Origin of the sequence: Acinetobacter sp. YH12239 (assembly GCF_013417635.1) — a bacterium.
Classification (GTDB): Bacteria; Pseudomonadota; Gammaproteobacteria; order Pseudomonadales; family Moraxellaceae; genus Acinetobacter.
In genome coordinates this window covers 1-57,671 of the sequence record NZ_VPDP01000007.1, presented here as the reverse complement: position 1 = coordinate 57,671, position 57,671 = coordinate 1, and the positions used below count along the sequence as shown (strand labels likewise).

The following is a 57,671-nucleotide window of genomic DNA, read 5'->3' as shown; positions in this document are numbered from 1 at the left end:
TCTTGCATGGCTTGAGGAAAACATGGATGGTCTCGTTGCACAACATCCAGAATTACTTGCTGAAGCAGTGTATCGCTCTTGTGCACACAAAGCGCGAATTGTGGCCAATGACGAGAAAGAACAGGGTGAGCGTGCATTACTGAATTTAGGTCATACCTTTGGACATGCGATTGAATCTTATCTGGGATATGGTGAGTGGTTACATGGTGAGGCTGTGGCGACGGGAATGGTGATGGCGGCAGATTTATCTTATTTAATGGGGTGGATCACAGAAGCTGACCTTGAACGTACAAAAATTATCATTCAACGTGCGAAATTACCGATAAAATGTCCTCAAATTCCACTTGATGAATTTTTGGCATATATGTCTCATGACAAAAAAGTCCTGAATGGTCAATTACGTTTAGTGCTCTTGAAGTCGCTAGGGCAAGCAGTAATTACCAAAGAGTTTGATGTGGAATTAATGAAACAAGCGATTTTACGTAATCAAGCATAATCTTAGGTTTTCTCATGACGGTACGCCACTCATCCCCACGCACAGCGCAACAATATACTTGGTTGATCGGTGGCATACTGTTTTTAGTCGCATCTTTTGTATTCTGGATTTTGACAGATAGCAAAGAGTTGGTTGCTCAGTCTAAGCAAATTGAAGAAACTCAAGTTCAGATTCAACCAGAAAAGGTAGCAGCAACAAATTATTTGGGTGGGCTGACTGATCAAGTACGACCTTTGGAATTAACTGAGCGTAAAGTTGCTTCAGGAAACCATTTGCCTGAATTTAGAGGCACAAAGTTTATTCAAGATAATAAAAATAATTATTTTATCGAACTATTTCGCGTTACCAATGAAGATGTAATTAAAAGTTTTCTTAATAAGCAAACTGATCGTAAACCATACATTTATTTTCGTTTGAGTGGTGAAGATCAAGTTGAACAGTACATTTTGGGTTATGGGCTGTTTATGGGGGAAGGTGCTGCCAAGACAACTTTAAATGGATTGGATTTAAAGTTACCACCTTCTGTAGCGCCTAAAGTTACTGGCTTTAATCAGTTTGTGGGTCAAGTCAATGACATGGGTTCTGAAGAACTAACAACTGCAAAATTATACGAAATTAAATTACGACCTGCAGCTGTACCATTGATTGATGAGTCCTTGCTGGTTCGTCCTAAGCCAACCCCTGTGGTTGATCCTGCTAAGGCAACAACTAATGTGACTATTACAAGAAAAGATCAGTCAGGAAATGTGGTTGATGTGAGACGTTCGCAATCGAATGTTGACCCTATTTCGAGCGATAATTCAAAGAATAATACGGATAAACGGAATCAAGAGGCTCAAATTAGTGATCCATTTAATTAAAATGGTATAAAATGGCGCAAAATTAAACGAAAGCATAATAAATTTGCACATCATTGGTGCGATAAAGTGGTTCTAATTTGGTGCCTTTTCGGTTAATAATGACAAAATAATTGAAATAAAACGCTTGCACGGAATAAATAAATATTGGCATAGATTTTGCTTTATTGGTGCACTGATTAAGTAAATTGTCCCTATTTTGGAGCGAAGACCTTAATTTAGTGTGCGATTTAGTCAAATTGATCTGCTTTAAATGGGTGCAAATCGTCTCGTACATTTGTGAAATTAAATCAGAAAAGACGTTCAATAACGAAAGACATATAGAATCATGTCTTTGTTTTATAAAGAAATCGTATTTGAAGAATAGATAAGTTTTGCCCAATGAGGGCCATGTTGAAGAAGGGTACGCTATGCACATGCCATCGCCTAATACTGTAGCTCCCGCTAAAGGTCTATACCAACCGGATGAGTTTAAAGATAACTGTGGTTTCGGATTAATCGCCCATATGCAAGGTGATGCGAGTCATGACTTGGTCAAGACCGCGATTCATAGTTTAAGTTGTATGACGCACCGCGGTGGTATTGCTGCAGATGGTAAGACGGGTGATGGATGTGGTCTACTTTTGGCTATGCCTAAGCAATTCTTCCGTGAAGAAGCAAAACGTTTAAGTGATATTACACTCAGTGAAATTTTTGCAGTAGGTACAGTTTTTCTTAGCCTAGATCCTGCAATTGCTGCACATGCAAAACAAGTGCTGACTAAAGAAATTGAATCAGAAGGTTTGCGTGTAATTGCATGGCGTTTAGTGCCAACCAATAATGAAGCATTAGGCTCAATTGCGATGCAGTCTTTGCCAGCTTTTGAACAAGTAATTGTTAACTGTCCAATGGGTGTTGAAGAAGTTGAGTTTAACCGTAAGTTATTCTTGGCTCGACGTCGTGCTGAACAAAAATTAAGTCAAGATAGTTCATTCTACGTTACAACACTTTGTTCAACTGTGATCTCTTATAAAGGCTTAATGATGCCTGAAGCGATTGCAGATTTTTATACAGATTTGGCTGATTCACGTTTGGAATCTCACATTGTGGTGTTCCATCAGCGTTTCTCAACCAATACATTACCACGTTGGCCATTGGCACAACCTTTCCGTTACTTAGCACACAATGGTGAAATTAATACCATTACAGCAAACCGTAACTGGGCGATGGCACGTACACCAAAGTTTGAAAACCCGCTCTTGCCAGGTTTAACTGAGCTTAACCCAATCGTAAACCGTACTGGCTCTGACTCTTCAAGTTTAGACAACATGCTCGAGATCTTGGTTGGTGGAGGTATGGACTTATTCCGTGCACTACGCATGCTCGTTCCACCAGCATGGCAAAACGTTGAAACTTTAGATGCTGATTTACGTGCATTCTATGAGTTCAACTCTAAACATATGGAAGCATGGGACGGGCCAGCAGGTCTTGTGATTCAAGATGGTCGTCATGCGATTTGTATGCTTGACCGTAATGGCTTACGTCCTGCACGTTGGGTAATTACTAAAAATGGTTACATCACACTTGCATCAGAAATTGGTGTCTGGGGTTATGAACCAGAAGATGTGGTCTCTAAAGGTCGTGTTGGACCAGGTCAGATCTTAGTCATTGACACTTTCACTGGTAAATTGCTGGATACTAAAGACGTCAGTAATCATCTGAAAAAAATGCGTCCTTATCGTCAATGGTTGCGTGAAAATTCAGTGCGTATCCAAGGCAGCCCTGAGTTAGAAGAATATCTATGTGATCAAGGCTTAAAAGGCGATGTTTTAAAAGCAGCGCAAAAAATGTTTATGGTGACATTTGAAGAGCGAGATCAGTTATTACGTCCAATCGCTGAAAGTGGTCAAGAAGCAGTAGGTTCGATGGGCGATGATACGCCGATGGCAGTATTGTCTCGTCAAGTACGCCATGTAACAGATTACTTCCGTCAACAGTTTGCTCAAGTAACTAACCCACCAATCGATCCATTACGTGAATCGATCGTAATGTCTTTAGAAACATGTTTGGGTCGTGAACAAAATGTATTTGAACAAGGTCCAGAGCATGCGGATCGATTAATTATTTCAAGCCCTGTACTGTCAAACTCTAAAATGCATCAAATTCGCACTTTAGGTCGCAAGGGCTATGAGATTGCAGATATTGATCTAAACTATGCAGAGACTGAAGGTCTAGAAGCCGCGATTACACGTATTTGTGAAGAAGCAGCGCAAGCAATTCGTGATGGCAAAACCCTATTGGTGATTTCCGATAAGAAAATCCGTGAAGGGTTCTTACCAGCCAATGCAGCGATGGTAACGGGTGCTATCCACCATTACCTCATCCATGCAGGTTTACGTACAGATGCAAACATTATTGTTGAAACAGCTTTAGCGCGTGATCCACACCAGTTTGCCGTAATGCTTGGCTTTGGCGCAACAGCAATTTACCCATATCTTGCATATGACGTCATTAATGATTTAATTGCGAAAGGTGAGTTGTTAGGTGATCCGATTCATGCACAAGCGAATTTCCGTAAAGGGATTGAAAAAGGATTGCTGAAAGTCCTTTCAAAAATGGGTATTTCGACTGTTGCTTCATATCGTGGTGGGCAGTTATTTGAAGCTGTCGGTTTATCTGAAGAAGTTGTTAATAAATGCTTCACAGGTGTTCCAAGCCGTATTAAAGGTGCAACTTTTGTTGATCTTGAAAATGATTTGAAAAAATTAGCAGAAACCGCTTGGAAATCACGTAAGCCAATTGAGCAAGGTGGTTTGCTGAAATTTGTATTTGATAAGGAATATCACGCTTTTAACCCTGATGTAATTAATGCTCTGCATAAATCTGTACGTTCTGGGAAATATGAAGATTTCAAAGAATATGCTGAGCTTGTAAATCATCGTCCAGTGGCAACCATTCGTGATTTATTTAAACTCAAAATAGAAAATTCAATTCCACTGGATCAAGTTGAATCTGTCGAGGCGATTCTTCCGCGTTTTGACTCTGCAGGGATGTCCTTAGGGGCATTATCACCAGAAGCACATGAAGCGATTGCCATTGCAATGAATACAATTGGTGGTCGTTCGAACTCAGGTGAGGGTGGTGAAGATCCAGCGCGTTACGGCACAATCCGTAACTCAAAAATCAAACAAATCGCATCAGGTCGTTTTGGTGTAACGCCTGCTTACTTAACGTCTGCAGAAGTACTGCAAATTAAAGTGGCACAAGGTGCAAAACCGGGTGAAGGTGGTCAGTTGCCAGGTGGTAAAGTGAATGGCTTAATTGCACGTTTACGCTACTCTGTACCGGGTGTGACATTAATTTCTCCACCACCGCACCACGATATTTATTCAATCGAAGATTTATCACAGTTAATTTTTGATTTAAAACAAGTTAACCCTCAAGCGATGGTCTCTGTAAAACTGGTATCTGAGCCAGGTGTGGGGACGATTGCTGCGGGTGTTGCAAAAGCCTATGCTGACTTTATCACCATCTCTGGTTATGACGGTGGTACAGCAGCATCGCCATTGTCTTCGATTCATCATGCGGGTTCGCCATGGGAGCTTGGTCTTTCTGAAGCGCATCAAGCCCTTCGTGTAAATGACTTGCGTGGTAAAGTTCGTGTTCAAACGGATGGTGGTTTAAAAACGGGTCTGGATGTAGTGAAAGCAGCTATTTTAGGTGCGGAAAGCTTCGGTTTTGGTTCTACACCAATGATTGCATTGGGTTGTAAGTACCTCCGTATCTGCCACTTAAATAACTGTGCGACTGGTGTAGCGACTCAGCAAGATCATTTACGTCAAGAGCACTATATTGGCGAACCGCAAATGCTCATTAACTTCTTCACCTTTATTGCTGAGGAAACACGTGAGTGGTTGGCTGCATTAGGTGTATCAAGTTTGAAAGACTTGATTGGTCGTACCGATTTACTAGAAATGCTACCTGGTGAAACAGATAAGCATGCACACCTAGATTTAAGTGCTTTACTTGAATCACACCCAGCTGCTGAAGGCAAAGCTCAATATTGCGAAGTTGAAGGAAATGCACCATTTGATAAAGGTGTTTTGGCTGAGTCCATGATCGCAGAAATATTGCCTGCGATTGAAGCTGGTACAGGTGGTGAATACAGTTTTAGCATTGGTAACTGTGACCGTTCTATTGGGGCACGTGTTTCAGGTGAAATCGCTCGTCGCTATGGTAACTTAAGTATGGAAGCACACCCTGTTAAAGTGAATTTGACAGGTACTGCTGGACAATCACTTGGTGTATGGAATGCGGGCGGTCTGCATATCAAGCTTGAAGGTGATGCGAATGACTATGTGGGTAAAGGTATGGCGGGTGGTCGTATCTCAATTTTCCCACCGAAGGGTTCTCCATTCCAAACACAAGAAACAGCGATCATTGGTAACACATGTTTATATGGTGCAACAGGCGGTAAATTATTTGCTGCAGGTACAGCTGGTGAACGTTTTGCTGTTCGTAACTCAGGTGCGTTCGCGGTGATTGAGGGTGCAGGCGATCACTGTTGTGAATACATGACAGGTGGTATTGTGACGGTACTGGGTAAAGTTGGTCATAACTTCGGTGCAGGTATGACAGGTGGTTTTGCTTATGTACTTGATTTAGATAATGACTTTGTTGATCATTATAATCACGAGTTGATCGAGCTTAATCGTATTTCGACCGAATCAATGGAAGAACACAAAGAGTTCTTAAGCCGCATTTTAGATGAGCATATTAAGGAAACTGGTAGTGCTTGGGCGTACAAGATCCGTAACGAGTTTGATTTCTACAGCCGTAAATTCTGGTTGGTGAAACCAAAAGCTGCAAACTTGCAGACTTTATTAAAAACAACTCAAGCTGATCCTCAATAATTCCACTACTGCAGATATATAGGCAGATGCAGCTGAACTAACAACAGACTGCATCTACCCACGGAGAGAGACATGGCAGAACGCCTTAATAATGACTTTCAATTCCTGGATGTCGCACGCCAAGATCCAGAGAAAAAAGATCTCAACGTCCGCAAAGCTGAGTTTGTGGAAATTTATAAACCCTTTACAGCTGAAGTTGCGAAAAACCAAACACATCGCTGTTTAGGTTGTGGTAACCCTTACTGTGAATGGAAATGTCCAGTACATAACTATATTCCAAACTGGTTAAAACTGATTGCTGAAGGTCGTATTTTTCAAGCAGCAGAGCTTTGCCACCAAACCAATACACTACCTGAGGTGTGTGGTCGAGTTTGTCCTCAAGACCGTTTGTGTGAAGGTGCATGTACACTAAATGATGGATTTGGTGCGGTGACGATTGGTAATGCTGAAAAGTATATTAATGATACGGCATTTGCATTGGGCTGGCGTCCTGACATGTCTCATGTCAAATGGACAGATAAAAAAGTCGCGATTATTGGTGCAGGCCCTGCAGGTCTAGGTTGTGCGGACATTTTGGTGCGCAATGGTGTTAAACCTGTCGTATTTGATAAGCGCCCAGAAATTGGTGGTTTGCTGACCTTTGGTATTCCTGAATTTAAGATGGAAAAGGACGTGATGAAACGTCGTCGTGAAATCTTTACAGGCATGGGGATTGAATTCCGTTTAAATACAGAAATTGGCACAGACATCACTATTGATCAATTGCTTGCTGATTATGACGCTGTCTTCATGGGTATGGGAACATACACATACATGAAAGGTGGTTTCGCAGGTGAAGATTTGGAAGGTGTTTATGATGCGCTTGATTTCTTAATTGCCAATGTGAATCGTTGCCAAGGTTGGGAGAAAGATCCTTCAGAATTTATCAGTGTGGAAGGCAAGAAAGTTATTGTACTGGGTGGTGGTGATACTGCTATGGACTGTAACCGTACTTCAATCCGCCAAGGTGCAACATCTGTCACTTGTGCATACCGCCGTGATGAAGAAAATATGCCAGGTTCACGCCGTGAAGTAAACAATGCGCGTGAAGAAGGTGTTGAATTCCAGTTTAATCGTCAGCCGATCGAAATCGTGGGCGAAAATGGAAAGGTCACAGGTGTTAAATTTGTGACGACTCAACTCAGTGAGCCTGATAGTCGTGGTCGTCGCAGTCCTGAACCAATCCCTGGTTCAGAGGAAATCTTACCTGCTGATGCAGTGCTATTGGCCTTTGGTTTCCGTACAAGCCCTGCAGAATGGTTTAATGATGTAAGTATCAATTTAGATGGTTCTGGTCGTGTGGTTGCACCTGAGCAGCAACAATACAAGTTCCAAACTTCTAATCCGAAAATCTTTGCCGGTGGAGATATGGTGCGTGGTTCTGATTTGGTCGTAACTGCGATTTGGGAAGGACGTCAAGCTGCTGAAGGTATTTTAGATTATCTTGATGTTTAAACGAAAACACGCCTTACAAAAAATCCTACTTCGGTAGGATTTTTCATTTATATGCATGACTTGTTTGACAATCTCTTGTTGAATATTCAAAAGTATCCAATTCAAGAACTATCTTAAGAATCATGTAATTAAATTAAAAAAGAGAATGGAGTTGTAGTTTAATTTGCGACTTTATTGGCAAAAAATATAATTTATTTGTCTGTGTGGTTATTTTTGCAATATTAAATCTGATTTATTCTGACAGTATGAATAAGAAATGCTATATCCATATAGGCTCTAAAATGACAACTACACAAATCGCCAAAGATAAATCTTATTTAAATCGTCCAAAAGCGATTGGGATTACCGTACGACGTTTAAATTATAATCCTAAAGCCATACGACGCCATTTTTTCGCGAATTCTCCTGTCATGTCACACTTGTTGACGGCACTTTCTTCTACCTTTCCAATTGGTGAACAATTCTTTGTTCATAGTGTTCGTAATGTACGAGATAAAGTGAAAGATGAAAAATTACAAGCGCAGATTGCAGCATTTATTGGTCAAGAAGCGATGCATTCAAAAGCACATGCGGAATTTAATAACGCTTGGCGCCGTGATGATTATCAACTTGACAACTTTCAAGTATGGTTAGCGCGACGCGATGAATTTATTCGCACTACCCATCCAAAATTGCAGTTAGCAATTACCTGTGCTTTTGAGCATTTTACAGCGTTATTGGGTGGTTATATTCTTCGTCATCCTGAAGTGCTGTCGACCTTAGATGAAGATGCAACTAAGCTTTGGGTGTGGCATGCAATTGAAGAAATTGAACATCGAGCAGTTGCATTTGATGTCTACCAAGCGGTATACAAAGATACCAAAGTGCGCCGCAATATTATGCGTAGCGTAACCACAGGTTTTGCGAGTCTTACATTTTATTCAGCGACTCGATTATTTTGGCAAGATCGTCGAAAAAGCTTACCGAAGGTCAGTAGAAACTTATATGGTATTTACCTGATTTCTAAAATGATGATCGAGCTAATCCCAGAATATTTATCGTACTACAAAGAAGATTTTCATCCTTCTGAAATTGACTATACGGATATTGTGAATCATTGGAAGGCAAAATTAGCTGAAGAATATCAAGTGGAAGGCTTCCAAGAGCATCCCCAACCTGTATTGTATAGCTAATAAAAAAAAACCTAGCGAAAGCTAGGTTTTTTTTATTACTTAGATGAGTCTTGATTAAACTGACGCATTCTTCTTTGGCGCTGCCAAGGGAGAGGGCGGTCTAGTGCTTCGGGGACATCGCCTGATGTAGAGCGTAAACGTAAATGTAATGCAGCTTGTGCAATTAAATTTGCCGATACAGGTGCCGTAATAAAGGCAAGTAATGTAATCAGTAGTTCAGCAAACCCAAAGCGACTATGAAAAGCTGAATAAATCATAGCTGCTATTAAAAAACTACCTAAGCCTAGTGTGCTCGACTTTGTAGGTGCATGCAGACGCATGAACAGATCGGGTAACTTTACGATTCCAATTCCACCTACAAGGGTAAAGAAGGCACCGATAAGAAGGAAGAATGAAACTAAGATTTCCATGATGAGCTGAGTATTCATATTGTTCTCCTAGTCCACCACATGGCCTGTCGTAAAATAACGAGCCAATGCTGCCGTGGATACGAATCCAAGCATTGCCACCAACAATGCACCTTCGAACAATGAAGTACTTGCCCAAAAAATTCCAAGTACCACGACCAAGCAGGTTGCATTCAGAAATAAAGTATCTAGTGCGAGTAGTCGATCTACCATAGAAGGACCAATGACTAAACGCATTAAGCAGAGCAGCATTGAAATCGTAATTCCAATCAAACTAATTCCCAATGCATAAAGTAAGATCGTCATGCTGAATCTCCTTGTTTCACATGGAAAATCGCCATAAGTGGTGCTTCATAGCGTTGTTTGATTTCCAAAATATCAGCTTCGGGATCATCTGAGTTAATTGAATGAACCAAAATGTCACCGCGTTCTTGGTCGATTCCAGCACTCACTGTGCCAGGTGTAGTCGTAATGATCATTGCCAATAAGCTGTTGACCTGATCATGATTAGTATCTAATGGAACACGATACCACTTGGGATGTAAACGGTCAGTTGGTCCAAGCACTTGCTTAGCGACACGGATATTACTAATGATAATGTCCCAAAGTACGACCAAAATTAATTTGCACGCTAAATCCCAATGAATATTGGGTGTGCGAACGATAAAAGGTTGTACCAATTTTGGGATGACTAAACCAATCACAATGGCAACTAAAATATCAAAAAACTGAGCGCTTTGTGCCAGCATTAGCCAACTTATTCCCACAATCACAGAAACAAATGGATGCGGGAAAACTCGATCGAGTAGAGAACTTTGTTGTTTCATTTATTGCTCCATCGGTTGAAGTTTAGATTGAACTTCTTCAGGCTGAAGCTGATTCAATTCTTGCTCTTTAATTTGACGTTGCTTGTACTCAGAGATATGTTCTCCTTCAAGTGCCTTCTCGCTTACGATATGTGGAATATAATGCGCATTTTGGTCTGCAGATTCCCCGCCATATTTTGTTTCTGGCAGATAATTTGGATCAAATGGTTGCATACTAATCACATTTCCTTGCTCATCTTTTTTCAGGACAGCTGAAATATATTGCTCAGAATCATTCAGTTGGACTGCGGTATATTGAATATACTGAGTAATTGGATTTGCAAATGCCACATAAGCAATAAGGCCAATCAGGAAAATATAAATCGTGGTGTGATTACGAGGTGGTGCCTGATTTGGTAATTTTTGATATTCCAAATATGCTTCTTCTTTAGGATTGTTTTCAGGAGTTGTAGAACGCCAGAAAATGACAAATCCTAAGCGTGTAAAAGCAATGATACTAAGCAAGCTCACAATCAGAATGACAATAATAATGAGCAATTGATAGCTAGATACAGAAGCTGCTTGCAGAATAAAGATCTTACCTAAAAAACCACTGAAAGGTGGAAGACCAGCCATCATGAGCGCAATAATGAAGAAGCAAATCGAAACTAGCGTCTGCTGTTTCATAATTGGTGCAATTTTTAGATGATCTTTAAATGCGCCACGTTGTGAAGTAATCCAACCGCATAGTAAGTAGAATGCAGCGGCAATAATCGTACTATGCACGAGGTAATATAGCGCTGCTGCCCAAGCATCTGCAGTCATCAGAGAAAGGGCGATTGCAATCGTTCCAATAGACGATAGGATCATAAAGCCAACAAAACGACGCATGCGCTCTGCACCAATCGCACCAATCACACCATAAATAGTCGTAATTAAACCAATTGGAAGCAGCCAAGTGCTGAGAATTTCTCGTGAAAGCTCATCGGTGAATATGGTTCCATTCACACGTAAAATGGTATAGATTCCCACTTTGGTCATGATGGTGAATAATGCGGCTACAGGAGTGGTGGCGACGGCATAAGTTTTAGGTAACCATAGTCCGACAGGGAGGATTGCAGCTTTGATACCAAAGACTACAAACAGCATTAATCCACCTGCAACTGCCATATTATACTGAGCACCTTCGAGTGTACGTATAATTCGACCCACATCAGCCATATTTAGGCTACCAGTATTACCATAAATCATCCCTAAGCCAATCAAAAAGAAGGCAGAGGCTAATAGGTTGATCGTTACATAGTGAATACCAAGTTGGAAACGTGCTTTGCCTTGACCATGTAGAAGCAATACATATGAAGCCATCAACAGTACTTCAAAGAAGACAAACAGGTTGAATAAGTCACCTGTTAGAAATGCACCACATAATCCCATGAGTAAAAAATGGCTCATCGCATGGAAATAGCGTCCACGTTCGTCCCATTCTTTACTTGCAAACCAAATAATGGGTGTCGCAAGGGCATAGGTGAGCACGAGCATAAAAGCTGCCAAACGATCTAGTACAAGTACAATGCCAAAAGGAGCTGACCACTCGCTTAAACTATATACAAAGATTTGACCAGAGTTCGCCTGAATTAAGTAAATGATTGCAGTCGCTAAACCAAGAAAAACCGATGTTAAACTGATTCCACGACGCCAAGGTTGACGCCAGTCATGCGCTAAAGATCCTGAACCTGGATTACCCAATAGCACTAAAATAAATGCAGTAAATGTCGGAATTAAAATACTTAAAATTGGCGAGTGAGTGAGCCATAAATCATAAAAAATCATCATTAAGGCTCATCCTCTCTTGGGTCTGTATTAATTATTTCTTCTTTAGAATCAACATGATCAGTACCCGATTCATAACGACTTCTCAATGCTAGTTGCACGATAAAAGCAGTTGTGGCAAAGCCGATTACAATTGCCGTTAATACAAGTGCTTGAGGTAAAGGATCGGTGACTTGTGTGGCATTTGTCAAAATCGCAGGTGAATTTAATTGAATCCGCCCCATTGCGAAGAGAAATAAATTGACTGCATACCCTATCATGGCCAAGCCTAGTACCACAGGGAAAGTGCGGGCACGTAAAATCAGATAAATACCTGTGGCAACTAATAATCCAATAGCAGAGGCGAGTAAAAATTCTAAACTAATCATTCTTTACTCCTTCGGTACGGGTCCGGTGATGCTTGAGTTGCGTGAGTCACCTAAAACGGAAATCATGAGCATTGTTGCACCAACGACTGTGACATAGACACCAACATCAAATGCTGCCGCAGATGGCAAATGCATTTTTCCAAGAATGATCGGCTCTACATAGATATGAGCACTAGTCAGGAATGGTCGACCCCAGAACCACGCAGCGACCCCAGTCAGACCAGCAACAGTTAAGCCAGTACCAATCCAAATTTCATAAAGACGCCCAGATTTTGCTCGTAAGAGTTGTTCAGTGTGATCTTGACCTAGTGCAATGTACTGAATCACAAGCGCCATTGATGTAATGAGACCTGCGATAAAGCCACCCCCTGGAAGGTTATGTCCGCGTAAGAAAATATATAAGCTGACGACTAAGGCAATCGGAAGGACCCAAGATGCGGTCATTCGGAACATCAACGGTGACGGATTAAAGCGATAGGTTAAGCCTTGTGTAATGGTCGTACCATGAGCACGCATTCCATCCATTAAACACAGTGTCCCAATCGCAGCAATACCCAGTACTGTGATTTCACCAAAGGTATCAAATCCACGGAAATCGACTAAAATTACGTTCACAATATTTGAACCACCACCGAGCGGTAGAGATTGTTGAACAAAGAACCATGAGATTGAATTGTGATCACGCGTTAGAATCATCCAAGTGATCCAACCGATTCCTAGGCCTCCGATGATTGCAATCACCGCATCTCTCCAACGACGAGTGCGTGAAGATTCATAAGGCGTAAGTTGTGGTAAGAGGGACAGACTCATCAGAAGTAAAACAGTTGTGACAACATCGACTGTGATTTGTGTGAGTGCCAGGTCTGGTGCTGACATCGTAACAAAGACCATCGTCACGACAAGACCGATTGCTCCACTGATAAGAACGGCTTTAATGCGTTCATGGTGAAACCAAAGCATCATCCAGCACGCTGAAAACAGTAATAACCAAAGCACGATTGCAACCAATGGTGCATGCGTCAGTTCGCGTGTACCTGCATAAATACCTTGACCAATGAGAGGCATGGAGACTAAAGCAACAGCAAAAATTAATATCCACAATAAATAGTTTTGTAGAGAACCTGTTTCTGTTGCTCTTTTTAGTTTTCGCGAATTTAAGAGCAAATGTTTGAGAAAGAGATCAAACAGGACTTTACCTTGAAGTTTGCCAAGTATTGGATCAAGGTCAATGTCACGAATTCTACTGTTCTTCGCAAGACTAAAATAAAAAATAATACCGCCAATCAATGCAATCGCACTCATCAATAAAGGCACGTTAAAGCCATGCCAAATTGCTAGATGTACGCCTTCAAAAGCTGGAAGGTTGGTGCTTGCTCGTGCACCAGCATTGACGATATCGCCTACTAAGAGCGCTGGTAATAGACCCACTGCAATACATAATGTGGCTAATAAAATTGCAGGTGCACGCATACCAATTGGTGGTTCATGCGCATCTTTATTTGGAATCGCTTTGCCTAAATCACCATCAAAAAATACGCCATGAACTAAACGAACAGAATACGCGACAGCAAACAGACCCGCGAGTGTTGCAATAATTGCTGCGAAGACACCTATACCACCCGAGAGATTCGCTAATAGTTCAGTAAAGAACATTTCTTTAGATAAGAATCCATTGGTCAGTGGTACACCAGCCATCGATGCCGCGGTAATCATGGTTAAAGTCGCTGTAAATGGAAGTAACTGCCATACCCCACTGAGTTTTCTTAAATCACGGGTACCTGTTTCATGGTCGATAATGCCGGCGATCATGAATAATGCTGCTTTAAAGGTCGCATGGTTAATGATATGAAAAATAGCTGCAGCTACAGCGAGTGGTGAACCAATCCCCAGTAAGCAAACGATCAAGCCTAAATGACTAATGGTGGAGTAGGCGAGCAAACCTTTCAGATCTTCCTTAAAAATGGCAAAGAACGCGGCCATACATAAGGTAAATAAACCAACAAAGGTGACAAGGTTGTGATACAGAGCAGAACCAACAAAGATCGGCATTAAGCGAGCCAGTAAGAAAATTCCGGCTTTAACCATTGTCGCTGAATGCAAATAAGCTGACACGGGTGTTGGAGCAGCCATTGCATTTGGTAACCAAAAATGGAAAGGGAATTGAGCACTTTTAGTGAATGCACCTAAAAGAATAAGGAGCAAGGCTGGCACAAATAAATGACTCGATTGAATCTGCGCCGTCATATTGAGGATTTGATCAATTTGATATGTGCCAGTGATTTGACCTAATAAAATAAAACCACCGAGCATGGCTAAACCACCCATACCTGTGATGGTTAAGGCCATTCTTGAGCCACGCTGTGCTGCTTCGTAGTTACTCCAATAACCCACTAAAAGGAATGACGAAATACTGGTCATTTCCCAAAAGACAAGAAGAATAAGTAAATTATTGGAAAGTGAAATGCCGAGCATGGCGGCCATGAACAGCATCAGTAAGAAATATAACTTACTTAGTGAGTTTTTATGATTTAAATAATAATAAGCATAAATATAAATGAGCGTCCCAATCCCTGTAATAAGGAGGGAGAAGATCAAGCCTAATGCATCAAGTCTAAAGCTTAAGTCGATACCAAACTGTGGTAACCATGACCAGTGCTCAGAGATGACTTGACCTTGAAAGACGTCTTTGGCTTGAGTCAGCAACAAGATAAAACTTGTTAAGCTGACTCCAATTGCCCCTAATGCTGTCGCCCCGCGAGAGATTTTTTGCAGCCAGAGGACAAGAAAAGTGCCAAGTATTAATGGTAACAATATAATAATCGGTAGCACACTCGTATCCATAGAGTTGTAGGCCGGAACCTATGATGAGTTTTATCTTTCAAAAGCTTGAGGATGGCAAAGAGTCATCCAACTACTTAAACTTTGAAAGCCGAACGAATTTTAAAAACAAAAACAAGTTGTGTTGCGCAACTTGGAAAGCTAATGCAAAGAAATAGACATTTTTTGATTAAAAAATGAATGAGTAGATTTTATTACATGTATAAAATTACATCAAACTTTTTAGCTACACAATTCAGAATTATAGCGAAAAAAAGCTTAAATTTCTGTTTAAATTGAGTGAGTCATACCCGATTAACTCATCTATTTCCAATCAATTAGGGTGATGAAATACTCGATAAGTCACCAGCTTGGAGATACTCAATGAAGCGCTTTTTCTCTGACACTGATAAATTTTTGAAGTGTTCAAACAAACGCAAGCCATCAAGCGTATCAGTAGATCGACTCACTTCAGAGATTTGGTCATCTTGTAAATCACTAGCCATGAGTTGAGCAAATAGTTCATCATATTGTTCCCTGATTTGGTTTTGTTCTACTTCAACAATTTTTCGATTTTCTAATTTAAAAGCTTGTACATCTACTTCATTGTTTAAAATCAATTCAGAGCATGCAGATGCGATAATTTGAATTTGTGGGAATGCTTCATGCAAACGGTTGAGTACGTTTTGCACAAAATCTTCATCTACTTGAGCATCAATATTGTCAATTAATAGAATGCCTTCACCATCAAGGCATGGGTCAATACTATGAGGATTCAAGAGACAAAGTCGTCTGACAATATCACCCACTAAACACAACCATTGACGATACGAATTAGATAATTGCGCAAAAGGAATTTCTTGACCATTTTGTACCAGCATTAATTGGATCTTGGGCGTATATTCAATATAAATGTCACTGATCGCTGGGAATAATGTCTGGATGGCTTTCTTGAGTGCTTTGAGTGATGGTAGTTGCATCTCTGCTTCAAGATTCAATAATTTTGCAACTAAATCCTCTTGGTCATGATGAGAGGATAATTTTTGATTGGTTTGAATTTTTTGAAAAACTTGTGCTAATCGTGCATTTTCGATGTCGCTAATTTCACGAAACCATTCGAAGAACCGAGCAAAGGTTGTATAAGGGAGTGCTGCAAGTTCATAGGCTGCATGTGTTTGTAATACAGCAGGATTATTTTTGCTGAGCAAATTCACTTCGTTAATAAAGCGATCAGAAGGGTAGTAGGCCACCATAGGCATGCCTTGAGCAGGATCTTGTTTGGTCGCTTGTTGATAAAGATGAACGAGTGATTCTAATTGAGTCGTTAGCGCTTTACTATGACCTACACCTTTACTGGTTAATGTTTTATAGAGTTGCCATTCGCATAAACCATCTTCATTGTGTTGCACAGTCGCAGCCTGTTCAATAGATCCAATATCAGTGGGATATTGAACACAAATATCTATTTTGGCTTGAATGTGTTTGTGCTTAATATCCGAATCAAGCATAACCACACCAGCGGTTCTTAAATCTTTGGCACGTGCAGCAAACCATGTTAAAGCTTGATAAATATTTTTAATAATCGCAGTTTTACCAGAGGCCTGATCACCTAAAATAATAGATATTGGTCGTTGAGTTGGATCAAATTTAATTTTTATATCTGAAAAATGATAACAGTGACGTAACTGAATAGATTGAACTTTCATATTTTGCCTGCAACTTATCGTAAGGGATTATGCTGTTGCTTTCGTTTTAATCGTGGATTTAAGTTTGAGTTGTTGTATTAAATCATAAATATGATGAATATTTAAGCTGCTTTTTGCTCGTGTACATGCAACATAAAGTAAACGTAATTCTTCATCGCTAATTTTATGTTCTAGTCCATTAATTTTAAATTGGTAATCATCTTCTAAATGCACGCGATTCCACTCTAAACCTTTGGCTTTATGAGCGGTTGAGATTACATAGTCCGCTTGTTCAATGGGTGTGATTTTGGCAAGTGCTCGTTTGAGTGGGTCTGTACCATGTTCATCAACCAATTTAACCAAAGGCTTGATATCACTACCATCATTTGTTTCACAATATTCATGCACATCATGCCAAGAGTTGAACCAAGCTAACTCTGGAACGTCCGTTACTCTTTTACCTTGTTTAAGTAAGCTTGCAGCGTCAACAAAGCGATTTAATTTCGCATGATCGGCTTGCAGGCTCACTTTGTCTCCTTGAACTAATCCTGAGAGTAAAAGTTCCATCGCGCGTGCGTTAGTACGGCATAAAATCGCATCTCGCATTTTGGTATGAGGCTTGTTGACGACTTTTGATTGGAGTTCGGGATTGCCAATCAATGGAACAGTCTCATTGAGTGCGCCTAATAAGTGATTAGCAACTTCAGCAATATCATTACCAAAACGGAATGAAGTGGTTAGGCGCGATTCGGGTAAAGGCATTTGTTGCATTGCATTGACTGCCCCACGCCATGCATAAATTTGTTGATGTGCATCGCCGACATAGATGACTTGCGTACTTTTTTGCTTGAGTAAAATCCCTAGCATGAGTGGGTCAGCATCCTGTGCTTCATCAAACAATACATAGTCTGCGGGTATAAAAGGATCTGATAAAGCCCATAATTTGAGATAGATGTCATGTCCAATGCCAGCCTGATGATTAGGGTCGATTGATTCCAACCAACGACGTTCGACTGCTGGATAGAGGTGTTGCTGTAATACCGCAATATCGTCAGCATGTAGCCAACTTGGTGCTTGAATATGGCGGGGTGCAGGATATTGCGAGCTTGTTGAACAGAAATAACTGACAGCATTTGCAACTAAGCCCGCTAAACGACTAGGCATGAGCGCATATTTTTCGTAACGCCCCCCCATGAGTCGGCGTAATGTGATGGGTTGCAAACGGTATTCTTTGGCAATAAAGCTCGGGCTCAAGCGCGGGAGTCTAAGTTTATCTGTCACTCCACGTGGAACGCTTCGAAATGCTAAAGAGTGGAATGTACGACAATCCACGCGCTGATGAAATTTTTGTTGAGCCTCGCTGGCAATCGCTTTGTTAAAGGCAAGATACATACCGCGACGATGTTGCATCGCATCACTGACTAATTTAAGCGTTGTTGTTTTACCTGTACCTGCATAGGCAATCACTTTGAAGGATTGACCAGATTGCGCTTGTTGAATCGCAATTTCTTGTTCTAAGGTAGGTTTGACAATGACAGACACAGGTTGATAAATCTTCAATGGTTTTAAAATGATCAGTGAGTATAGCAAGAATTTACAAAGGGGAGCGTTCAATCTTCTTCTTTTTGGATGGGGAGTCTTCGGCGACTTAAAAAGTCGAACTAAATAAAAAAGCCATGTTTGAACATGGCTTTAAAGAGTAAATTAATGCGTACGATTTGCTTTTTCAACAAGTCCTGACAGACCCTGACGTCGTGCAAGCTCATTTAAAACGAGTTGAATATCAAGATCGAAGTAACCCAGCATCAATATGGTATGGAACCAAACATCAGCAACTTCATAAATTAAATCATTTTGGTGATCCAGCGTCGCTTCTTGTTTGAAATCTTTAGCTGCTATTACCGTTTCAAAACTTTCTTCACCAATTTTTTCAAGTATTTTATTGAGACCTTTATGATAAAGCTTTGCCACATAAGAAGAGTCAGGATCTGCAGATTTACGTTCTGCCATCATTTGACCAAGATAATGTAATACATCGACTTGCTCAGCTTGAGCTGTTGATGCATTCATCACTTTACTATGCGCATTCTCAGACTTTTCGCCATAAATTTGGTTCGGATCTTTCAATTGAGCGTCTACAATTTCCCAACCGTTTGATGTTAAGCGGCGATAAAAACATGATTCACGTCCCGTATGGCAAGCAATGCCACCATGTTGCTCAATTTGAAGAACGATCACATCAGCATCACAATCTAAACGAATTTCATGCACAGTTTGGAAGTGACCTGATTCTTCGCCTTTATGCCACAATTTACTGCGTGAACGAGAGTAATAAACAGCTTGATTTTTTTCTGCTGTAAGTGCCAAAGACTCACGATTCATCCAAGCCACCATCAACACTCGACCTGTTTGATGATGCTGAGCAATGGCAGGGATTAAACCTTGTTCGTTAAATTTTACTTCATCGAGCCATTGCGTATTGTTCATAAGGATTTCACCAGAATTAAATGAGACACTACAAAATTGTAGGTCCTTAGTTTAAGCGAATAAATCTTTGTAGGGGAGAGTAGAAATTAATTTATTTAAGATCTTGCATATATTTTTCAAAGTTTTGCTTATGGATCATTTCTAAGAATGCATCACCTAAGCGTTGACTTTCAGCTACAGACTGCTTCCAAAGTTCGATTCGTTTTTTTTGATCAAGCCCTTTCAGTGTGAAATCTTTACGATCAGGAAGACGCCCTAAAGGAAGTGATCTTAAATAAGACTCAGAGGGTGAAATCAATACGGTTCGTGCTTGATATTCAGCATTAGATCTACGTTTTTTGAGGAACTTATCGAACCAACCTGGTGTTATTTGATCTGTAAAATGGGGGTAGAGGACAATCCCATGACTCGGTAAAGGTAGATCAATATGATAATCGATTAGCCCGCCATCACGATAAGCAGCGACATCTGCACCTTCGATATTTCTGACCGCCGGCATCACAAATGGAATGGATGCAGATGCCATTAACCAATCTTCTAAATTTTTTTCAGTCAACGCATAATCAAGGTGTTCGAATTCATTTTTGATGAGTGAAAGTCGTGAAGCGTTGTGTGGTTGGGCAATTGTACGTTGCATGAAGTGCCCAATTTTAGCTCTCGAAAAAGTATTGAGACCGATAATGCCAGCGACTGCGCGGGCAAGCATAAGAGGATGATCACTTTGAAATTTTTTCGATGACTTTACTGCCAAAATAGCCAAATGGTAGTCGGGATGATCAATAATTTGATTGGTTTTACCTTGAAGGAGGGCTTTAAGCATGCCGCGACAGACGTCTCCAACTTCAATAATATTCATCTTAGGTCGAAATTCAAGATGGGTATATAAGTCTGCTAATTTGGATGTGCCTGCTTGTGCACCATGCGCTGCAATACTTGCAAAACGCCAACTCCCAATGGATGATCCAATTAGAGTCCGCTTTTTGGGTGCTTGAGCAAAGAACTCACCAAAAAGAGCTTGGTCCAATCCTTGAATTCCAATCCCTTTGGGACCACCTGCTGCTCCAGGAACAAAATCAACCGCACTGGCTTGTAGACCTTGTTCTTGAATGATCTGTTTTGCTTTATAACCTACATGAATATTCAAGCAAGGTTGAGTGGTTTTGAGGATATGTGTCATAAGCAATTCAGCGACTAAAACCTATTGAAGTAGTAAGTTTTGACATGAGATAGTGAACTTATTTCACCATACGCCACATAGCAATGAAGGATGCCAACACAATTAAAATCATGGAGATGAACCATGGTGCAATCACAGCGATTGAGAGCAGAATTGCGATTACACTTCCGAAAATCCAACTACGCTTTTGCTGATGCTCCATTTGTAAGCGCAGCGTTTGAAGTTCATTCAATTGTTTAGCATGCCATGCAGACTGATTTTTTAAACCGTTAAGACTGTCAATCAGTAAAGTCGGTAAATCCTGAGCGCCCAATAACAAGTCTGGGATTTTTTGTCCCAATTCTTTAATATTTTTTTGAGGATTCATTTGGGCTTTAACCCAATCCGTTAGAATTGGCTTTGCTAACTTCCAAATATCTAATTCAGGATAAAGGTCTGTACCTAAGCCTTCAACATGCACTAAGGTTTTAAGCAATAACATCAGTTGCGGTGGGATTTCTAAATGAAAACGTCGAGCGATGTCCATCACTTGGATCAATATACCTGCGAAATCTAACTCATGCATCGGTTTCGAAACCATAGGTCCTACTGTACGACGCATTTCACGTGCTAAAGCATCTTGATCCGTGCCTGGTGGAATCCAACCTGCTTGATGCACAATCTGAATCAATTGCATGAAATCACTGTTCATGACTGCTAGCAACATACGTGCTATCGTCATTTGATCGTGCTTGGAAAGCTCGCCCATGATGGCGCAATCGAGCGCAATAAATCTTGGATTTTGCGGATTAATCGTTTCTACGAAAACATTACCCGGATGCATATCTGCATGGAAAAAATTATCGCGAAACACTTGAGTAAAAAAGATTATTAAGCCTTTTTCTGCTAAGTCAGCACGATTCATTCCTAAACGATCAAAGGTCGCAGTATCTGAGATAGGCACACCAGAGATACGCTCTGCCACCATTACATCCGGACTATCCATATACACTTCAGGCACATACATCATGCTTGAGCCAGTAAAATAATGGCGCATACGTCGTGTATTTTCGGCTTCAAGAGTCAAGTCGAGTTCATTTAAAATGATTTGACGATAATCTTGAATAATTTCTGATAGATGTAAAGCACGGGCAGCTTCTAGCCTTTTTTCTAAATAGTGACCAAGCCATTCTAAAATTTCAAAATCTTGAATAATTTGAGCACGTATATTCGGGCGAGTTACTTTCACGACAACTTCACGACCATCGTGAAGAGCAGCGGTATGTACTTGAGCAATTGAAGCAGCAGCTAGCGGCTTATCATCGAAGCGCGCAAATAATGTGGAAACATCTGCTTTAAGTGAATCTTGAATTCTTTGCTTAGCCACTCCAGGATCGAAAGGTTTAACACGATCTTGTAATAACACCAATTGTTGTAAAATTTCTGGTGGAATTAGATCGCGACGCGTAGAGAGGAGTTGCCCTAATTTAATTGCAAGTGGCCCCATTTCTTCTAAAGCTTCTTTAAGCTTTAAAGGATTTTTACGTTCTCGACTAGAAAGTGCAGCAGGATGCAAACGTATAAGATTCAGCAGGGGACGAACCTTTGCAGGAATATCTTCCGCAGGAACCAACGTGTCGAGTCTATAGTGCGCAGCTATACGCCAAAGTTCGATTAAACGTCTAATGTGCGGAATCATATATGCAATTACCTGAAATCTACGAAGGGTTAAATTTTGATTTTAAAAGCTGAATTTTTGCTTCTAGTCGATCAATATCTTGATTAAGCTGACGAGTTCCATGGAGAAGATCGTCCATTTGCCAACGTGGTGCGAATAGTCCGGTATCTTCTTTGAAAAAGTCTTCCGCAAAAAAAAGATGAGATTGAAGTGACTTAATTAAATGTTGTGGTGCTAATTGAACCTTGCCGATTTGACTTGCAAGATTAGGTCCGATCCAATCACTCAACTGTGAAGCGAGATCTGGCTCAGCATTTTGTATAATTTTTTGAATGTCTTGCAGAAGGCGATAGTCACCTTGAACGGGAATATTGCCAATGTCATCTGCTAGAAATAGTTTGCACAGGTCGACCACATTATTAACATGCAATGTGGAATCTGCTTCAGTAATCGTGTGAGCTTGCTCCCAAGGCCGCTGTTCGAAAATAGAGGGTTGAGTGCTATGACCCGTTACTGTTGGTTCTAAACGAACTTTATTTTCATCAAAAAACACATCAACGGAAAGCTGTGGTGTATCAATCACAACACGAAACATTTTCCCTTGTAATTGGTTAAATTGGATACGAGTAATCGCATCCAAATTAATCCAATGATGTATGGTTTTTTCAACTGCACCAAGTGCTAAGATTGACCACATGACGAAGTGCTACCTGCGGTTAGAGTTTAAAACCACGGTGAACTGCAACAATACCACCTGTTAAATTGTGATAATCGCAGTTTTGGAAGCCCGCATTCTCCATCATGCTTTTCAATGTGCGTTGATCTGGGTGCATACGAATTGATTCAGCAAGATATTTATAGCTTTCAGCATCATTTGCCACAATTTTACCCATGATTGGTAAAGCAGTGAATGAGTACAAATCATAGAGTTTTGAGAAAGGCTCAAACACTGGTTTTGAAAACTCTAATACAAGTAAGCGACCACCTGGTTTAAGTACACGATACATTGCTGCAAGCGCTGCATCTTTGTCTGTTACATTGCGCAGACCAAAACTGATGGTGAGTAAATCAAAACTGTTATCTTCGAAAGGTTCAAGGGTTTCAGCATTCGCCAGTACAAAATCAACGTTGGTACAACCCGCGTCGATCAGACGGTCGCGACCTACATTCAGCATTGATTCATTAATATCAGATAATACAACATGCCCAGTAGGACCAACTTCACGGCTAAATACTTTCGCTAAATCACCAGTACCACCAGCGATATCTAAAACGCGTTGCCCACGGCGAACGCCAGACATATTAATAGCAAAACGTTTCCACAAACGATGAATACCAAATGACATTAAGTCATTCATAATGTCGTATTTCGCCGCAACTGAATGGAAAACTTCAGCGACTTTTTGCGCTTTCTCTTCAGAATTTACGGTTTTATAACCGAAGTGTGTCGTCGGTCCAACGTTTCCAGTATTCGCACCACGTGGCAAATTATATTTCGGCACTGAAGAATGTACTGGCGTATCTGTCAGTTGCTTTTGTAGCGATTGTTGCTGACCTTGAGGTGCGCCAGTTGGTAATGGATCTGTTAAAAAAGGACTCACGTTGTCTTTATTATTTGCCGGCTCAACCTGAGCATGAGGCTGTTGATTTTCATTAGACATTCGAGTCACTCCTGAACACAAATAATATTAAATCTGAATTAAACTGCATAATGACAGATTCTTCAGTTTTTTTCAGTCTAGATTATGCAATTGATATGAATAATATACAGAATTAAAGCGAAGTTTCATCCATGAAATGAGAAGATGTTCTTTTATTTTCGATATTCTGACCAGACGCTTTTACGCTTTTTCGGCTGATCAGAATCTTGGCTGATGAATTTTAATTAAGCGATTTGGAAGGGATTTTCTTTCCCTGAGTGTACATTATTTACAATGATTCGCTCTTTTTCAGTAAAACTCCGAATGAAGGTGGCAGCCGATTTCATTGGTTTCATAGCGACAAAGCCTTCACCAATAAAGTCATACATCAGTTCAAAATTATATTTGCTTGCTGCACCTTTACACATTTTAAACGCTGTGTGCATGATGAATGAACGCATATATTTGTCCAGACTTAGACCGAGCTCATCCAACAGATTGAGTTGTTCATGGCGCGCTTGCTCTTGATCTAAAGCCACTAAAGTTTCACGCATCATTTCATCAGTAATGGGTTGGTCTTTTGGATAATGTTGGAGTAAATACTGTGCAACTTGTTCATCCAATTGCATCGCCAAGACCGCTAGTCCTACAGACTTTAATCCGGTTTTAATAGCATTTTCTGGAATGATTTTTTCAGCTTTGTGTGCGTATTTTAGTAAACGTTCGATTTGCAATGCTAGGTCATCAAATTCTGGGCCACCATAAAGACGGTTAATAAAATATTGAGCCATCAACTTATTTTTGTCTTCAGCGAATAACTCAGCATGTGTTTGAAGTATGCGCTGTTTTAGCCAATTTTGAGCATCATTTAACCTTTGTTTAAGTGCCGGATCCTGATGATAATTGAGTTGTTTGTATTGTTCTAAAAGTTGATCTAATGCAGCAAGTTTGGACATGTTCTAGCTCAATTAAAAGGACTGAAAAAAGCATAATAGGTTGGATTGTGCTCGACTATGACTGTTGAAATCTAAAATAAAACCTTTCAGGTCAGTCATGGATGAAAAGACAATTGCAATAAATTGTACCTGAAGATTTAAGTTGATACTGTTCCTTGAGTATACTGTCGAAAATACAATAATTTTGAGTGGGCTATGTCTGAACCAAAACAACAATCTGATAAAAATACTGATCAACCCGAAGATAAGAAAAAAACATTTGATGCAGATCAGATCAATTTGGACTTAATTGAAGCGCAATATGCACTCAAAGATACACGCGGTAAGAAAAATGCCAAAAGCTTAGTTGTGTTGGTAAGTGGCATCGAGTTAGCTGGTAAAGGAGAATCGGTTAAGCAATTAAGAGAATGGGTCGATCCACGATATTTGAAAGTCAAAGCTGACCCTCCTCACCTTATCCAGCCAAATATCCCATATTGGCAACCTTATGCACGTTATATTCCTGCTGAAGGGCAAATGATCGTTATGTTTGGGAATTGGTATAGTGATCTCTTGGCCACATCCTTACATGTTTCAAAACCATTTGATGAAACCATGTTCGAAAATTATTTGCAGCAAATGCAAAGCTTTGAGCAGGATTTAAAAAATAATCATGTTGATGTCGTGAAAGTTTGGTTTGATTTATCGTGGAAATCATTACAGAAGCGTTTAGATAAAATTGAACCTTCGGAGCAGCGTTGGCATAAATTGCATGGGCTGGATTGGCGCAATAAAAAACAATATGAAAATGTACAACGATTGCGTCAAAAATTTACCCAAGACTGGGTCATTATCGATTGTGAAGATGAAGTATGTCGTGATCAGCAATTCGTAGAAGTTGTATTAACGCGACTGAAAGATTTGCCAAATCATCCTCAAAAAATGCGCCAAAAATGGCATCAAGCGGATATCCCAGAAGTTTTAACGTCCCCCAATGAAGCAGCACTTGAAAAAGATCAGTATAAGGCTGAACTCAAGAAACTGACCAAGAAGGTCGCTGAAGCATTACGCGCAGAAGGACAAAAAACGGTGATCGTTTTTGAGGGGATGGATGCCGCAGGTAAAGGTGGTGCGATCAAGCGTATTGTGAAAAAGCTCGATCCAAGAGAATATGGAATTTATAACATTTCTGCGCCCGAAAAGTATGAATTGGCGCGGCCTTATCTCTGGCGTTTTTGGAATAAACTGCTTGAAGATGAAAAAATCTCGATTTTCGATCGTTCTTGGTACGGTCGTGTATTGGTGGAAAGAGTTGAAGGTTTTGCAACGGATGTAGAGTGGAAACGTGCATATGATGAGATTAATCGCTTTGAAAAAGATCTAGTAGATACGCAAACAGTCGTTATTAAGTTTTGGTTGGCCATCAGTCAAGAAGAGCAAGCCAATCGTTTCAAAGCACGAGAGGAAACACCGCATAAGCGTTTTAAAATTACGGCTGAAGATTGGCGTAATCGCAAACGTTGGGATGATTATTTATTGGCTGCAGCAGACATGCTCCATCGAACAAATACCGAAGATGCGCCGTGGTATATCATTGCTACCAATGATAAATATACTGCACGCCTTGAAATTTTGAAGGCAATTTTGAAACAATTAAAAGCAGATGTTTAGAGCTGGTGAGAGATATAAATAAAGCCCTTACAGGGCTTTATTTATACGTATAAGGTTTTATGTGTTAAGCGTATTTCACAACATTTGCTTGTTGTTTTTGTTGAATGCTTTTGGCAAGTTTATAGCTTTCTTCAACATGAGCCTCAGCCACTTTTTTCATGACAATATAACCCAAGCTAGCTGCAATAATTGAACCACCCAGCGGAATAAACTTAGTCACTTGCTTGGTCAACACTTTGGCTGCCACATTGTTCAGCGAAGCTTTAGCGGCAGTACGAGCCACCACTAGACCAGAAAACTCGAAACCGCGTTTGCGTAGTTCGTTCCAATGGATTTTTTTGGTTTGAGGATCAAAAACGCTGATTTGTTCAGGAGCTAAGCCAAAGCGAGCATTAATTTCTGGAATTAAAATTGACAACATACCTACGTCAATCACAACATCTAAAAAGGGCACAGGAATGACAGCAACACCTGCTGAAACATAAGAGCGTTTTTTGACGAGATCAAGACATTCATCTCGAATTTGTTCTAAATTTAAATTTGGGTCGATTGTTTCTGGAATTTTATCAATTTTCATTTATTTATCACCTAATCAAAGTCTATGGTTCTCGATCCATCACATGATGAACATAGCGCGAGATGAAAGTTTTATTAAAGTCATAAAGTAAAAGTGACATAGTCAGATTAAGATGTATAGTAATTTATGTTTATGATTTTGTTCACACAACTTCATAACGTGTTCGTTGTATGGTGAAAGGGACCTTATGGGAATTCATGTAATTCAAAGTCAGCGCATTGAAGTTTTGGTACAAGGCATCATCACGACTCAAAAGCGTCCCACGAACAACCCATTTGCAGTCCTACAGCAACAACATTTTGTGGTGCCTTCTGCGGCAATGCAAGAGTGGTTAACCCAACGGTTATCTGAGCACCAAGGCATCAGTGCAAATACATTTTTCCATCAACGAATTCGTGGCTTTCAATGGTATGCCTACCAGCAAATTCTGAGTGACAAAGATAAAGTGCGTAAAGCGAATATTCCACGTCTCATTATGAAGTGGCGTATTTTCCAAGCGCTCAAACCTTTTATACAGCGTGGGCATAATCAGCTTGAGGTTGAACATCCTTTATTCCCATTAATCACACGTATCTATGACAGCGCAGCACGTATTGAACAGTCAAATGAACAATATCGAAAAAAAATGAGCATGTTGTATTGGGTGTCTGATCAAGTGTCAAAATTGTTCAGCCATTACATGATTTATCGAGCAGATTGTCGCCGAGGATGTGAATATGATTGTCGTTGTCCTGAAAATTGGATTCAGGTATGGGGGCGTAATGAAGCACTCAATATTGAACAACAATTACAATATTTAAATGATCAAGATTCCAGTTTTAAATTTACGCAGGCACAACAATTAGAGGCTTGGCAACGTTGGTTATGGCTCAATATTTTTCATGAAGACTTTGTTGAAATGCAAAGTATTGATCATGATTTTTGGGCTGTACTTCGTGATGAACAGCAACAGAAAATAGCCCTCAAAAAACTACCACAGCAACTGATCGTTTTTACACTCTTGGATTTACCACCAAGTCAATTACAGTTTTTGCGCCGGTTGGGTCAGTACATTGATGTGTTGATTTTGCATTACAATCCCTCACAAGAATATTGGGCGGATAGTGTCGATCCGAATTGGAAAAAACAATATGACTTAAAGCTCAAAGAGCGATATATCGAAAAGTTTCAGCAAAAGCATCAAAGAAAACCAGCTGATAATGAAGTTGAGCAGTTTTTTGAGAATTTTAGTCTGAGCTTTAATGGGCTGGCACGTGAGTCCAGACATCCCTTATTAACACGAATGGGCAAGCAGGCACGTGATCACTTTTCTCTGCTGTCTAACCTTTCCTCGGGTGATGAGGGGCAGTGGATAGATGCTTTTGTGGATGAAGCACCGCAGCATTTACTGAGCCAATTGCAATCAGATATTTTACATTTGGTTGAACCTCAAGCTCAAAGTTATGTATTAGATCCAGCAGACGATTCAATCCACATTCATGTTTGTCATTCCGCTATACGACAGCTTGAAGTCTTAAAAGATCAATTGACCCGATGGCTTGCTCAGTCAACAGCAGAAGCACCACGCCGTCCGAGTGATATTTTAGTTCTTGCACCTGATCTGAAACAAATTGAGCCTTTGATACGGAGTGTGTTTCCGCAAAAAAATACTGCAACAGGTGTTTATCTGCCAGTAAAGCTAGCTGGTATCACGCAGTTAGATACAGTATTGGCATGGCGTTCAGTGTTAGGGCGAATTGAACTGATACAAAGTCGATTTACCATTGATGATTTTGCTGATTGGTTGAACTTAGCAGCGACCCAAGTGAGATATTGCTTAGACATTAATGGTACTGAGCGCATCTTATCTTTGTTGAGACAAGCGGGATTTCGACGAGGTTTGGATGAACAACATCTGCAAAAAACATTGGCGGAGTATGATCAAGACTATCGGTTCAGTTTTAAGTATGCCTTAGATCGTTTGGCGCTGGGTGTGGCTGTTCCAGTTCATGCGATGTTTGAGGAGACCTTAAGTTCTCATATAGTGGACTCGGGTGATTTTCACTTAATTGCCACGCTCATTGAAATATATAAGCACTTTGCAGAGCGTCGAGATTGGCTCACGACGATTGAAATCGAAAATGAACAAGAGACGTCAGAGCATGTTGAATTTTGGCTCAATCGTTTAATTTTAGAAGTTAATGAGTTTGAAAGCGCTGGTGTAAGCTCGTTAGAGATGATCAAAGAGATTATTCAAAAGCAAATAAGAATGCTAACGCTGGCAAATTTCTATGAAGAACATGATCAAGCCATTCTTAAAAACATACGTTTGCCTTTGAGCTATATTCTGACTGAAATCCAAAGTATCCTTGAATCGCAACTTGATTATGCATTGCCAACTGGACAAATTACATTTAGTCAAATTGGTTTGATTCGTCCAATACCGTATAAGTTAATTATCATGATGAATTTAGATGGGGGGAAGTTTCCAAATCGGGAGAGCCATTTACCTTTTGATTTAATGGATTTATTCAAGCCAATGATTGGTGATCGATCACGTTTAGACGATGATCAAGGTGCTTTTTTAGATGCTTTGTTGTTGGCCAAAGATAATCTCTGGCTATTCTATAATGGTTTTGATGTAGCCGATGGTGAAGTACGAGATCCATCGAGTAGTGTTCAGGAATTACTCCAACATCTCGCGTGGATCATAAAAACATCAGATCAATCTTCCTCGAATCCTCTCATTGATATTGATGGCATTCAAGTTCATCAGAATTTGAGCACACTCTACACGGTACATCCTTTGCAACCCTTTGATCCTGATGGTTTTCAGCAACAGCATCAGCGCTATGAAGATGAATGGTATGCCGTGGCTTCTAACCTCAATCGTCAGGATCAACGTGGTCATAGAGAGGCTTGGATTAATACCACGCTTGAATTGAATCAGGACATCATGGTCTTGGATGCTGAACAATGGATCAAAGATATTTGTTTTCCTGCGCGTCTTTATTTAAAAACCTTAGGCGTATCTAATTTAAAGGATCAGGATTTACCTGAGGTGAATGAGCCGTTGTTATTAGATGGATTGGCGCGATACTCTATTCGTGACTTTTTACAACAGCAGCCAAATGTTTCGAAGCTTCAGACTGAATTACTCAGTGACCAGCTTCCTGTCGGCAAATTACAAGAAGTCAGTTTGAAAATGAGTCTGTTAGAACATCAACAGTTATTAAAAAGGCAAATGTACTATATTGATGAGCCGACCAAAATCACTCAGCGCGTCATAGCAATAGATGATATACAGCTTCAAGTGACCGTTCCTCAAGGGAATGAGATGAGCTGGGTGAGTGTTTCAACATCCAGTGCACGCGCACAACGACGAGCACATGTATGGTTAGAATACTTACTTTGGTTAAGTTATCGAGACTTACCAGATCCCCTTGCAACTGAAATGCAGCGCATCCAAATCTTTAGCGATAAAACGATCATCTGTACTGGCCTGACGACGAAACAAGCTCAGGATATGCTTTCCCAATGGATTCAGGCATATAAACAAGCTCAGATAGAGCCTCTCGTTTTACCTGCAGCATTGCTGATGAAACTTGCGGTAGATGGAAAAGCATTAGAATGGGTCACTGATGAAGAGGGTCATCAGCAGTTAAACAACTTCGATAAGCTATTAAATGAGTGGAATAAAAGCGATGCCTTTCTGAGTTATAGTTTAAATGACAGCGAAGAAAGTCATTTGCACCGAGATTGGCAGTATATTTTACAAGATTTAGATGCTGAGCATCTATTAAAACAAGCGTGTGATCAGTTTGCTTATGTCTTATATCAGCCGATATATATGTATCAATCGGAGGCTGAAATATGAGTCAAAAGCCTATAGTCTCATATCAGCCAATTGTGGATATGCATTTCACTGGATTGCATTGGATTGAGGCATCTGCAGGAACTGGAAAAACGTATACGCTCTCCAGCCTCATGGTCAGAATTTTATTAGAAGAATATTTACCAAAGCAGATTATTGCGACGACATTTACACGCAAAGCAGCGGCTGAATTGAAAAGTCGAATTCGTGCACGTTTAATCGAGGTACTTGGACTTTTAGAGTCATGCCGTGAGTTAACTCAAGATCAAGTTCAAGCGCGTGCAAAATTAGAATCAGATATTTTATATCAAGTGATTTTAAATCAATTTTCTGGCTTGATTGCACATGCATGTGCACGTTTAAAATTGGTGATAGATCAGCTTGAAGAACTCTTTGTTGGAACCTTAGATAGCTTTAGCCAAAAGCTTCTTCGTGAATTTGCATTTGAGAGCGGTAAAATTGAACGAATGCAAATCACCAATGATGCAAAACAATATACGGTTCAGTTAATTCATGATGAATTACGGGCATGGATTCATCAGCAGCCTCAATCAACTGTAGATTATTTGCTGCTTAAGAAAAAAATTAAGTCACAAGATGCTTATATCGATTTAATTGAAACCAGTTTGAATTTTTCCTCTGCTTATTTCAAAGCAGTGCCAGCGCCGACCATAGATGTAGATGCTTTCGAAACTCATGCAGAGCGCTTCATGCAGATCGAGCTTGAAACGCTTGATTCATTAACAGACTTTTATGATCCTGAAGGGCAGTATTATGCTGTAGTCGCAAAGAAGTGGCGCGATCAAGATAAATTAAAAATTACACTCACGCAGTTGTTGCCTGAATTCCTTGATCAAGTTAAATCCCAAGGCATTGAAGTCATTTTTGCGTCGCATCTCAGCACCCATCTTAGTCAGTTGAATGAATTGAGAAAAAAAGTTCTCAATAAATGTCCCGTCGATGTTTTGGCGGCATTTGAGCAACATCCTATTATTGTTGAACTTGCTGAGTTTTTTAAACACTTTGACAAGCTCAACCAACAACTCGAGTATTTGGAGAGTTATTTACAATATTATTTAGCACAACAAGTAAAACAACGTTTGCCAGAGTTGTTACAGCAAAAATCAGAAACCACGTTTTCACAGCAAATTCGAACTTTGGCCGAAGCACTGCAGGGAGCGCAAGGTCAGGAGTTTGCAAAGTACGTTCACGCGCGTTACCCACTTATTTTAGTGGATGAGTTTCAGGATACCAACCAAGATCAAGATGATATGTTGGCGCAGATTTGGAGACATCCAAGTCGCGTGAAGCAGGGTTGTATGATTATGGTGGGAGACCGTAAGCAAGCGATCTACGGTTTCCGCGGTGGAGACATGCTCACGTTCCTAAAAGCATATCAAGATGTTGAAACTAAAGCAGGACGTTTTTACCAACTTGTGCATAATCATCGCTCAGTGAAACCATTGGTCGAAGTCGTCGATGCTTTGTTTCAACAACAAATGGATTTTGGTGAGCAAGTTGAATATACGCCTGTTACAGCAGGTACTCTACCGCATCCAGTATTGATCCAGTCCGATTTAAAAAATTATGCTCCGCTTCGTTGGGTTCAAGTAAATGATAAGGAACACGAGTTAGAGCAGGTTGCTTGGAAGATACGGGATTTGCTCAATCAGGCTGCTCAAAGTCAGCTATATTTCGAAAAGCAGGGGCAACGTATTGAGCTTCAGGCAGATGATATCGCTGTTTTGTCTCGTAACAATCCTGATTTAGAGAAAGTTCATCATCACTTATTGATGTTAGGCATTCCTGTGAATCGACCTTCACGAAAAAGTGTCTTCAAAAGTGGAATTGCTCGAGATGTTGGTGCAATTTTGGCAGCGATCATGAATCCATTTGATGAAGCTAAATTAAAGAGAGCTTTACTTACACGATTGATGGGTTTTAATTTACATCGCTTTTTGCAACTTCAAATTCAAGCAGATGGATTAAGTTTATTTATCACGAAATTTGAAGAAATTCGTGAAATGTGGATGGGCCAAGGCTTTTTAACAGCATGGCAAAGTTTCCTCACAGAATTCAAAGTTTGGACAAACTTGGTTGAGCAATTCAGCTATGACAATGAACGCGAAGTGGTCAATCTGCGACACATTTCAGAGTTGTTGAGCCAAAACAGTGATGAGTTAAGAGGTATGCATACTCTTTATCACTGGTATATGCGCCAGCTTTCAAATCCGATGGAAAGAGAGTGGGAAATTGAAAGACAATTAAGTAATCAAGCAGGCGTTCAACTTTTAACTATTCACCAATCTAAAGGATTGGAGTTTAAGATTGTATTCTTGCTTGGCGCAGATCGTAAGCTGTCAGATCGAAGCGAACTTAACTTTTCAATTCGTGAAGTGCAGGATCATGGAACTGGAAAGTCCGTCGCACAACGTGTCGTGGCGTTAAAGCGTGAAGAATTGTTGGAACCATTAGAGGTTGAGCAACATGACCAACGTGCTTTGGCAGAGCATCGACGATTATGGTATGTGGCCTTAACTCGAGCACAACACCGCGTTTATGCAATGATGAGTGATCAAAAAGGGCAATCTATTTATGGTTTGGCGTATTGGCGTGGTCATGGTGCGAACCAATTTCAGCATGCTTTTAGTTTAGATGAGCCATGTTTAGAGCAATGTCCTGAGAAAATAATCGCAAAAAAAGAATATCATACTGTTCAAATGATTGCGCAGAAATATCCTCAAGTTCAGTTTTATCCTAGAGCCAAAACCAGTTTTAGTTATCTCGCACAACATTTGAGTCATCAACAAATTAAAGATCGTATGGCGGCTCAAGATATAATCGAACATCATGCGAGTGATGAGGTCAATGCTGTGACGCTCGTGACTTCATATCAACTTGAGGATTTGGATCATCAACAACCTTTGAGTTGGATTCGTGCTCATTTTCCGATGGGAACATTAGCTGGAAATTTCCTACATGAAATTTTTGAACATATCGATTTTCAAGATCGCCGAGATTGGACATTAGAAATTCGCCGCCGTTTTAAAAATGCCTATTCGAGTTTATGGGAGCAATTATTCGCTAAATTTCAATCAGATTTTCCTCAACATCATGATGCCGAGCAACATCTGTTAGAAATGATGGCTGAATGGTTAGCAGAGGTTTTAGAGACACCTATTCAACCTGAATTTCGACTCAAACAATTAGTAACTGAAGCACATTTGGCTGAATTTCCATTCTATTTGGCTTTAGCAGACCGAATATTTGGTATTCAGCGTATTCAGCAATTATTTTTAGAGTTTGGGCTTAATATGCCCGAATTCAATGCTGCAAATTCAGCACGTTACCTCAATGGTTCAATTGACTTGGTTTATTATGATGGGAAGCGCTATCACATTGCCGACTATAAGAGTAATTATCTCGGAAATCATGTGGAAGACTATTCAGCTCAAGCTATTCAGCTGAGCATGACGCATGCAAGTTATTGGCTACAAGCAGCCCTATATTTGGTGGCATTACATCGCTATTTAAGTATTCATATTGATGACTACAACATCGATCGAGATCTTGGTGGTGCCAGTTATTTATATTTACGTGGGATGAATGGCACTGACCAATATGGTTTTAATTATTGGCGTCCTAGTTCAGAATTTATTCTAAGATTAGATGCAATATTGGGCTATTTTTCTGACGATAAAAACAGCCAAATAGCATGAATATTTAAATGAATTTATTATTAATCATTAATTTATCTTGTGGATAATATTGATGATAAATGTGTAGATAACTATGAGGATAACTGTGTGGAAATTAATCAGAATGAAAAAGTTGATGTTCCTCAATGGGTAACAACTTGGGCTGAATATATCCTAAATCAGTATCTTTCATCAGATGATTTAAATGAACAATCCATTAACACCATTGAACAAGTTCTGATGGCATCTACTATCGGCGATAGTTGTATTGATTTGAAAGGGGATGTTATCCAAGATCTGAGTAAGCTACTCGTGAGCGCAGAGCTTGCAGAGCAACAGGTCGCGCCTTTTGTTTATGATCAGAACTATTTGTATTTATATCGCTATTGGCAATTAGAGCAGCGTTTAGCTCAACAAGTTTATCGTTTAAAGCAGCAAACGATAGTGCCTGTAGATTGCACAAAATATGAAAAATTATTAACCGATCCATTTCAAAAGCAAGCTCTGGAAATGGTATCAAGGCAAGCGTTGAGTATGATTACGGGTGGTCCAGGTACAGGGAAAACGTATACTCTAGCGCGTATTATTGCTGTATTAAATGAGTCGAATCATCAGTTAAGAATCGCAATGGCTGCACCGACAGGAAAAGCTGCACAGCGAATGAAAGAAGCATTGCAAAACTCATTAAATGACGATGCAATGCTCAATATGGGTTTGGATATTGCCCACTTAAAGCAGCAAAATACGTTAACGATTCACCGTCTTCTGGGTTTAGGGCATAGCGCTCAACCTAAATACAGTCTGAAAAAGCCATTACCCTATGATGTGGTGGTGATTGATGAAGCCTCAATGCTCGATCTCAATCTCGCAACGATGCTTTTTGAAGCGATTCCAGACCAATGTCGTTTGATCTTGTTAGGGGATGCACAGCAGTTGGCCTCGGTTGATGTGGGGATGGTTTTGGCGGATTTACAACAAGTAAAAGCGCTTAAAGACCATCACGTCAATTTAGTGACCAGTCGAAGATTCAAAGCAGGTGCAAAAATAGGTGATTTGGCAAGGTTCATCCAGTCACATCAATGCTCACCACAAAGCTCTAAAGTTGAGGTATTGGCTAAATTTGAGAAGGAGATTTGTAGAGCATCTGAAATCCAACAGATTAATTTAGCTGAGCTTCAAGAGGATCTTGTTCAACTAGAGTATTTGAATAAAGCATATTCAGATCAAGATTTAAAAGCCTATTATCTTAAATTAAGCTCGGGGTTTACGGATTACTTTAAAGCACTCAACCTTTATGTCAGAAATGGATATCAGCAGCAGGATGTAGCTGATATTATTCAAAAATTTGATGATTATAGGGTCTTAGCTGCAGTGAGACATGGACATTTGGGATTGAATCGTTTGAATGATGAAATTGAGAGGGAGCTATTTCAGTATATGAGGATATCACGACACGACCTTTGGTATATTGGTCGCCCTGTCATGATGACATATAACGATTATCAACTCGGGCTTTCTAATGGTGATATTGGGATATGTCTCAGACATCGCCAGTTTGCTGATCAATTTGAAGTATATTTTCCAAGTCTTGACCAATGGTTTCCAGCATCACGTTTACCAAAGTCAATGCAAACCTGTTATGCGCTGAGCATTCATAAGTCGCAAGGTTCTGAATTTAAACACACTGCAGTTGTGTTAGATGAGTTTGCGTCACGTCTATTGAGCCAAGAATTATTGTATACCGCGATTACGAGGGCAAAAAAAGCAGTCAGTTTATTGGTGGATACTGATGCTTTATTTGAGGCAATAAACGTTAAAACAATAAGAAAAACAGGTTTATTGAATAAATTAAACACTTTATTTATATCTAATGTTTAACGATTGGTTGAAAATAGAAAATCTTTGTAGGAAATATCTTACAAGGATTCGAGAAATTGGCGCATAGAGCTTCGTACAATTTTTTGCGATGATTGCTTGCATAAAAGGTTCAACACGGAAAGTTGAGCAATATCGCATAATTACAATAATTTATAGTCGAGAGACTGCGAACTTACAATGATGTAAGTGATAAAAGAGGAAACTTACAGCCGCTAAGCCTTGTAGTTTTGGGAGAGACTACAGGGCTTTTTTATATACATATGAGATTAAATTGATTACATAATGTACGCAATTTCTTACATAAAGATCAGAAAACTGCGACTTGTGTTGCATAATGAATCTGGCAAAATAGTCATATAAGGAAATGAAACCTTAAGAACAAGGACCGTATTAATAATAAATGTGTGTGCAGCACTTACAATAAAAATATAAATAACAGAATCATAACTAAAATATAAGAATCTACAGCGCAAAAAAGGCCCTATGACTTGTCATAGGGCCTTTTTTAACCGTTTATCTCAATCTTGATTTTTAGGCATCTTTATACTTGTTTTGACTTAACGATTCTATTAAAGTGCGTAAAAATTATCACTTTACAAAAAAACAATGAAAAACTTCATAATTTTAATCATTTTGGTGAGTGTTGTTTTGTTTGGGTTGTATAAATGTTTTAAGCCTGCAGATCAAAACACTTCCTCAGTCACTCAGATTGATTCTCTATCTGCTTCTGAGAGTGGACAGCAAACGCCAATAGCCCTTAATGAAGATCAAGTCGAAGATTTAAACGAGTCTGAGAAGATGCCTGTTACTGATTCTCCAGATTTAGTGGATCCGAAGAGCGATTTTTCGATTAAGCCTATTGATCCAGAAACTGATCCAGCCAATCAAGTGTAATTTTTTACCCTGCGCACTAAAAACATAACAACGGAGAACAATTATGTTTAAAACTTTATCATTAAGCGCATGTTTGAGTGTTTTGATGGTCGGTACTGCAATGGCTCAAATGAGCCCTGTAGCAGCTAACGCTAAATTGAACAATCAGGCAAAACAAAAAGTGTCGAAAGGTGGTATTAATCTGTCGGCATTATTGAACAACAGTTCAAATGATCTAATCGTTGAATATCATATTGACACTAATCATTTAGAAATTAATCGCGCTCAACTTCGTGAACATCTTGCTCAAAAGAAGCAATCGATTCAATCGAAGTTTAAGCGTTTAGGTGGTATTCAATTACTACGTGATTATAATGCTTTACCATTCAGTTTTCATCGCGTTCAAAAGCGTGACACGCTTGTAAGCTTGCTGAACGACCCGAATGTAAAAGCTGTTTATCCAAATAATATTTCTTATACGACAGCATCTGAAAGTCTACCTTTAATTGGGCAAGTACCTGCGGCTGCGCAAGGCTATACTGGTGCAGGGACAACAATTGCTATCTTAGATACAGGTATTAATTACCGACATTCAGACTTTGGTAATTGTACAGCACCAGGTGTACCATCATCCACTTGTAAAGTTTCGGATACTATTGAAATTGCTCGAGAAGACTATCAGTTAGATGTTAATGGGCATGGAACTAACGTTGCTGCGATTGCTTCTAAAGTTGCACCAGGTGCAAAAATTGTGATGCTCGATGTATTCACTGGCAGTACTACTAGAAATGGTGGTGGTGCATCCGATTATGACATGATTGGTGCCCTGAACTGGGTAGTGAACCATGCTCAAAGCAAAAATATTAAATCAGTGAACTTGAGTATTGGTGATGGAAGAAGTTACTCATCTACCTGTACGTCTTCTGCACTTGCTGAGTCATTTGAAAAATTAAGAAGCTATGGCGTGCTGCCAGTTGTTGCATCAGGTAATAACAAACATACGGGTGGTATCTCGTATCCAGCATGTACAGCAGGCGCAGTAAGTGTGGGCGCTGTTTATGACTCAAATGTCGGTTACACTTCATATCCTTGGCCGACAAACTGTGTAGACAGTTCAACATATAGCGATAAAGTGACATGTTTCAGTAACTCAAGTCGCAATTTAACTTTATTAGCACCTGGGGCAAAAATCACAGCGGGTGGTTATACATTAAGTGGTACTTCAATGGCTGCACCTCACGTTGCGGGTGCTGTTGCTGTGTTGCGTGCGAATAATGCTTTCCCAAGTGAATCCCTAGATCAAGTTGTTGCACGTATGACTTCTACGGGGACTTTAGTGACTGATCAACGTAACTCGGTTCGTACACCTCGTTTAAATTTACTTGCTGCATTAAATGGTGCTCCAACTACTCCAGCGCCAGCACCACAGCCACCAGTAGTTGAAAATCCAATCGTAACACCTGTTCCGACACCAACACCAACGCCAGCACCACAACGTAACTGTCGTACTTTCTTATTTGTGACAATCTGTAGTGGTTAATTAATAGCTAATAGATGAAAACTTTAAAAAAAGGCATCTAAATGATGCCTTTTTTACATTGATATTAAACACGTTCAGTTTCAGATTGATCAGTTCCGAATAACGCGCGTCTTTTTTCCTTAGGAATACTTGGGCATTGGTTGGATATTTGATATAGCACTTTTGCTAAAGCGGCTAAATGTGTGCCTAACACAGATTTCCCTGTATTTAAGAACGATACACTGATATCCCGTTGAGGGTCTGCCCAACATAAAATATTTGAGAAACCTAGATGACCAAAAGCTTGTCCAGTATTTGGGCCAAATATACCGATTGGATTACTACCTAACATCGGACCAAGTGCATAACGCATAGGTGCTAAAAGGTTGCGGTCTATTGTTGTATTGGATGTAGGGAGTGTTGCTCTGAAAACCGTTTCTGAATTGATAATTTGCTGGTCTTGATAACGACCACCATTGAGTAACATTTCAAAAAAACGATTGGCTTGTTCAGCACTGGTGTAAATATTTCCTGCAGGACAGACGGTATCCATAAAACGGGGATCATTGGTGACATCTACTGCTAGCTGCAATCCGCCGCCTAATACACGATTGAGATATAGGTCAGTCCCCAAAACAGGGTGAATCCCAGTTGGGTAATTTTTTGCGACGAGATGACGCAATTCAGGTTTTAAACCATAGTTGAAAAAAGGTAAATTCATTGGTTTTTCAATATGTTCGTGTAAGTAGTCACGAATATCTTGTCCTGTCACACGTTCAACCAATTCTCCTAAAATATATCCAGCAGTTACAGCATGATAAGAGAGTTGTGAGCCTACGGGTGCAATCGGTTTTGCTGCATAAAGATGCTCTAGGATCCCTTGACGATCAAATAAAAGCTCTGGAGTGACTTCAGTTTCAATTTTAGGAATACCGCCACGGTGTGATAACAAATGAAATATGGTGGCGCGTCGTTTACCATTAACGCCAAACTCTGGAATATAGCGACTCACAGGATCAAATAAGTTAATTTTCCCTTGTTGATCTAACAAATGCACTAACATGGCATTAACGATTTTAGAGGCAGAAAACATACAGACCGGTGTGTCTGGTGTCGCAACTTTAGAAGGATCTGTTTGATAGTTTGGACCAAGTTCTGTGTAACCAATACTGCGATTAATTAATATCTGACCCTTGCGACGTAAACACATACTGATCATTGGATGATTGCCAGTACGATAAAGTGCTTCAACACTGTGCCAAATTTTATCAATTTGCTGTTGCGTCATTCCCCCAAGTTCTGGCGCAACTTCGTCTTTATGACGAGTGATCGTAGTTAAGTCTTTTGGTGCTATGCACGTATTTGTAGAGAGTAATTTCACGTTCATTCCATGTTTCATTGTTTTTATAACAGGCAAGTTTGCCCTGCCAAAAAACAAAAGTCAGTATCTTTAACGACATGAATTGATGATTGTTTCTGTCAGAAGTTATTGAGCGGATAATTTTGCTTTTTGAGGGGGGTTCCTTTAAAATAGCATGCTGCTGTAGTGATGCACGGCAGTCAATTCCGCTTTGAAGAGCGTCATTGATTTGTATCAAATACTTTTAAATAAGCATCTCGGAGAAATCGAATGGCTTTAACAAACGCAGATCGCGCAGAGATCATTGCTAAATTTGCTCGCGCTGAAAACGACACTGGTTCACCAGAAGTTCAAGTAGCTCTTTTATCTGCTCAAATCAATGACTTACAAGGTCACTTCAAAGAGCACAAACACGACCACCATAGCCGTCGCGGTCTTATCCGTATGGTTAACCAACGTCGTAAGCTTCTTGACTACCTTAAAGGTAAAGATGCTACTCGTTACAGCGATTTGATTGCTGCTTTAGGTTTACGTCGTTAATTCGATTTAAACTTTATTTTCGGATTATTGCATGTTGAATGCTGTATTGCTGAAAACTAAAGGCGATCTAGTTTCGACTAGATCATGGGGAAGGGGCGAATAGTTTCGCTCCTTCTTTGTGTTTAAAAATAGTGTTTCTAGTGAGGTCGGCTTCTAAGCTTTGTCATTTAAAACCTGTGTTGTGAATGCCAAACCTTAGGGGTCTCCACTAGAATAAAATCAGGAAAAAATAGAACATGTCGATGTTTAATATTATTCGTAAAGAATTCCAATTCGGTCAGCACCAAGTTGTGCTTGAAACAGGCCGTGTGGCGCGTCAAGCAAATACAGTAGTGATTACCATGGGTGGTGTGACTGTATTGGTTGCTGTTGTTGCTCAACCGACTGCGAAAGCAGGTCAAGACTTTTTCCCATTGACTGTTAACTACCAAGAAAAACAATATGCTGCAGGTCGTATCCCAGGTGGTTATGGTAAGCGTGAAGGCCGTGCATCTGAAGCTGAAACTTTAATTTCACGTTTGATCGACCGCCCAATTCGTCCGTTGTTCCCAGAAGGTTATTACAACGAAATCCAAGTGACTGCAACAGTTGTATCATCTGACAAAACTATGGAAGCTGATATTGCTGCAATGTTAGGTACTTCTGCTGCACTCGCAATTGCAGGTACACCTTTCCGTGGTCCAATTGGTGCTGCACGCGTTGGTTTAATTAACGGTGAATACGTTCTTAACCCAAGTCATGAACAACTTGCTCAATCTGACCTTGACCTTGTGGTTGCAGGTACAGAAGCTGCTGTTCTTATGGTTGAATCTGAAGCGAAAGAACTTTCAGAAGACCAAATGCTTGGTGCTGTATTGTTCGGTCACGACGAAATGCAAATTGCAATTCAAGCGATCAAAGAATTTGCTGCAGCTGCTGGCGCGAAGGAATCTGACTGGGTTGCTCCAGCGAAAAACGAAGACCTTCGTAGTCAATTGAAAGCAGCTTTTGAAGCGAAAATCTCTGAAGCATACACGATTGCGGTTAAGCAAGACCGTTATGCAGCACTTGATGCACTTCATGCTGAAGCGATTGCTCAATTCGTTCCAGAAAATGACGAAACTGGTCTTACTGATGAAGTGAACGAATTATTCGAAGACCTTAAATACCGTACAGTACGTGACAACATCTTGTCTGGTAAGCCACGTATTGATGGTCGTGATACTAAAACTGTTCGTGCAATCGACGTACAAGTGGGCGTATTAGATCGCGCTCATGGTTCTGCATTGTTTACACGTGGTGAAACTCAAGCACTTGTAACAACAACTTTGGGTAACACGCGTGATGCATTAATGGTGGATACCCTTGCAGGTACGAAGACTGATAACTTCATGCTTCACTACAACTTCCCTGCATACTCTGTAGGTGAAACTGGTCGTGAATCTGGTCCTAAACGTCGTGAAATTGGTCATGGTCGTTTGGCACGTCGTGGTGTTCAAGCAGTTCTTCCACCAGCTGATCGCTTCCCGTACGTGATTCGTATCGTATCTGACATCACTGAATCGAATGGTTCGTCTTCAATGGCGTCTGTGTGTGGTGCTTCTTTATCACTTATGGATGCAGGTGTTCCACTTAAAGCGCCAGTTGCAGGTATTGCAATGGGTCTAGTGAAAGAAGGTGAACGTTTCGCAGTTCTTTCAGACATTCTAGGCGACGAAGATCACCTTGGCGACATGGACTTTAAAGTAGCAGGTTCTGCAAACGGTATTACTGCACTTCAAATGGACATCAAGATCGAAGGTATTACTGAAGAGATCATGGAAGTTGCATTGAATCAAGCGTATGCAGGTCGTATGCATATCTTGAATGAAATGAATCAAGTGATTTCACGTGCTCGTCCTGAAATCTCAATGCACGCACCAACATTCCAAGTGATCAGCATCAATCCTGATAAGATCCGTGACGTGATTGGTAAAGGCGGCGCAACTATTCGTCAAATCACTGAAGAAACCAAAGCAGCGATCGATATCGAAGATAACGGTACAGTACGTGTATTTGGTGAAACTAAAGCAGCGGCAATGGCTGCAGTAGCGAAAATCCAAGCGCTTACAGCAGAAATTGAACCAGGTACAATTTACACAGGTAAAGTCATTCGTATCGTTGAATTCGGTGCGTTCGTCAATATCCTTCCTGGTACTGATGGCTTGCTTCACATTTCACAAATCTCGAACGAGCGTATTGCGAATGTGACAGACGTTCTTACTGAAGGTCAAGAAGTTAAGGTACAAGTTGCGGATGTTGATAACCGTGGTCGTATCAAACTTACAATGAAAGACATTGAACAAGCTTAATCATTTAAGCTAATTCTAAGCCTTGTGTGGTGCTTCGTTTAAACGAGTGCGACACAAGGCTTTTTTTATGGCATGATCAAAATGTTCTCATTTAAAAATAACTAAAATGCAAAAGTTTAATTATTATTATCATCAAGATGACGGGTATATTTATCTGAGTGAAGCATTATCGACTGATGTTGATGCAGAATTTATATGGTTGAGTTTTGAACGCCACGAATTGATTCAAAATACAGAGACGTGGCAACGATATATTTTTGAGAACACTGGAATTCTGTTGAACGAATTTCATCTTAAAGATATTCAAAACCTTGAGCATCCTTGCGTATTTGATGCATTAGATGATTATGATTTGTTGATCTTTAAAAAATTAATCACCCCAGATGACCACATTCAAATTCAGAATGGTCATTCAGCTGAACAACAAACTGCGGACATTGTTACAACGCCGGTAAGTTTTGTCATGACATCAAATGTTTTAATCACAGTGCATGAACGAGGTAATCGTGTATTTGAAACATATCTTGAAAGAGTGCAGGCGATTCAAACACGACCTATAGAGCAACAAAATATTCCACGAAAATTAGCACAGAGTCCTGTAGATATTGTGCTTAGATTACTGAATATGATGGTGGATGGCTATTTAGGTTTACGTGTGCCACTAACCAAACGTGTGGAATTTTGGCAAAAAGAACTATTACAAGGAAATCAAAAATTTAATCGATGGAATCAACTGCTGCAAGAGATCACCGCTTTTCAACAAGTTGAAAATTTGTGTGAAGAACAGGTTGAATGCCTACAAGAATTAAGAGATGAAATTGTCGAAAATTATCATCATATTAAAGCTAAACGTAAGGCAGAGAAGCAAAATTTAATGCTCGTCCGAATGGATGATTTAATTAGCCATATTGAAAGAATACAAAAGCACAGTGTTCGGTTAAACCATGCAGTACAAGCCGCCATCGATTTGCACTTTTCAGCAGTGGCCAATCAAACCAATGAAAATATGAGAATTTTAGCAATTATCACCGCTGTATTTGCACCACTGACTCTTCTTACAGGTATTTACGGAATGAATTTTGAATTTATTCCAGGATTAAACTCACCGAATGGCTTTTGGTATATGATCACAGCCATGTGTGTGACAACACTTTTGTTAATTTGGTATTTTTATCGTAGACAAATGGTCGGGCGCGGTGAAAAAAGTGTGATGGAATTGTTGGCTCAACAAAACCAGCAGCAACAACTCGGTTTGTTTGCATTTTTGGAGTATGAACCGATTCAAAAAACATTGAAAGGTACGCTCCGAGAAATGGGACGTTGGACTCGATTAAAATAGTCAACGTCATATAAGGCACTTATGCTTTAAGTCAGAATGATAAGTGCCAGATTCACCGTTATTTTATAATATTAAATTGAAATTACTGGGTAAGGTTCGTCTGCGCTTGTTTGAGCAAACGATACATTTCATCTTTTAATTTAAGTTTTTTTCGCTTTAGAAACTCAATATCATCATTAATTACATGAACTGGATTTAGTTCCAAATGCGTAATTTCATGATCTAGCGTTTCATGTTCCTCGAAAATTTTAGCGAAGTGAGGGTTTTCTTCTCTTAAAGGCTGAATAAGTTCACGGAACTCAGGGAAAAGGTTTTTCAGCTTTTTATTGCATTCTTTAACTTTCATTGATGGTTTAATCCTTTCATTCTAATCAATAAAAAATAAATGCATGTAACAGTACATGCATTTATGTGGGCTTGCTTTATTTGAAGTATTTCACTTGCTTGCGCAATTGTTGTACTTCATCTATCAGATCCATCATCATGGCGACGGCAGGGAGACTTGCTTCAAAATCCCGTTGCAAGCGATAAGCTCTCCGTGCTCGAGTAAGTTCTTCACCAAAAAATTGATGGATTTTTTGCTCAGAACGAGCAGGTAGAATCTCATATTCAAGTAATTGCAAAACCCATTCAGGACTTTGTCCACATGCTTGGGCAAAATGCTTTAAATCAAAAATATATTGTTCATCAATGATTTCAGCCTCTAAATATCCATTTTTGTACACTTCTCGGTACTGAATCGTTGTCATGATTCACCTCCTTCATCACGAGGGTTGAAATGTGTAAATGCTTGAGCAAATTGCTCATATGCCTGTTTTTGCTGCGGGGATTCTGCTTTTGGATAAACAATATTCAGGATTAGATAAAGGTGTCCCGGGGGTGAAGAGGGAATCCCTTTTTCTTTAATACGGAGTTGTTTGCCATAAATTGTATGTTGAGGAATGCTGACTTTAATCTTTCCAGAGGGGGTTTTTAGCTCGATGTCTTGGCCTAAAGCAGCTTCCCAAGGACTAATGTTAATGTGATAGTAAATGTCTGCCTGATCGACATATATGCTGTCAGTGGTTTGATAATGGATCTGTATATAAAGATCTCCATTTTCACCGCCCGATAAACCAGCTTGTCCTTGACCTTTGAGTCGAATTTGTTGACCGTTTTTCATCCCTTTCGGGATTCTAATTTCAAGGGTTTTTCGCTGAACTTCAGGTTGTCCATATGCATTAAAAGTGGGTATACGCAATTGGATGGATTGAGTGACACCTTCAAAAGCGACTTGTAAGGGCACTTCTATACTGGCATGTTGATCTTCACCACGAATTGGCTGGGATTTATATTGGTGTGAGCGCTGTGCATAACCTCCACCAAAACCTGTTCCAAAACGCCCAAACAAATCTTCAAAGCCAGAAAATTCATGATTTGTATGGTTTTCAGTATCCGAGAAAGGAGACTGACTATTCAACTGATCGAGTTGTTGATCGTACTCTTGTTTTTTTAAAGGATCACTTAATGTGTCATACGCAGTATTAATCGCCTGCATTTTTTTTTCGGCATCAGGTGCTTGACTGATATCGGGATGGTATTTCCGAGCCAGTTTTCGATATGATTTTTTTATTTCCTCAGGACTCGCATCGCGATCTAGTCCGAGTTCCTCATAATAATTATTTGCCATTAAGCAAAAATAACCGTTGATTAACTTTTAATCATTATGAGCAGACTTTCGAAGACTACAATATGTTCAGATGGTGAATAATTGTTTCAATTTCTTACAATCAAAAAAAATCAGCAAGTAAAACTTGCTGATTTTCGAAGAGAACTGTTAAGGATTAACTGAGGTGCTCGCCGAATAGACCGAGTGCTTCTTCAGCAGTAAATCTGTATTGAGTGTTACAGAATTGACAGTCCATGGTAATAGGGTTCTGTTGTTCTAAAATTTCACGCACAGATTCAGCACCCACCTGAATTAATGCTGTAGAGCAACGCTCTTTAGAACATGTACAGCCAAATTGAAGTTGTTCAGCTTCAGGTAGTCTGACTTCTTCTTCATTATATAAGCGATACAAAATTTCTTGCGCATCCAGCTCAGTAAGTTCATCTGTTTTTAAAGTTTCAGTGAGCATGGTTAGACGAGGCCAGATATCTTCATCAACCTTTTGCTGCTCTTCATCATTGTTACGCGGTAACAATTGAATTAAAAGACCACCAGCGCGTTGAGCAGTACTAGCTAAAACGATCTTGGTTGGGATTTGGGCAGATAAATCATAATACTGCATGAGGCATTTAGCTAAATTCGGCTGATCTAAAGGCACGATACCCTGATAGCGTTCGCCAAATTCAGGTTCAATATTAATAAATAAAACTGGACTGACCAAAGTTTTCAGAACGATGCTGCTGTCTGATGCTTCTTCAAAACGTGGATCAGCTTCATATTCAGCTAATCCGCGTACTTCACCGAGGTGATTACATTCAGCCATAGCCCATTTTAAGGTGCCAGAAGCTTGAATTTGGAGGCTAATACGTCCCTTAATTTTAAGTGTGCTGGCCAACAATGCAGTCGCACTGAGCATTTCGCCCAATAAAATTTGAATCGCAGGTGCATAGGCGCGTTGCGCTAAAATTGTTTTAAGCGCATCTTCAAGATGTACGACTTCACCACGAACAGGGCTGTTATCAATAAAAAAACGTTGACGTAAATCAGACATAAAATTCTCCAAATCCCTGTCTAGATGGTGACGATATTGTAAATCACAAGTTAAAATTCTTCATCTCGACAAACATTAATTTGGTTTTGCGAGTGCTTAGCACGTCGTTCTATAGAACTTACTTCAGAATCAATGGTTTCATCTAAACTTTCTGAAAGTGGTTGATGTTGTTGCGCATCATTTTCAAAAATTTGTTCGAGTTCCGCTAAGAAATTTCGATAGCTTTCAAAGACTTTTTGATCATCCGTATAGATGCGTTGTTGCTCAGCTAATAGACGCTCATCATAGTCCCTAAATATTTCAATACTATGTTGAGCATGTTCTTGACTTAAACCTAATGCGGTTAAGGTACGAAATGCCATACCGAGTGAAGAGAGAAAAGTTTCACGCCAAATATGCTCAATGCCTAAGTCTTTGAGTAAATGCATATGATGTCGATCACGGGCACGGACGATAAGTTTGAGCGTTGGATAATTCAAACGTAAATGGCGAGCAATATTCATCGACATTTCTACATCGTCTACAGCAAGTACAAAGGCCTTAGCATGCTCGATGCCTGCAGATCTCAATAAATCAGGCGAGGAGGCGTCTCCATAATAAATTTTACCACCGTACTTTCTCACAAAATCAATTTTTTCTAAATTATTATCAATGGCTGTAAAGCTGACATGATTGAGATAAGCAACGCGCGCCACTATTTGTCCGACGCGTCCAAAACCTGCAATGATTAATGTCGAATGAGTGTCTGGTAATGGGACATCTTCAGCGCTATCAGTCTTTCGATCAAGATATGGAATGAGCCATCGTTGTGCAAGCCAGAAAATGACAGGGGTGAGTGCCATCGAAATTGCAATGATCAGAATCGTAGGGGATAACACTGCTTGAGTAATTAAACCTTCGGTATTCGCAACAGCTAAGATCACATAGGCAAATTCTCCTCCTTGAGCAAGACAAATGGCAATCAATACACTGGTTTTCCATTGAAATTTAAAATATCGCGCGATTGCAACCATGCTTAATATTTTTATGATGATCAGCACGAATGCCCCACCAAAAATGAATAGCGGCTGATCTACGAGGAGATCAATCGGTGTCATCATGCCTACGCTCATAAAGAATAAACCGAGTAATAAACCTTTGAAGGGTTGAATGCTCGATTCCAGTTCATGGCGAAACTCAGAATCCGCGAGTAACACACCTGTCAGAAAAGCACCGAGCGTGGTGCTTAATCCGAGCATATCCATAAACAGAACGACAGCTAAAACAATGAAGAGTCCAGCAGCCGTAATGAGTTCCGTTGCACCGCTCTGTACAATGAATCTAAAAAATGGTCGCATTACATAGCGACTAAATAAAAATAAGCCAGTAAACGTTGCAACAACAGCGGCAAAATAAGCAATACCATGATGTGTAGACTGATTTCCCGCGAGTAAGGGAATCAGGGCGAGTAAAGGAATAGCGGCAATATCTTGAAACAGTAAAATAGAGAAAGATTGCTGACCATGCGCGGTATTCAGCTGCTGCTTTTCTGCAAGTAATTGCATGACAAATGCTGTAGATGATAAAGCAAGGGCAATGCCAATAACGACACTAGCAGCAAGATGCTGTTGGAAGAACAGCCAAATGGTTGCGACAAGAATTATACCTGTGATCAAGACTTGAGCACTTCCAATCACAAATATAGAGTGACGCATATTCCACAAGCGCTGAGGGCGTAATTCAAGGCCAATTAAGAACATCAAAAAAATCACGCCGTACTCAGCTAATTTCATTAATGTTTCGGCATCATTGGTCACATTCAATGCACTTGGACCAAGTAATATTCCTGTAAACAAATAACCTAAGACTGTCGCAATACCAAATTTTTTTCCAAGTGGAACAAGAATTAATGCGGCAGCTAGAAAAATTGTGATTTGTAACAACAATGGCATTGGCCTTCCCTAAAGTGGAATGTTGGACTGATGAAATTGTAATCGTGTCTGCTTTAGCTGTGTAAATTTAATTCAGGTCTTCGACTTTGATAATTTAACTCTATTCATGATTAGCTTAGCTCTTGAGGATCTATATCAATACTGAGCTTCATCGTTGAAGGTTTTTGTTGAAGCACGAATGGCCACCATTCTCGTATATAGAAATGCATTTTTGCACGATCTGATGACAATAAAACCACATGTGCCTGATAGCGCCCAGCCTTTCGCTCCATTGGCGCAGGAATTGGACCCCATATCTCAATCAGCTCACCAGTATGTTGTTGGAGCGATTGTGTCATATTGGTTAAAAAATTGAGATTTTCTTCCTGACTACGCGATTCACAACGAATTAATGCTGCATAGCGCATTGGAGGGAGTAAAGCAGCTTGACGATCATGAAGTGTTTCACGAGCAAAAGCACGATAGTCTTTATTAATGAGCGTGTTGAGGAGAGGGTGATCTGGTCGTAAAGTTTGTAGATAAACCTCACCTTTTTTTTCACCTCGTCCTGCACGCCCTGCAACTTGAACAATCAATTGGGCAGTTCGTTCCGTTGCTCTGAAATCAACACTGAGTAGGCCACTATCAATATCTAAGATTGCAACTAAGGTTACATACGGAAAGTGATGACCTTTGGCTAACATTTGCGTACCAAGTAAAATCATCGGTTTACTTTGATGAATTTGCTCGTAAATTTTTTGCCAACTCCCGACACGGCTCGTGGAATCACGATCTACTCTGACCACAGGGAAGTCTGGAAATAAAAGTTGTAAATTCTCTTCAACTTTTGCCGTGCCCATTCCAATCGGCTTCAAGGTCTGTTGCTGACAAGAGGGGCATTGATCAGGCAGTCGATTAATTGTCCCACAGTGATGGCAATGCAGGTGCTCATATGGTTTTTTATGAAGCGTAAAATGTGCATCACAATGGGGACAATTGGCTTGCCATCCACAGCTTTCGCAGATCAGGACAGGTGCATAACCACGTCTGTTTAAAAAGATCAGTACCTGTTCTTCTTGATTGAGTCTTTTTTGAATTTCTTTAATAAGTTGTTCGCTTATACCATGCTGTTTTTGAGCAATCTTTAGATCAATTAAATGAATTTTAGGTAAGCTTGCACCTGCAGCACGTTCATCGAGTTTCAGAATCGTTAATTTTTTTTGCTCCACCAAATGATATGAGTCAATACTTGGTGTTGCTGAGCCAAGGACAATGGGGCATTCCTCTAAATAAGCGCGATAGAGAGCAACATCACGTGCATGGTAGCGAAAACCTTCTTGTTGTTTGAATGACAGGTCATGCTCCTCATCTAAGATAATGAGCCCTAAATTTGGCATGGGTGTATAAATCGCAGAGCGTGTACCAAGAATAATGGAGGCCTTCCCTGTTTGAGCATATTGCCAAGCTTGGAGGCGCTTTGTGTCATTCAGTCCGGAATGCAACAAGACAATATTGCAGTGAAAGCGAGATTGAAACCGACTGATAGTTTGAGGGGTTAAGCCAATTTCTGGTACCAGTACTAATACTTGCTGACCTTTTTGTAAAACCTCTTGCATGACTTGCAAATAAACTTCAGTTTTTCCGCTTCCAGTTAAACCATCGAGTAAAAATGCTTGATAGCGATTTTGTGCTTTTAAAATGGATTGAATAGCTTTTTTTTGATCATCATTTCCAGTCAATGGCATTTGAGCCAGCTGTACAGGTTCAGGACTAAAGTCCTGTTGAATCAATTCACATTCGACGATTTCTTTCTTTTCAAGCGCTTTTAATGTTGCTGTTTCCACACCACTCAAATTCAGTATTGTCTCGGCAGTCCCTTGCGGATGTAACTTTAATATTTTATAAGCCTCTTGTTGTTTTAAAGATCGAGCCACTTTCTTTTCAGCGTCTAAATTTAAAACTTTCCAAGAGTGAGCTAATAAATTATAGGGTTTACCCTGCCTTAAAAATGTCGGCAAAGTGGTATGCATGACTTCCCCAATGGGAAATTGATAATATTGAGCAGACCACTGCGCGAGCTGAATGATCGTAGCATTGAGTATGGGTTGTAGATCCAAGATTTCAGTGATGGATTTCAGTTTGATTTTCGGATCTAATGGCGTTTCCGGTGCGATCTTTTCAAGTACGATTCCGACTAAGTTTTGACGACCAAACGAAACAAGAACACGGCAACCTATGTGTATAGTTTGGTATTGTTCTGCAGAAACTTCATAATCAAAACAATCATGTAGATAAACTGGCACCGCGATGCGCACTCGATAAACAATTTGGCTTAATTCTGAAATATTTGTCATATATAGTCGTCAATCAATATGGTGAAAACTTATCGTGGATAACCAATGCTTGTGATAGAGTGTTCAAGTTGTTGCAAGTGATCAATATGAATGAAGAGAACGGTCTAAGGCAACTCTTAAGACATCATAATTAGGAAAATTAGAGCATTATCATGCCCGCATATCAATATACTGCCATCGATGCTTCAGGAAAGCAGCAAAAGGGTGTGCTAGAAGGTGATTCAGCCCGACAGATTCGACAACAGCTTCGGGATAAACAATGGATTCCAGTACAAGTTGATGCTGTAGAACAAAAAGACAAGCATCGAACTGGTGGTATTTTTCAAAAAAAATTTACAGCTTATGACTTAGCTTTGATGACTCGCCAATTATCCGTATTAGTTGCTGCGGGGATCCCACTTGAGGAAGCATTAAGAGCAGTTGCCAAACAAAGCGAAAAAGCTCACGTGCAAAATTTGATGTTATCTGTAAGATCAAAGGTTTTAGAAGGTCATTCCTTGGCTCAAGGGATGCAACAATCTGGCAGATTCCCTGAACTTTATATTGCAACGATTGCTGCTGGTGAACGATCAGGACACTTAGATCTTATTCTCGATCAATTGGCTGATTACACTGAAAATCGCTTTGCGATGCAAAAGAAGATTCAAGGTGCAATGATTTATCCTATTATTTTGATGTTGATGTCTTTCGGTATCGTAATGGGACTCATGACCTATGTAGTACCAGACATCGTTAAAACTTTTGATCAAAGTAAAGATGCGCTACCTTGGATTACGGTTGCTTTAATGAAAGCCAGTGATTTTATACGTCAAGCTTGGCCATTTGTATTGGTTGCATCGGCGTTGGGATTCTTTCTATTGGTGCGTTTTTTAAGGACTGCCGCAGGACATTATGCTTTTGATCGTCTCACATTGAAGTTGCCATTATTTGGAAAACTATCACGAGGTATTAATGCCGCCCGCTTTTCAAGTACCTTATCTATCTTAACGCAATCTGGTGTTCCTTTGGTCGACGCGTTGAAAATTGGTGCAGCAGTAAGTAGCAATTGGGTTATTCGAGATGCAGTCAATGTCGCGGCTGAAAAGGTCACAGAGGGTGGAAATTTGGCGACGCAACTTGAACGCTGTGGTTATTTTCCACCGATGATGGTGCAAATGATCAAAAGTGGTGAAGCCTCGGGTGAGTTGGATCGAATGTTAGAAAGAGCTTCGACGATGCAAGATCGAGAGGTTACTACATTGATCTCAACATTATTGGCGTTGTTGGAACCACTAATGTTGGTGTTAATGGCTGCGATTGTATTGGTGATCGTGATTGCTGTCATGTTGCCAATCGTCAACATGAACAATATGATTTAAACAGATTCAATAAATTCTAATAATGAATGAAATAGCGAGTGAAAACATGCGAAACAAGATGAAAATGCGAAAACAATCTGGTTTTACCCTGATCGAAGTGATGGTGGTGATTGTGATTTTAGGTGTGCTTGCAGCACTGATTGTGCCTAATGTCATGGGTCGTGGTGAGAAAGCGAAGGTTGATACCACAATCATTACGCTGAAAGGTGTTGCAGGTGCATTAGATCAATACAAATTAGACAACAACCAATATCCATCGATGCAAGATGGTGGCTTGGATGCCTTGGTCAATCAACCAGCTTCAGCAAAAAATTGGTTACCTGGTGGTTATGTGAAGGGTGGTTATCCTAAAGATAGCTGGGATAATGATTTGCAATATGTGATTCCTGGTTCGGAAGGTCGTGCATATGATCTTTATTCATTCGGCGCAGATGGAAAGCAGGGTGGTGAAGGAAATGATGCTGATATCTTTTACACACCATAAATGACAATCATTATTAAAAACTATTCATGGTATTAATCACTTCACTTAATCGAATTAATAAATATTGAGTGAAGTGATAATCTTTATTATTTGATTTTATCTGGTTAAGTTTTTGATAATTATAATTTTTATAAATAATTGGTTTTTGAGATTTATAATAAGAATTATTCCCATATTTAATGGTTACAAGAAACAGAAAATATGAAGAAAATTAGGCTTTTTATTTTAATTTTTCCCTGCATAATGGAGCCAACAGCTTAGCTTGATAATAAGGGGGAATGATGAAAGCATTAATATTGTCAGATGAAATCAATTTATTTCATTGGACTGTGCTCAAGTCTGCACTGCTTATTTTGAGCTTATTGCCTATTAGTCATCTATTTATTGATCTTTGGTCAAATGCAGATGCAAGCAGTCAAATCATGATCGGATTTATGGCGATTAGTGTATTTAGTGCGATTACGATTTTAAGTTTTTATAGTGCACTTAAAGCATCTGTTTTGACGCTGTCTGATGTATCTTCAACATGTGAAGCGCTGCTGATTAAAATTTATCGATCTATTCCGATGTTGAGTTTGATGGCAATGCTGTCTTACCTCACAACACAAATTTAAAAAACCGAGCATATTTGCTCGGTTTTTTTGATATAGAACGTATATTTGATTTGAACCAAGTGTTATCGACGAGATTTAAAACTGACATCGACAACACGTGGTCTAAAGAACCAACCCATCACCAATAAAATCAATGACAATCCTAATATTGGCCAATCACTGAATCTCGTATACCAAGTTTGCCCTTCCATTGCAGGTAGATCACCACGAAGAACCGCTTTTTGATCAATTGGGGCTTGGCTGACGATTTCCCCTTTGTGGTTGATAAAAGCAGTCACACCTGTATTGGTTGCACGAATAAACCAGCGTCCATTTTCTTTTGCTCGCATTTGTACCATTTGTAAATGTTGCCACGGACCAGCCGTACCCGTAAACCACGCATCATTTGAAACGGTGACGAGGAAATCACTATTTAGTGCGTTGCGTCGGGTTAGGTTCGGATAGGCAACCTCATAACAAATCGCAGCAGCTAATTTGTGGTTGTGAATTGAAAATGGAGCTTGATCCTGCGGACCACGTGAAAAACCGCTCATTGAAGGATCATTTTGAAGCGCAGGTAACACCCAACTTAACAGGCCAGACAGCGGAATATATTCACCAAAAGGAACGAGACGCTGTTTTTTATATAAGCCTGTAGCTTCATCACCGGATGCCATCATGGAGTTATAATAACGCGGATAACCCAATGCCTTAGATTCATTTAAATCCCAATAAGGAATGCCTGTTACCCAAGCTGTGTTGGTACTTTTGGCTTGCTGATTCATTGCATCTAAAAATGGTTCGATATCTGATTGAAACATTGGGATAGATGATTCAGGCCAAACCACCAAGTCACGTCCCCATTCTGATCGTGTTAACTGTGCATAGATTTCAAGTGTCTTTACTTGATACTCAGTTAACCACTTTAAATCTTGAGGAATATTACCTTGGATTAAAGAAACGCTCAGCGGTGCTGATTTTTTTTCTTCAACAAAAGTTAAATGGGATGCGCCCCATGCACCTAGCAATACAATTGAAACTGGAATAGCCCAAAAGTAGCGTTTTCGTAGGATTTCAACAAGTGCAGATGCAATGAGAATGACCACGAAAGAAACGGCAAATACACCAAATAAAGGTGCATAGCTATCTAAGAAGCGCTCGGTAAAAGCATAACCTGCAAATAACCAAGGGAAACCAGTAAATACCCAAGTTTTTGCCCATTCAAAGAATACCCATAAAGGGGCAAAAGTAAGTGGTGTTTCTGGAAAGAATCGACGATATATCCAAGTTTGTATTGCAGTAAATAGCCCCATCACCAAGGCCATAATCGCAATCATGATGACACTTAAAAACGCAGATGTATCACCATACACATGGATAGAGGTGTATAACCAGAATGCACCAACAAACCATAAACCAAAACCGTAAGCCCAACCGATGAGGAATGCTTGTTTAGTATTTCGCTTACTGAGTGTGGCATATAGCAATGCTGGCGATAATATTGCCAGCCACCACCAATAAAAAGGCGCAAGTGCGAGACTAAAAGTCGCACCTGCTGTTAAAGCGATAAGGAGTGGGTAAATGAAAGGTAATGATTTTTGTTTTTCTGAAGGACTCAATAATTTTTGAAAATAGGCTCTCATTTACGCACAGCTCGAATCAGATGAATAGTACGGACATCTGCTTCCACAATGGTAAATTCCCAATCTCCCAATTCAATCACTTGGCCTTGAAGATCGCTGACTAAACCAATTTCTTGCAGTAATAGTCCACCCACAGTTTCCACTTCATCATCGGAAAATTCAGCATTTAAAACATTGTTAAAATGTTCAATTGGTGTAAGTGCCTGAACTAACCACGTGTTGCTGCTGTTGCTGGTTTGATCTGGAACAATGAAATTGGCTTCTTCATCGACATTGTCATGTTCATCTTCAATTTCACCCACAATTTCTTCAAGAATATCCTCAAGTGTCACTAAACCCGAAGTAGAACCGTACTCATCAATCACAATCGCAATATGTGTTTGAGTGTTTTTTAGCATTCGGAGCACTTGATCAGAACGCGCGCTTTCAGGCACAAAGATCGGTTGGCGCATCAGCGAATGTACATTTACTTTCGAATCACGATCTTTTAAGAAAGGTAAGAGGTCCTTTGCCAAAAGGATACCAATGACGTTATCAGGTTGATCTGTTGAAAATACAGGGAAACGTGAGTGTGCTGACTCGATGAGAACATCAAGAATATCCAATAACTCATCATCTTCTTGTAAGCTAACCATTGAAGTTCGTGGCGTCATGACTTCACGAATTTTAGTCGCTGGAAGGTCAAAGATTCCTTCGAGCATCGCTACTGTATCTGGTTCGAGTAGTCGACGTGAATCTTGTACAATTTTTAACAGTTCATCTCGGGTTTCTGGGGCTGTGCCTAACCATTTGCGTAAGCCACGCATACCCCACGATGTACCTGATTCCTCTTGCATGATCTTTCCTAAAGACTCTTCAATTGAAAAAATAAGTTTTAATCATACCGAAGAAAATACGCTTGTCTATTGGTAAAATTTTGATTCCTAATGATCTATTTGATCATAGACCACTGTATTTGGAGTCTTTTTCTGAATTTGGGAGTGAAAAGATTGAATTATGATAAAATAATCGCCCAATCTTTTTAGGGCGATATTGAATGTCTGATTCTCAAGTTCAACCTCAAATCCAGTTGAATACTCGTGGTTTACGTTGTCCAGAACCGGTGATGATGTTACATCAAGCCATTCGTAAATCTAAGTCTGGTGATGTGGTGGAAGTATTTGCAACAGATAATTCAACTTCTTGGGATATTCCTAAATTCTGTATGCATCTTGGTCATGAATTGCTGTTGCAAGAAGAACGTTTAGATGAAAATGGGAACAAAGAGTTTCATTATTTGGTAAAAAAAGGTTAGCCTGCCGTGAATTAACGATTGAAACAATTCATATCGTTTAAAATTGATTTTTTCGTGTACAATTTGGGTTAAGAATATCTAAATAATAATGATTAACTCATTTTGACATGAAGAATTTCATCAATAATATTCAGCGTGCGATTGAACAGCTCGGCCTAACCGCCCAAAACAGAGCCCTCCACATCCAATTCAGTCATTCACAACTGAATAGCCAAGTCTTCCTACAACGCATCGATGGCAGCCATGTCCTTAACGAAGGCGTGCAAGCAGAACTCATCTGTCTCTCGACCAATGCCTTAATTCCACTCAAACAATTCATCGGCACACAAGTCGCTGTGGATCAAGTCACTGATCAAGGAACCCTGTTTAGAACCACAGGCATCATCACCGAAGCTTCACAAGGACAAAGCGATGGGGCACTGACCCTCTACAAACTCACGCTCAACGATGCAACCAGCCTGTGGCACAAACGCCGCAACAGCCGCGTATTTATGAACAAATCCGTGGTCGAAGTGGTCGAAATCCTCTTTGAAGAATGGCAAAACAAAAGCCCACTCTTTGCCTCGAGCCTCAGCCTAGACCACAGTGGACTACAACAACAATACGACATCCGACCCTTCATCATGCAAAGCAACGAAAGCGACTACGACTTTCTGACTCGCTTACTACGCAGTGAAGGCATTAACTGGCTCATTGATGAAGCCCAACCGATTGTACCGAGCAACAACAGCCTGATCGAAGCACAAAAGCTCCGCCTGATTGACGACAACAGCCAATACCAAGCGCTTAACAGACGCAACATCCGCTACCACCGTAGTGATGCGACAGAACAATTTGATAGCATCACCAGCTTTATCGGACAACGCAGCCTACAACCCACCGCAGTCCACCTACAACGCTGGCAAGCCACAGCCCTCGAACAAGAAGAAGGCGCAGGCTCAGTCCAAAGCAAACACCAACACAGTGACCACCAAGACA

43 protein-coding genes (1 of these 43 running past the window's edge) are annotated in these 57,671 nt (G+C 40.1%); 19 read left to right on the top strand and 24 right to left on the bottom strand.

Annotated elements, in window-relative coordinates; genetic code table 11:
* The 5 genes from aroB to FTV17_RS07935 form a co-directional block, all read left to right on the top strand.
* Positions 1-496, top strand: partial view of a 3-dehydroquinate synthase gene (gene aroB / locus FTV17_RS07955; protein WP_179998859.1) — the 3' end only. It extends 584 nt beyond the left edge of the window; 496 of the gene's 1,080 nt are visible here — the last part of the coding sequence; its start codon lies off the left edge, out of view; it ends in the stop codon at positions 494-496.
* A gap of 14 nt (positions 497-510) precedes the next feature.
* Entirely contained in the window at positions 511-1,356 is an 846-nt protein-coding gene (locus FTV17_RS07950; RefSeq protein WP_179998858.1) for a hypothetical protein, read from the top strand.
* 413 nt (positions 1,357-1,769) lie between these two features.
* Positions 1,770-6,245: a glutamate synthase large subunit gene (gene gltB, locus FTV17_RS07945; RefSeq protein ID WP_179998921.1), complete on the top strand. Its 4,476-nt coding sequence runs from the start codon at positions 1,770-1,772 to the stop codon at positions 6,243-6,245.
* Positions 6,246-6,317: 72 nt separating this feature from the next.
* Positions 6,318-7,739 (top strand): FAD-dependent oxidoreductase, encoded by a 1,422-nt coding sequence (locus FTV17_RS07940; protein ID WP_179998857.1) that lies wholly within the window; start codon positions 6,318-6,320, stop codon positions 7,737-7,739.
* 281 nt (positions 7,740-8,020) lie between these two features.
* Entirely contained in the window at positions 8,021-8,911 is an 891-nt protein-coding gene (locus FTV17_RS07935; RefSeq protein ID WP_179998856.1) for a metal-dependent hydrolase, read from the top strand.
* A gap of 35 nt (positions 8,912-8,946) precedes the next feature.
* On the opposite strand, the gene FTV17_RS07930 is transcribed toward FTV17_RS07935, so the two are convergent.
* The 14 genes from FTV17_RS07930 to FTV17_RS07865 all read right to left on the bottom strand — a co-directional run bounded on the left by FTV17_RS07930 (position 8,947) and on the right by FTV17_RS07865 (position 24,741).
* Entirely contained in the window at positions 8,947-9,339 is a 393-nt protein-coding gene (locus FTV17_RS07930) for a Na+/H+ antiporter subunit G (protein WP_035263996.1), read from the bottom strand.
* A 9-nt stretch (positions 9,340-9,348) separates the two neighbouring features.
* Positions 9,349-9,624 (bottom strand): monovalent cation/H+ antiporter subunit F, encoded by a 276-nt coding sequence (locus FTV17_RS07925; protein ID WP_035263999.1) that lies wholly within the window; start codon positions 9,622-9,624, stop codon positions 9,349-9,351.
* Positions 9,621-10,145: a Na+/H+ antiporter subunit E gene (locus FTV17_RS07920; RefSeq protein ID WP_179998855.1), complete on the bottom strand. Its 525-nt coding sequence runs from the start codon at positions 10,143-10,145 to the stop codon at positions 9,621-9,623. Before FTV17_RS07920 ends, FTV17_RS07925 begins: the two co-directional genes overlap by 4 nt.
* Positions 10,146-11,957: a monovalent cation/H+ antiporter subunit D gene (locus tag FTV17_RS07915; protein WP_179998854.1), complete on the bottom strand. Its 1,812-nt coding sequence runs from the start codon at positions 11,955-11,957 to the stop codon at positions 10,146-10,148.
* Positions 11,957-12,322, bottom strand: a complete 366-nt coding sequence (locus FTV17_RS07910) for a Na+/H+ antiporter subunit C (protein ID WP_092767259.1) — start codon at positions 12,320-12,322, stop codon at positions 11,957-11,959. The genes FTV17_RS07915 and FTV17_RS07910 overlap by 1 nt, the downstream gene beginning before the upstream one ends.
* Positions 12,323-12,325: 3 nt before the next feature.
* A complete protein-coding gene (locus FTV17_RS07905; protein WP_179998853.1) occupies positions 12,326-15,163 on the bottom strand; it encodes a monovalent cation/H+ antiporter subunit A in 2,838 nt (945 codons plus the stop codon).
* A 314-nt stretch (positions 15,164-15,477) separates the two neighbouring features.
* Positions 15,478-16,845, bottom strand: a complete 1,368-nt coding sequence (locus tag FTV17_RS07900; RefSeq protein ID WP_179998852.1) for an AAA family ATPase — start codon at positions 16,843-16,845, stop codon at positions 15,478-15,480.
* A gap of 27 nt (positions 16,846-16,872) precedes the next feature.
* Complete coding sequence (locus FTV17_RS07895; protein WP_179998851.1) at positions 16,873-18,366, bottom strand: UvrD-helicase domain-containing protein; 1,494 nt, start codon at positions 18,364-18,366, stop codon at positions 16,873-16,875.
* A gap of 162 nt (positions 18,367-18,528) precedes the next feature.
* Entirely contained in the window at positions 18,529-19,311 is a 783-nt protein-coding gene (hisIE, locus tag FTV17_RS07890) for a bifunctional phosphoribosyl-AMP cyclohydrolase/phosphoribosyl-ATP diphosphatase HisIE (protein ID WP_179998850.1), read from the bottom strand.
* Between the two features lie 91 nt (positions 19,312-19,402).
* On the bottom strand, positions 19,403-20,488 hold the full coding sequence (locus FTV17_RS07885; protein ID WP_179998849.1) for a patatin-like phospholipase family protein: 1,086 nt from the start codon (positions 20,486-20,488) through the stop codon (positions 19,403-19,405).
* A gap of 58 nt (positions 20,489-20,546) precedes the next feature.
* Positions 20,547-22,166: an AarF/ABC1/UbiB kinase family protein gene (locus FTV17_RS07880; RefSeq protein ID WP_179998848.1), complete on the bottom strand. Its 1,620-nt coding sequence runs from the start codon at positions 22,164-22,166 to the stop codon at positions 20,547-20,549.
* Positions 22,167-22,185: 19 nt separating this feature from the next.
* Positions 22,186-22,842, bottom strand: a complete 657-nt coding sequence (locus FTV17_RS07875) for an SCP2 domain-containing protein (protein ID WP_179998847.1) — start codon at positions 22,840-22,842, stop codon at positions 22,186-22,188.
* Between the two features lie 19 nt (positions 22,843-22,861).
* Positions 22,862-23,806 (bottom strand): bifunctional demethylmenaquinone methyltransferase/2-methoxy-6-polyprenyl-1,4-benzoquinol methylase UbiE, encoded by a 945-nt coding sequence (gene ubiE, locus FTV17_RS07870; protein WP_179998846.1) that lies wholly within the window; start codon positions 23,804-23,806, stop codon positions 22,862-22,864.
* Between the two features lie 224 nt (positions 23,807-24,030).
* Entirely contained in the window at positions 24,031-24,741 is a 711-nt protein-coding gene (locus tag FTV17_RS07865; protein WP_179998845.1) for a hypothetical protein, read from the bottom strand.
* A gap of 195 nt (positions 24,742-24,936) precedes the next feature.
* Between FTV17_RS07865 and FTV17_RS07860 the strand changes: the two genes are divergently transcribed.
* Positions 24,937-26,391: a phosphate--AMP phosphotransferase gene (locus tag FTV17_RS07860; protein WP_179998844.1), complete on the top strand. Its 1,455-nt coding sequence runs from the start codon at positions 24,937-24,939 to the stop codon at positions 26,389-26,391.
* Positions 26,392-26,455: 64 nt separating this feature from the next.
* Here the strand turns inward: FTV17_RS07860 and FTV17_RS07855 are convergent, their stop codons facing one another.
* Positions 26,456-26,968 (bottom strand): hypothetical protein, encoded by a 513-nt coding sequence (locus FTV17_RS07855; RefSeq protein WP_179998843.1) that lies wholly within the window; start codon positions 26,966-26,968, stop codon positions 26,456-26,458.
* Positions 26,969-27,155: 187 nt separating this feature from the next.
* Between FTV17_RS07855 and FTV17_RS07850 the strand changes: the two genes are divergently transcribed.
* The 5 genes from FTV17_RS07850 to FTV17_RS07830 all read left to right on the top strand — a co-directional run bounded on the left by FTV17_RS07850 (position 27,156) and on the right by FTV17_RS07830 (position 38,810).
* Positions 27,156-30,824, top strand: a complete 3,669-nt coding sequence (locus FTV17_RS07850) for an exodeoxyribonuclease V subunit gamma (RefSeq protein ID WP_179998842.1) — start codon at positions 27,156-27,158, stop codon at positions 30,822-30,824.
* Positions 30,821-34,540, top strand: a complete 3,720-nt coding sequence (locus FTV17_RS07845; protein ID WP_179998841.1) for a UvrD-helicase domain-containing protein — start codon at positions 30,821-30,823, stop codon at positions 34,538-34,540. The genes FTV17_RS07850 and FTV17_RS07845 overlap by 4 nt, the downstream gene beginning before the upstream one ends.
* 87 nt (positions 34,541-34,627) lie before the next feature.
* Positions 34,628-36,397: an exodeoxyribonuclease V subunit alpha gene (gene recD / locus FTV17_RS07840; RefSeq protein WP_179998840.1), complete on the top strand. Its 1,770-nt coding sequence runs from the start codon at positions 34,628-34,630 to the stop codon at positions 36,395-36,397.
* Positions 36,398-37,003: 606 nt separating this feature from the next.
* The gene (locus FTV17_RS07835; protein ID WP_179998839.1) at positions 37,004-37,291 is read left to right on the top strand and encodes a hypothetical protein; all 288 of its coding nucleotides are present in this window, start codon (positions 37,004-37,006) and stop codon (positions 37,289-37,291) included.
* 43 nt (positions 37,292-37,334) lie between these two features.
* Positions 37,335-38,810 (top strand): S8 family serine peptidase, encoded by a 1,476-nt coding sequence (locus tag FTV17_RS07830; RefSeq protein WP_179998838.1) that lies wholly within the window; start codon positions 37,335-37,337, stop codon positions 38,808-38,810.
* A gap of 64 nt (positions 38,811-38,874) precedes the next feature.
* Here the strand turns inward: FTV17_RS07830 and FTV17_RS07825 are convergent, their stop codons facing one another.
* Positions 38,875-40,170, bottom strand: coding sequence for a serine hydrolase domain-containing protein (locus tag FTV17_RS07825; RefSeq protein WP_179998920.1), 1,296 nt, complete (start codon positions 40,168-40,170; stop codon positions 38,875-38,877).
* 249 nt (positions 40,171-40,419) lie between these two features.
* Between FTV17_RS07825 and rpsO the strand changes: the two genes are divergently transcribed.
* The 3 genes from rpsO (at position 40,420) to FTV17_RS07810 (ending at position 44,358) form a co-directional block, all read left to right on the top strand.
* Positions 40,420-40,689 carry a 30S ribosomal protein S15 gene (gene rpsO, locus FTV17_RS07820; protein WP_035264047.1) on the top strand — a complete coding sequence of 90 codons (270 nt, stop codon included), beginning with the start codon at positions 40,420-40,422 and terminating at the stop codon, positions 40,687-40,689.
* 242 nt (positions 40,690-40,931) lie between these two features.
* Positions 40,932-43,019 (top strand): polyribonucleotide nucleotidyltransferase, encoded by a 2,088-nt coding sequence (gene pnp, locus FTV17_RS07815; protein WP_179998919.1) that lies wholly within the window; start codon positions 40,932-40,934, stop codon positions 43,017-43,019.
* A gap of 106 nt (positions 43,020-43,125) precedes the next feature.
* Positions 43,126-44,358 carry a magnesium transporter CorA family protein gene (locus FTV17_RS07810; RefSeq protein ID WP_179998837.1) on the top strand — a complete coding sequence of 411 codons (1,233 nt, stop codon included), beginning with the start codon at positions 43,126-43,128 and terminating at the stop codon, positions 44,356-44,358.
* Between the two features lie 82 nt (positions 44,359-44,440).
* Here FTV17_RS07810 and FTV17_RS07805 read toward each other — a convergent pair whose 3' ends face one another.
* The 6 genes from FTV17_RS07805 to FTV17_RS07780 all read right to left on the bottom strand — a co-directional run bounded on the left by FTV17_RS07805 (position 44,441) and on the right by FTV17_RS07780 (position 51,321).
* Positions 44,441-44,704 (bottom strand): YdcH family protein, encoded by a 264-nt coding sequence (locus FTV17_RS07805; protein WP_179998836.1) that lies wholly within the window; start codon positions 44,702-44,704, stop codon positions 44,441-44,443.
* A gap of 76 nt (positions 44,705-44,780) precedes the next feature.
* On the bottom strand, positions 44,781-45,107 hold the full coding sequence (locus FTV17_RS07800) for a chaperone modulator CbpM (protein WP_179998835.1): 327 nt from the start codon (positions 45,105-45,107) through the stop codon (positions 44,781-44,783).
* On the bottom strand, positions 45,104-46,027 hold the full coding sequence (locus FTV17_RS07795) for a DnaJ C-terminal domain-containing protein (protein ID WP_179998834.1): 924 nt from the start codon (positions 46,025-46,027) through the stop codon (positions 45,104-45,106). Before FTV17_RS07795 ends, FTV17_RS07800 begins: the two co-directional genes overlap by 4 nt.
* A gap of 154 nt (positions 46,028-46,181) precedes the next feature.
* On the bottom strand, positions 46,182-47,057 hold the full coding sequence (hslO, locus tag FTV17_RS07790; RefSeq protein ID WP_092767221.1) for an Hsp33 family molecular chaperone HslO: 876 nt from the start codon (positions 47,055-47,057) through the stop codon (positions 46,182-46,184).
* A gap of 50 nt (positions 47,058-47,107) precedes the next feature.
* Entirely contained in the window at positions 47,108-48,988 is a 1,881-nt protein-coding gene (locus tag FTV17_RS07785; protein WP_179998833.1) for a monovalent cation:proton antiporter-2 (CPA2) family protein, read from the bottom strand.
* A gap of 110 nt (positions 48,989-49,098) precedes the next feature.
* Positions 49,099-51,321: a primosomal protein N' gene (locus FTV17_RS07780; RefSeq protein WP_179998832.1), complete on the bottom strand. Its 2,223-nt coding sequence runs from the start codon at positions 51,319-51,321 to the stop codon at positions 49,099-49,101.
* A gap of 152 nt (positions 51,322-51,473) precedes the next feature.
* Between FTV17_RS07780 and gspF the strand changes: the two genes are divergently transcribed.
* The 3 genes from gspF to FTV17_RS07765 all read left to right on the top strand — a co-directional run bounded on the left by gspF (position 51,474) and on the right by FTV17_RS07765 (position 53,777).
* Complete coding sequence (gspF, locus tag FTV17_RS07775) at positions 51,474-52,679, top strand: type II secretion system inner membrane protein GspF (RefSeq protein WP_179998831.1); 1,206 nt, start codon at positions 51,474-51,476, stop codon at positions 52,677-52,679.
* A 46-nt stretch (positions 52,680-52,725) separates the two neighbouring features.
* Entirely contained in the window at positions 52,726-53,163 is a 438-nt protein-coding gene (gene gspG, locus FTV17_RS07770) for a type II secretion system major pseudopilin GspG (RefSeq protein WP_092767409.1), read from the top strand.
* 281 nt (positions 53,164-53,444) lie between these two features.
* Entirely contained in the window at positions 53,445-53,777 is a 333-nt protein-coding gene (locus FTV17_RS07765) for a hypothetical protein (RefSeq protein WP_092767215.1), read from the top strand.
* Between the two features lie 62 nt (positions 53,778-53,839).
* Here FTV17_RS07765 and lnt read toward each other — a convergent pair whose 3' ends face one another.
* Positions 53,840-55,399, bottom strand: coding sequence for an apolipoprotein N-acyltransferase (gene lnt / locus FTV17_RS07760; protein ID WP_179998830.1), 1,560 nt, complete (start codon positions 55,397-55,399; stop codon positions 53,840-53,842).
* Positions 55,396-56,235, bottom strand: a complete 840-nt coding sequence (locus tag FTV17_RS07755) for an HlyC/CorC family transporter (RefSeq protein WP_092767211.1) — start codon at positions 56,233-56,235, stop codon at positions 55,396-55,398. The genes lnt and FTV17_RS07755 overlap by 4 nt, the downstream gene beginning before the upstream one ends.
* A 200-nt stretch (positions 56,236-56,435) precedes the next feature.
* Between FTV17_RS07755 and tusA the strand changes: the two genes are divergently transcribed.
* Together tusA and FTV17_RS07745 are read left to right on the top strand one after the other, a co-directional pair.
* A complete protein-coding gene (gene tusA, locus FTV17_RS07750) occupies positions 56,436-56,693 on the top strand; it encodes a sulfurtransferase TusA (RefSeq protein WP_179998829.1) in 258 nt (85 codons plus the stop codon).
* A 107-nt stretch (positions 56,694-56,800) separates the two neighbouring features.
* On the top strand, positions 56,801-57,671 hold an 871-nt coding region (locus tag FTV17_RS07745; RefSeq protein ID WP_179998828.1), incomplete at its 3' end, for a phage late control D family protein.

What these genes read in the sequence shown, in the direction of transcription:
- FTV17_RS07950 (WP_179998858.1), top strand. Translation starts at nt 511, where the DNA reads ATGACGGTACGCCACTCATCCCCACGCACAGCGCAACAATATACTTGG.
- gltB (WP_179998921.1), top strand. Translation starts at nt 1,770, where the DNA reads ATGCCATCGCCTAATACTGTAGCTCCCGCTAAAGGTCTATACCAACCG.
- FTV17_RS07940 (WP_179998857.1), top strand. Translation starts at nt 6,318, where the DNA reads ATGGCAGAACGCCTTAATAATGACTTTCAATTCCTGGATGTCGCACGC.
- FTV17_RS07935 (WP_179998856.1), top strand. Translation starts at nt 8,021, where the DNA reads ATGACAACTACACAAATCGCCAAAGATAAATCTTATTTAAATCGTCCA.
- FTV17_RS07930 (WP_035263996.1), bottom strand. Translation starts at nt 9,339, where the DNA reads ATGAATACTCAGCTCATCATGGAAATCTTAGTTTCATTCTTCCTTCTT.
- FTV17_RS07925 (WP_035263999.1), bottom strand. Translation starts at nt 9,624, where the DNA reads ATGACGATCTTACTTTATGCATTGGGAATTAGTTTGATTGGAATTACG.
- FTV17_RS07920 (WP_179998855.1), bottom strand. Translation starts at nt 10,145, where the DNA reads ATGAAACAACAAAGTTCTCTACTCGATCGAGTTTTCCCGCATCCATTT.
- FTV17_RS07915 (WP_179998854.1), bottom strand. Translation starts at nt 11,957, where the DNA reads ATGATGATTTTTTATGATTTATGGCTCACTCACTCGCCAATTTTAAGT.
- FTV17_RS07910 (WP_092767259.1), bottom strand. Translation starts at nt 12,322, where the DNA reads ATGATTAGTTTAGAATTTTTACTCGCCTCTGCTATTGGATTATTAGTT.
- FTV17_RS07905 (WP_179998853.1), bottom strand. Translation starts at nt 15,163, where the DNA reads ATGGATACGAGTGTGCTACCGATTATTATATTGTTACCATTAATACTT.
- FTV17_RS07900 (WP_179998852.1), bottom strand. Translation starts at nt 16,845, where the DNA reads ATGAAAGTTCAATCTATTCAGTTACGTCACTGTTATCATTTTTCAGAT.
- hisIE (WP_179998850.1), bottom strand. Translation starts at nt 19,311, where the DNA reads ATGAACAATACGCAATGGCTCGATGAAGTAAAATTTAACGAACAAGGT.
- FTV17_RS07885 (WP_179998849.1), bottom strand. Translation starts at nt 20,488, where the DNA reads ATGACACATATCCTCAAAACCACTCAACCTTGCTTGAATATTCATGTA.
- FTV17_RS07880 (WP_179998848.1), bottom strand. Translation starts at nt 22,166, where the DNA reads ATGATTCCGCACATTAGACGTTTAATCGAACTTTGGCGTATAGCTGCG.
- FTV17_RS07875 (WP_179998847.1), bottom strand. Translation starts at nt 22,842, where the DNA reads ATGTGGTCAATCTTAGCACTTGGTGCAGTTGAAAAAACCATACATCAT.
- ubiE (WP_179998846.1), bottom strand. Translation starts at nt 23,806, where the DNA reads ATGTCTAATGAAAATCAACAGCCTCATGCTCAGGTTGAGCCGGCAAAT.
- FTV17_RS07865 (WP_179998845.1), bottom strand. Translation starts at nt 24,741, where the DNA reads ATGTCCAAACTTGCTGCATTAGATCAACTTTTAGAACAATACAAACAA.
- FTV17_RS07860 (WP_179998844.1), top strand. Translation starts at nt 24,937, where the DNA reads ATGTCTGAACCAAAACAACAATCTGATAAAAATACTGATCAACCCGAA.
- FTV17_RS07855 (WP_179998843.1), bottom strand. Translation starts at nt 26,968, where the DNA reads ATGAAAATTGATAAAATTCCAGAAACAATCGACCCAAATTTAAATTTA.
- FTV17_RS07850 (WP_179998842.1), top strand. Translation starts at nt 27,156, where the DNA reads ATGGGAATTCATGTAATTCAAAGTCAGCGCATTGAAGTTTTGGTACAA.
- FTV17_RS07845 (WP_179998841.1), top strand. Translation starts at nt 30,821, where the DNA reads ATGAGTCAAAAGCCTATAGTCTCATATCAGCCAATTGTGGATATGCAT.
- FTV17_RS07835 (WP_179998839.1), top strand. Translation starts at nt 37,004, where the DNA reads ATGAAAAACTTCATAATTTTAATCATTTTGGTGAGTGTTGTTTTGTTT.
- FTV17_RS07830 (WP_179998838.1), top strand. Translation starts at nt 37,335, where the DNA reads ATGTTTAAAACTTTATCATTAAGCGCATGTTTGAGTGTTTTGATGGTC.
- rpsO (WP_035264047.1), top strand. Translation starts at nt 40,420, where the DNA reads ATGGCTTTAACAAACGCAGATCGCGCAGAGATCATTGCTAAATTTGCT.
- pnp (WP_179998919.1), top strand. Translation starts at nt 40,932, where the DNA reads ATGTTTAATATTATTCGTAAAGAATTCCAATTCGGTCAGCACCAAGTT.
- FTV17_RS07810 (WP_179998837.1), top strand. Translation starts at nt 43,126, where the DNA reads ATGCAAAAGTTTAATTATTATTATCATCAAGATGACGGGTATATTTAT.
- FTV17_RS07805 (WP_179998836.1), bottom strand. Translation starts at nt 44,704, where the DNA reads ATGAAAGTTAAAGAATGCAATAAAAAGCTGAAAAACCTTTTCCCTGAG.
- FTV17_RS07800 (WP_179998835.1), bottom strand. Translation starts at nt 45,107, where the DNA reads ATGACAACGATTCAGTACCGAGAAGTGTACAAAAATGGATATTTAGAG.
- FTV17_RS07795 (WP_179998834.1), bottom strand. Translation starts at nt 46,027, where the DNA reads ATGGCAAATAATTATTATGAGGAACTCGGACTAGATCGCGATGCGAGT.
- hslO (WP_092767221.1), bottom strand. Translation starts at nt 47,057, where the DNA reads ATGTCTGATTTACGTCAACGTTTTTTTATTGATAACAGCCCTGTTCGT.
- FTV17_RS07785 (WP_179998833.1), bottom strand. Translation starts at nt 48,988, where the DNA reads ATGCCATTGTTGTTACAAATCACAATTTTTCTAGCTGCCGCATTAATT.
- FTV17_RS07780 (WP_179998832.1), bottom strand. Translation starts at nt 51,321, where the DNA reads ATGACAAATATTTCAGAATTAAGCCAAATTGTTTATCGAGTGCGCATC.
- gspF (WP_179998831.1), top strand. Translation starts at nt 51,474, where the DNA reads ATGCCCGCATATCAATATACTGCCATCGATGCTTCAGGAAAGCAGCAA.
- gspG (WP_092767409.1), top strand. Translation starts at nt 52,726, where the DNA reads ATGCGAAACAAGATGAAAATGCGAAAACAATCTGGTTTTACCCTGATC.
- FTV17_RS07765 (WP_092767215.1), top strand. Translation starts at nt 53,445, where the DNA reads ATGAAAGCATTAATATTGTCAGATGAAATCAATTTATTTCATTGGACT.
- lnt (WP_179998830.1), bottom strand. Translation starts at nt 55,399, where the DNA reads ATGAGAGCCTATTTTCAAAAATTATTGAGTCCTTCAGAAAAACAAAAA.
- FTV17_RS07755 (WP_092767211.1), bottom strand. Translation starts at nt 56,235, where the DNA reads ATGCAAGAGGAATCAGGTACATCGTGGGGTATGCGTGGCTTACGCAAA.
- tusA (WP_179998829.1), top strand. Translation starts at nt 56,436, where the DNA reads ATGTCTGATTCTCAAGTTCAACCTCAAATCCAGTTGAATACTCGTGGT.